The 43,730-nt window shown below is 49.7% G+C and carries 37 protein-coding genes and 4 pseudogenes (1 of these 41 cut by a window edge); 20 read left to right on the plus strand and 21 right to left on the minus strand.

What is annotated here, in order from left to right:
* From ABLU96_RS05030 to ABLU96_RS05040, 3 genes are all read left to right on the plus strand, one after another.
* Positions 1-672, plus strand: the 3' portion of a protein-coding gene (locus ABLU96_RS05030) for a LysR family transcriptional regulator (protein ID WP_004135102.1). 240 nt of this gene lie to the left of the window's left edge; 672 of the gene's 912 nt are visible here — the last part of the coding sequence; its start codon lies off the left edge, out of view; it ends in the stop codon at positions 670-672.
* 296 nt (positions 673-968) lie between these two features.
* Complete coding sequence (locus tag ABLU96_RS05035) at positions 969-1,373, plus strand: hypothetical protein (protein ID WP_014226465.1); 405 nt, start codon at positions 969-971, stop codon at positions 1,371-1,373.
* Positions 1,370-3,283 carry a hypothetical protein gene (locus tag ABLU96_RS05040; protein WP_064406093.1) on the plus strand — a complete coding sequence of 638 codons (1,914 nt, stop codon included), beginning with the start codon at positions 1,370-1,372 and terminating at the stop codon, positions 3,281-3,283. Before ABLU96_RS05035 ends, ABLU96_RS05040 begins: the two co-directional genes overlap by 4 nt.
* A gap of 161 nt (positions 3,284-3,444) precedes the next feature.
* Here the strand turns inward: ABLU96_RS05040 and ABLU96_RS05045 are convergent.
* Positions 3,445-3,534 (minus strand): annotated as a pseudogene (locus tag ABLU96_RS05045) (MurR/RpiR family transcriptional regulator); the annotation flags it as partial.
* A gap of 592 nt (positions 3,535-4,126) precedes the next feature.
* Between ABLU96_RS05045 and ABLU96_RS05050 the strand changes: the two are divergent.
* The 3 genes and pseudogenes from ABLU96_RS05050 to ABLU96_RS05060 all read left to right on the plus strand — a co-directional run.
* Positions 4,127-4,213, plus strand: a pseudogene (locus ABLU96_RS05050) (type VI secretion system contractile sheath small subunit); the annotation flags it as partial.
* A 117-nt stretch (positions 4,214-4,330) separates the two neighbouring features.
* On the plus strand, positions 4,331-5,905 hold the full coding sequence (gene tssA, locus ABLU96_RS05055; RefSeq protein WP_064406094.1) for a type VI secretion system protein TssA: 1,575 nt from the start codon (positions 4,331-4,333) through the stop codon (positions 5,903-5,905).
* A 101-nt stretch (positions 5,906-6,006) separates the two neighbouring features.
* Complete coding sequence (locus ABLU96_RS05060) at positions 6,007-6,486, plus strand: hypothetical protein (RefSeq protein ID WP_064406095.1); 480 nt, start codon at positions 6,007-6,009, stop codon at positions 6,484-6,486.
* A 650-nt stretch (positions 6,487-7,136) separates the two neighbouring features.
* Here the strand turns inward: ABLU96_RS05060 and ABLU96_RS05065 are convergent.
* Both ABLU96_RS05065 and arsH read right to left on the minus strand, forming a co-directional pair.
* Positions 7,137-7,355 carry a hypothetical protein gene (locus ABLU96_RS05065; RefSeq protein ID WP_010434242.1) on the minus strand — a complete coding sequence of 73 codons (219 nt, stop codon included), beginning with the start codon at positions 7,353-7,355 and terminating at the stop codon, positions 7,137-7,139.
* Positions 7,356-7,655: 300 nt separating this feature from the next.
* Positions 7,656-8,354, minus strand: a complete 699-nt coding sequence (gene arsH / locus ABLU96_RS05070) for an arsenical resistance protein ArsH (protein WP_024274591.1) — start codon at positions 8,352-8,354, stop codon at positions 7,656-7,658.
* 85 nt (positions 8,355-8,439) lie between these two features.
* Here arsH and ABLU96_RS05075 point away from each other — a divergent pair, with 85 nt between their 5' ends.
* From ABLU96_RS05075 to arsC, 3 genes are read left to right on the plus strand one after another with little or no spacing between them, the layout of a single operon-like run.
* Positions 8,440-8,760, plus strand: coding sequence for a metalloregulator ArsR/SmtB family transcription factor (locus ABLU96_RS05075; RefSeq protein ID WP_032938043.1), 321 nt, complete (start codon positions 8,440-8,442; stop codon positions 8,758-8,760).
* Positions 8,761-8,804: 44 nt separating this feature from the next.
* Positions 8,805-10,094: an arsenic transporter gene (locus tag ABLU96_RS05080; protein WP_024274589.1), complete on the plus strand. Its 1,290-nt coding sequence runs from the start codon at positions 8,805-8,807 to the stop codon at positions 10,092-10,094.
* Positions 10,095-10,106: 12 nt separating this feature from the next.
* Positions 10,107-10,532: a glutaredoxin-dependent arsenate reductase gene (arsC, locus tag ABLU96_RS05085; RefSeq protein ID WP_024274588.1), complete on the plus strand. Its 426-nt coding sequence runs from the start codon at positions 10,107-10,109 to the stop codon at positions 10,530-10,532.
* Positions 10,533-10,835: 303 nt separating this feature from the next.
* Here arsC and ABLU96_RS05090 read toward each other — a convergent pair whose 3' ends face one another.
* The 3 genes from ABLU96_RS05090 to ABLU96_RS05100 form a co-directional block, all read right to left on the minus strand.
* Positions 10,836-11,240: an H-NS family nucleoid-associated regulatory protein gene (locus tag ABLU96_RS05090; protein ID WP_024274587.1), complete on the minus strand. Its 405-nt coding sequence runs from the start codon at positions 11,238-11,240 to the stop codon at positions 10,836-10,838.
* A gap of 563 nt (positions 11,241-11,803) precedes the next feature.
* Positions 11,804-12,031 (minus strand): hypothetical protein, encoded by a 228-nt coding sequence (locus ABLU96_RS05095; RefSeq protein WP_010434226.1) that lies wholly within the window; start codon positions 12,029-12,031, stop codon positions 11,804-11,806.
* 268 nt (positions 12,032-12,299) lie between these two features.
* Positions 12,300-12,518, minus strand: coding sequence for a cold-shock protein (locus ABLU96_RS05100; protein ID WP_012543040.1), 219 nt, complete (start codon positions 12,516-12,518; stop codon positions 12,300-12,302).
* Positions 12,519-12,796: 278 nt separating this feature from the next.
* On the opposite strand from ABLU96_RS05100, the pseudogene cspF reads away from it, so the two are divergent.
* From cspF to ABLU96_RS05115, 3 genes and pseudogenes are all read left to right on the plus strand, one after another.
* Positions 12,797-13,009 (plus strand): annotated as a pseudogene (gene cspF, locus ABLU96_RS05105) (cold shock-like protein CspF).
* 81 nt (positions 13,010-13,090) lie between these two features.
* The gene (locus tag ABLU96_RS05110; protein WP_213076230.1) at positions 13,091-13,255 is read left to right on the plus strand and encodes a YnfU family zinc-binding protein; all 165 of its coding nucleotides are present in this window, start codon (positions 13,091-13,093) and stop codon (positions 13,253-13,255) included.
* Between the two features lie 155 nt (positions 13,256-13,410).
* Positions 13,411-21,993, plus strand: coding sequence for a glucoamylase family protein (locus ABLU96_RS05115; RefSeq protein WP_192979536.1), 8,583 nt, complete (start codon positions 13,411-13,413; stop codon positions 21,991-21,993).
* A gap of 19 nt (positions 21,994-22,012) precedes the next feature.
* On the opposite strand, the gene ABLU96_RS05120 is transcribed toward ABLU96_RS05115, so the two are convergent.
* The gene (locus tag ABLU96_RS05120) at positions 22,013-22,246 is read right to left on the minus strand and encodes a hypothetical protein (protein ID WP_004132711.1); all 234 of its coding nucleotides are present in this window, start codon (positions 22,244-22,246) and stop codon (positions 22,013-22,015) included.
* A gap of 409 nt (positions 22,247-22,655) precedes the next feature.
* Here ABLU96_RS05120 and ABLU96_RS05125 point away from each other — a divergent pair, with 409 nt between their 5' ends.
* The 3 genes from ABLU96_RS05125 to ABLU96_RS05135 all read left to right on the plus strand — a co-directional run bounded on the left by ABLU96_RS05125 (position 22,656) and on the right by ABLU96_RS05135 (position 25,803).
* Positions 22,656-22,928 carry a hypothetical protein gene (locus ABLU96_RS05125; protein WP_016247220.1) on the plus strand — a complete coding sequence of 91 codons (273 nt, stop codon included), beginning with the start codon at positions 22,656-22,658 and terminating at the stop codon, positions 22,926-22,928.
* A 203-nt stretch (positions 22,929-23,131) separates the two neighbouring features.
* Positions 23,132-24,040, plus strand: a complete 909-nt coding sequence (lpxP, locus tag ABLU96_RS05130; RefSeq protein ID WP_024274585.1) for a kdo(2)-lipid IV(A) palmitoleoyltransferase — start codon at positions 23,132-23,134, stop codon at positions 24,038-24,040.
* A gap of 773 nt (positions 24,041-24,813) precedes the next feature.
* Complete coding sequence (locus ABLU96_RS05135) at positions 24,814-25,803, plus strand: glycosyltransferase (RefSeq protein WP_010434201.1); 990 nt, start codon at positions 24,814-24,816, stop codon at positions 25,801-25,803.
* 538 nt (positions 25,804-26,341) lie between these two features.
* Here the strand turns inward: ABLU96_RS05135 and ABLU96_RS05140 are convergent.
* From ABLU96_RS05140 to ABLU96_RS05200, 13 genes are all read right to left on the minus strand, one after another.
* Positions 26,342-26,716: a TA system toxin CbtA family protein gene (locus ABLU96_RS05140; protein ID WP_010434197.1), complete on the minus strand. Its 375-nt coding sequence runs from the start codon at positions 26,714-26,716 to the stop codon at positions 26,342-26,344.
* Between the two features lie 49 nt (positions 26,717-26,765).
* A complete protein-coding gene (locus ABLU96_RS05145) occupies positions 26,766-27,125 on the minus strand; it encodes a type IV toxin-antitoxin system YeeU family antitoxin (RefSeq protein WP_196096597.1) in 360 nt (119 codons plus the stop codon).
* A gap of 22 nt (positions 27,126-27,147) precedes the next feature.
* Entirely contained in the window at positions 27,148-27,369 is a 222-nt protein-coding gene (locus tag ABLU96_RS05150) for a DUF987 domain-containing protein (RefSeq protein ID WP_010434193.1), read from the minus strand.
* 13 nt (positions 27,370-27,382) lie between these two features.
* Complete coding sequence (radC, locus tag ABLU96_RS05155; RefSeq protein ID WP_024274581.1) at positions 27,383-27,865, minus strand: DNA repair protein RadC; 483 nt, start codon at positions 27,863-27,865, stop codon at positions 27,383-27,385.
* Positions 27,862-28,095: a hypothetical protein gene (locus ABLU96_RS05160; protein ID WP_010434188.1), complete on the minus strand. Its 234-nt coding sequence runs from the start codon at positions 28,093-28,095 to the stop codon at positions 27,862-27,864. The genes radC and ABLU96_RS05160 overlap by 4 nt, the downstream gene beginning before the upstream one ends.
* A gap of 10 nt (positions 28,096-28,105) precedes the next feature.
* Complete coding sequence (locus ABLU96_RS05165) at positions 28,106-28,585, minus strand: antirestriction protein (RefSeq protein ID WP_010434186.1); 480 nt, start codon at positions 28,583-28,585, stop codon at positions 28,106-28,108.
* 78 nt (positions 28,586-28,663) lie between these two features.
* The gene (locus ABLU96_RS05170) at positions 28,664-29,485 is read right to left on the minus strand and encodes a DUF932 domain-containing protein (RefSeq protein WP_348862356.1); all 822 of its coding nucleotides are present in this window, start codon (positions 29,483-29,485) and stop codon (positions 28,664-28,666) included.
* 110 nt (positions 29,486-29,595) lie between these two features.
* The gene (locus tag ABLU96_RS05175) at positions 29,596-29,808 is read right to left on the minus strand and encodes a hypothetical protein (RefSeq protein WP_010434180.1); all 213 of its coding nucleotides are present in this window, start codon (positions 29,806-29,808) and stop codon (positions 29,596-29,598) included.
* Between the two features lie 80 nt (positions 29,809-29,888).
* A complete protein-coding gene (locus tag ABLU96_RS05180; RefSeq protein ID WP_010434179.1) occupies positions 29,889-30,248 on the minus strand; it encodes a hypothetical protein in 360 nt (119 codons plus the stop codon).
* Positions 30,249-30,302: 54 nt separating this feature from the next.
* Positions 30,303-30,767: a hypothetical protein gene (locus tag ABLU96_RS05185; RefSeq protein WP_024274580.1), complete on the minus strand. Its 465-nt coding sequence runs from the start codon at positions 30,765-30,767 to the stop codon at positions 30,303-30,305.
* A 277-nt stretch (positions 30,768-31,044) separates the two neighbouring features.
* Positions 31,045-32,163, minus strand: a complete 1,119-nt coding sequence (locus tag ABLU96_RS05190; RefSeq protein ID WP_224253303.1) for a hypothetical protein — start codon at positions 32,161-32,163, stop codon at positions 31,045-31,047.
* A gap of 400 nt (positions 32,164-32,563) precedes the next feature.
* Positions 32,564-34,174 carry a YfjI family protein gene (locus tag ABLU96_RS05195; protein ID WP_024274579.1) on the minus strand — a complete coding sequence of 537 codons (1,611 nt, stop codon included), beginning with the start codon at positions 34,172-34,174 and terminating at the stop codon, positions 32,564-32,566.
* Between the two features lie 227 nt (positions 34,175-34,401).
* Positions 34,402-34,611: an AlpA family phage regulatory protein gene (locus ABLU96_RS05200; protein ID WP_004114618.1), complete on the minus strand. Its 210-nt coding sequence runs from the start codon at positions 34,609-34,611 to the stop codon at positions 34,402-34,404.
* Between the two features lie 277 nt (positions 34,612-34,888).
* Between ABLU96_RS05200 and ABLU96_RS05205 the strand changes: the two genes are divergently transcribed.
* Entirely contained in the window at positions 34,889-35,650 is a 762-nt protein-coding gene (locus tag ABLU96_RS05205) for a hypothetical protein (RefSeq protein WP_010434175.1), read from the plus strand.
* Positions 35,651-35,806: 156 nt separating this feature from the next.
* Here ABLU96_RS05205 and ABLU96_RS05210 read toward each other — a convergent pair.
* A pseudogene (locus ABLU96_RS05210) lies at positions 35,807-36,078 on the minus strand (transposase); the annotation flags it as partial.
* A 498-nt stretch (positions 36,079-36,576) separates the two neighbouring features.
* Between ABLU96_RS05210 and ABLU96_RS05215 the strand changes: the two are divergent.
* From ABLU96_RS05215 to ABLU96_RS05230, 4 genes are all read left to right on the plus strand, one after another.
* Positions 36,577-38,886 (plus strand): TerB N-terminal domain-containing protein, encoded by a 2,310-nt coding sequence (locus ABLU96_RS05215; RefSeq protein ID WP_010434174.1) that lies wholly within the window; start codon positions 36,577-36,579, stop codon positions 38,884-38,886.
* 3 nt (positions 38,887-38,889) lie between these two features.
* The gene (locus ABLU96_RS05220; RefSeq protein ID WP_010434173.1) at positions 38,890-40,206 is read left to right on the plus strand and encodes an ATP-binding protein; all 1,317 of its coding nucleotides are present in this window, start codon (positions 38,890-38,892) and stop codon (positions 40,204-40,206) included.
* Positions 40,203-42,401, plus strand: coding sequence for a DEAD/DEAH box helicase (locus tag ABLU96_RS05225; protein WP_010434172.1), 2,199 nt, complete (start codon positions 40,203-40,205; stop codon positions 42,399-42,401). The genes ABLU96_RS05220 and ABLU96_RS05225 overlap by 4 nt, the downstream gene beginning before the upstream one ends.
* A 294-nt stretch (positions 42,402-42,695) precedes the next feature.
* Positions 42,696-43,706 (plus strand): AAA family ATPase, encoded by a 1,011-nt coding sequence (locus ABLU96_RS05230; RefSeq protein WP_233932966.1) that lies wholly within the window; start codon positions 42,696-42,698, stop codon positions 43,704-43,706.
* The last annotated feature ends 24 nt before the right edge of the window (positions 43,707-43,730 follow it).

Below are 43,730 nucleotides of genomic sequence, written 5' to 3' on the forward strand. Positions count from 1 at the left end.
CTGAATGAACTGGAGCGCCAGTCGGCGCTGCTGAAAGGCGAGCATAGCGGCACGATTTGTATCTCAACGCTTGATTCCATCGAGACGGAAACCGCGCTGTCGCTGCCGGTCGTGCTGCGCAGCTTTAGCGATAAGTTTCCTAATGTGCATATCAAGCTGATTATCCGTACCCCGGCGGAACAGCTTAACGGCGTATTGAATAACCATATCGATCTCGCCATCGGCAGCTACAACTCGCGGGTGCATAACATCATCAGCGAACCGCTCTATCGCGAGCAGCACTGGCTCTACTGCAGCGACCTGCATCCCATGTTCTTCAGTCGACAGCTCGATAAAGAGCTGATCAGCCAGTGTCCGCTGGTGACGCGCAGCTACTGGAATACCAGCGATCTGCGGCGGCGCGGGTTCAGCAAGGGCAGCGCGACCGTTGAAACCGTCGATGCGCAGCTGCTGCTCATCCTCTCCGGGAAATACATCGGCTACCTTCCCGAGCACTACGCCTGGCCGTGGATTAAGGAGAATCGCCTGCGCGTACTGCTGCCCAATGAGTTTGGCTTTCAATCTCCCTTCTCGGCGATATGCAAGCGCGGGCGCAGCAACGAACCCTACCTGAAGGAGTTTCGCAATCTACTCAAGAAGAATACGGTGGCCAGACCGAAGTGGAGCGAATGAGATTCGTATTGAATGAGTAACAGCTTATGCCTGATTAGAATTGTAAAAAGACCGCTCAATATCAGGCATATAAAAGGTAATGTGCCATTAATCATATGTGGCTAAGAAAAAGCTTAGATAAAAATATCGTCCTGCACCTGGATAATTCCCATTCCCGACCTGGTTAAAAAATGACCTTTTTGTGTGTTTTTTCTGAATTAATGTTAAATCCAACGCCTGACGTTGTTTGTTAAAATTTTTTCTGCTGCAATCGACAAATATATTTTTGACGTATTTTTTTTCTAATGGATGGGAAGATGATAAGAAATAGCTTATTGGCATTGGTGTGCATTTCTGTAGGTTTATTACAGGGGTGTACTAATGGTAAAAAACCGCAGAGCGCACTCATAAAAAAAGATGTCATTCAAAATGAACAGCCCGCGCAGGTTCCTGCTTTACAGCAGTGTATCCAGGATGCCGACGCTTTAGTTAAGCTCGATAAAAAGTTTCAGCAGGACTCAAACGAGCTATATGGTTTAATCAATGACGCTAAGTTTTATGCTTCTGTTTCAGACCAAACCTCCGCCAGCGTAAAATCAACGATTACACCGCTTTTTGAATACAAGATAAACGATAAGTGTAATAGCATTTCGCAGAAATTAATTAAAGAGTTTGAAAGCCGGGCAAGAAAAGCTGAACTCAAGGATGGGCTGGCCAGATGATGGACGCTAAGGGGAAACTGAATATATGCAATCTACGAGGTCCTGCGATTGTATTTGCTCTTTTTACCCTTATTGTTGTGTTTCCTGCTCGTGCTGAGCCGGGAGACTTCCTTGATAATATATCGAAACTCGAAATAAACAATCCGCCGGCCTCAGGCGCCGCCAGCGGGGAGTCGGTCTCGTCTAAGCAAAATAACGATAGCCCTGATAAAAAAACGCCTCAGAAGCAGGACGTCGTCAGAAAAAAAAGTCATCAGAATAAAACAGAGAGTACGATTAACGCTCTGCGGAAACAGAATGCGGAGCTGAGCGCTGCCGCCAAAGCGGCGGAGAAAAAGCGCGCTGAAACGACGCGCGAACTGTCGGCGCAGATCGCCGCCCTGAAGGCTCAGAGTGAACAGCGTGTACAGAAAGAGATCGGCGAAACTGCCGCCGTGAGCGCGCTGAGCAAAAAGAACGCCGAGCTGGCCGCCGCTGCCGAAGCGGCGCAGAAAAAACTGGATGAGACCACCCGCTCGCTGACGGCGCAGATCGCCGCATTGACGGCACAGCGTGCACAGAACGAAAGCGGGCAGACCACCGCGCTTGATGCGCTGAGCAAAAAGAACGCCGAGCTGGCCGCCGCTGTCGAAGCGGCGCAGAAAAAACTGGATGAGACCACCCGCACGCTGTCGGTGCAGATTGCCGCGCTGAAAACGCAGAAGGAGCAGAGTGAGAACCTGCAGAAATCGACGATCGATACGCTGACGGGAAAGAATCTGGAACTGCGCGCCGCTGCCGAATCTGCACAGAAAAAGCAGGATGAGACAACCCGCGCGCTGTCGGCGCAGATTGCCGCGCTGAACAAGCAGCGCGCGGAAAGAGAAGGCCAGCATAAAACCGCGCTTGATGCGCTGACCAAAAAGAACGCCGAGCTGGCCGCCGCCGCCGAAGCGGCGCAGAAAAAGCAGGATGAGACCATCCGCGCGCTGTCGGCGCAGATCTCCATGCTGAACAAGCAGCACGCGGAAAGAGAAGGCCAGCAGAAAACCGCGCTTGATGCGCTGAGCAAAAAGAACGCCGAGCTGGCCGCTGCCGCCGAAGCGGCGCAGAAAAAGCAGGATGAGACCATCCGCGCGCTGACGGCGCAGATCGCCATGCTGAACAAGCAGCACGCGGAGAGGGAAGAGCAGCAGAAAACCGCGCTTGATGCGCTGAGCAAAAAGAACGCCGAGCTGAACGCCGCCGCCGCAACCGCGCAGAAAGAATATGATGTTTCAGTCGCTGCTTTAAACGATAAAAATAAAAAATTACAGTCTACGCTCGATAGCCTGGCCATCAAGCAAAGTGATTTAAGCCTTGCGGATAAAAGTCATAAAAATGCCTATGCGCTCGGCGTTTTCTACCTTACCCAGGCGCTATCCGATGTGAATAAAATGGCCGACAATAATGTCAAGCTGGCGCCTTCAGCGTTGGTTTCCGGGTTTAACGACGCTTATAATAAAAAAATTAAAATTAAAGAAAATGAAATAGAAAGTATCGTTAACATGCTTAACGAACAACTATCGTCTAAGTACGTCGATATTGAAAAAAGAATCATGGCAAAAATCAAAAATAAAAAATATGAGATTTTGCCTAATGGCGTATATTTTGTGGTTGATAAAAAAGGAAAGGAGCCGTACAAGTCGAATGAGACTTTGTCTATGAATATCCTTGAGAAGAAGCTTGATGGTACGCCGATACTCAATACGATGAATTCAAAGATGGTTTACGATAAGCAAATCGATCCGCTAATGGCCAAAGTATTATCATCCGGATTAAAAGGGGGAACGGTCACGCTATATGGACAGGCCGGCTCGCTGTATAGCAGCACGCCTGCGGACCTGAACCCGGATACCTTAATCTCCATTACCTTCGAACTCATTCCCTGAGCGATCAATCGCGGCTCCCCGCCGACTTGCGTATCCGCAAAGCCATCGCCCGCATACCTGGGGGGCAGTCAGATGTCCGGGACGGACATCATGGCTGCAACTATCGCCTGGCGGGCAGAATATTGCCCATCGCGCTTTCAACCGATCGCTTCCGGCAGCAGTCAATCCAGCTGCATGAGGTTTGACTCAAAGGCGGTGACGCCCGAGGCCTCTCCGGCGTAATGCGCCGCTTCGTCATACGGGGCGAGGTGTGAAAAGCAGCATATTACCATTCTCAACGAGTATGAAGACGGAACTGCGATCCTGTCCCTGTTGCTTTCCCAATGAATCCCGACTTGATATCTGCCGGATATTATTTGTGAATTTTATATTAATCTTGCCAGTCATTAATTATAACCATATTTATGCCCAGAGCTGGGCGGTTTACAGACTGTAAACCATAAAAAAATAATTTATTTCACACTCCGCTATTCGCGATGTTTTCAGTGTCAGGAGTGATCTTTATTTCCGCGGCACATTGATTTGCATCAATCAACTCCGTCTATTCAGATATGAATTTAATTCATATTCCTCTGCCAGGTATACACTCAGCCTTTATTGTAAGCAAAAGGTTGTTGTTACATACCAGCTTTGTTTGTCTGATGCGTTTCATTTTTACATTTGCCTTAAGGTGTCTGAGGAAAGTCTTATAATGGACTTTGGGGCCGGCAGGTTGATATTTTTTGGCGCTTTGCTCTACTATATCCTGGTCATCACACGCCGTTATCTTTAACTCATTATTCCTCACGGGAAGGGACCGCTATGGCTGATACGTTCCAGAATGAGGTGCCCAGGGCACGCATTTTCAGAAAAGAGTTCGAAAATATCCTGAAAGACCCGGCGCTAACGCAGGAATTACGCGACGAAATCAGCGCGCTGGCTCCGAAATAAACGGCGTGCGTTATTTAATAGATTAACCGGGAATATGCTGGACGCGCAGGTGGCTGATTCTGTGGCCCGAACGGCGCTGGCAGCCGGCCCGGCGCTGACCGGAGAGGAGATGTACTGATGGCCAATGTTTATACTCTGATTTCAGTCTGTCAGGCCGCTGCTGATGCGCTGGCGGTACAAACGCAACAACGTCTGCTGTTGTGGAATAACTGGCTGCAGCCGCTGTCAGCCGATAAACCCGCGGGGGACGATCCCGGCTACGATGATGATTTCCAGCAGATGCGCGAAGAGGTGAACAAGATCACCGGTGCGGATAGCGATCTGATTTGTAGGTTGGCCGAAAAACTGCTCACCACCGTGACCAAAGATATTCGCGTTGCCTCATATTACGCGTGGGCGCGGCTGCACCGGGATGGCGAAAGCGGTCTGGCGGACGGACTGGAACTGCTGGCCGGGCTGATGCAGGGTTTTGGCGAGCAGCTGCACCCGCTGCGGGAGCGCAGCCGAAGGGCCGCATTTGACTGGCTCGCCGGACAGCGGATGCTTGACAGCCTGTCGCTGTACCCCGAGGCCGGCAGTACTGATGCCTTGCGTATCAGCGGCGCATTATTGCTGATGGAGCAGGCGCAGGAGGGGACTGTCCCCGATGCGCTGTGCGGCGTCCTCGAGACCCGTCTGTTGAAGTCGGGCGGGCCGGATGCCGTCGTGCCGCAGAATGTCAGCGATGTTTCGCCCTCTCAGGCAAACAACTATACGCCGGCGCTGAGCCCTATCACCTCCGGCCAGGAACTGCTGACGCAGGCGCGTATCCTGGCGAAATATCTCGGTGACCAGCCGGAGGGTTGGCTGGCCGCTCACCATCTGATGAAAAGCATCCGCCACGACACGCTATATCAGCTGCCGCCGCTATCAGCAGAAGGCAGAACCCGTATTGAACCGCCGAAGCCGGACCAGCGGGCATTGCTGAAGCGGTTGTATCTCCAGCAGAGTTGGACAGAACTGCTGGAACAGGCTGACGGGATGTTTTCTCGTGGCGCGAATCATCTGTGGCTGGACCTGCAGTGGTATATCCACCAGGCTCTGCTGAAGGCTGGGCGGGAAGCGGAAGCCGCTATTATTCAGAATGACCTGAAAGGGCTGCTGACCCGGCTGACGGGGCTGGAAGGACTGGCATTTAACGACGGCACGCCGTTTGCCGATGAGGTCACGCTGAACTGGATACAACAGCAGGTGCTGGAGAACGCCGCAGGCTGGCGGGATGATACTGCCGCCAGCGCCGCTACCGCATCCGGCGATGACGATATTCTGCTGCTGGAGCCGGAGGCCCTCGCGGTTGCCGACAGCGACGGCCCGGAGGCGGCGCTGGCCTGGCTGCAGAACCGCCCGGGTATCACCAGCGTGCGCAGCCGCTGGCTGCTGCGCCTGCTGATGGCGCGTATTGCCGAGCAGACCGGCAAAAATGAGCTGGCGCAACACCTGCTGGCGGAACTGGGCGCGGATGCTGCCGGAATTCCGCTGGCACAATGGGAGACAGGTCTGCTGTTCGAAGTCAAAGCCCGCCACCTCAGGCTGCTACGCCTGAAGGCCGGGCGCAGTGAAACCGACAAAAACCGCCTGCAGTCTGCTATGGACCGCCTGCTTGCCGAGCTGATTGCCATCGATCCCGCCCGCGCCGTAGTGCTGTGCGCTTAATCTGTTTACGAAAAATAAGGTGGCGGGAGCGGCGATGAAAAAAAGAGAATGCCGCTCAGCGCATATCTCACAACGTATTAAAAGTTAACGGGGGCGATAAAGTGTCGGCCAGAGAACGTTTTTTTAAGAAAGTGCAGCAGAACTCCGATAGCACACCGACCGGCAATAAATCCGCTGAGGCGGAAATTCAGGCATTCCGCCGCCGGATGGATGCGCTGGTGCAGCTAATCAGCCAGTGGTTTGCGGGTTCCGGCATTGAGATCATTCTATCAACAAAGCATATTCATGATCTGAGCACGATCGGCTATAGCCTGAACAGCGGTATATGCCGTTATGACATCACCACAATCCGGCTACAGAACGGCGATCGTCACGTCAGCATAGTACCTGAACAGCTCTGTCGAGGTGTGGAAACGGGCTGCATGACAATGCGGGTTAATGCTCCTGGAATCACTCAGCTGTTTTACCTGAGCATGGCGCCGGAAACGGGCTGGTTTATCCGCCGCGAACATCAGAGCGAAAAAGAGAATGCCATCATGACGGAAGAGCTCTTTTTCCATGCCGTTGATTGCCTTGCCTGAATAGTCGCAGCGGTTTCTCATATTGTGCAGGCAACCGTTGCCTGACCCATTACAGATATTCGGGCTGTCTGCTCTGAAGGCTTCATGCTTGTGCTTTCAGCCGCAATGAGCCTCTTAATGAGTTTTACCATTTTAGGACCCGCGTTTTTTGGCTCTTTCTCCTGGAGCCCAAAAAGGCACCACAAGGCTGCGGTCCTCAGTCATTCCCGCCAGACCGATATAGACACAAAAAAGCCCGCAGGGCTTACGCCGTGCGGGCTCTTAGGACTTCATCGGATGACTCTGGTAATCACCGCTGGAGAATTTTGGTGGGCTGGCGGAGTCTGAATTGGTTGTGTAATTCATTGAATTAATTTGAATAACTGCTAGTTCAACTTTTCTTAGGTGCCTATTTGGGTGCCTAAAAGTTTTTTCTCCCTTTGATGAGAAAGAAGACGAGATAGGGACTGTGCGTGGTGATATCTAGTTGAGTCGTCACACTGAAAAACAGATTTGACCTGGTAACCATTTCTTGCGCAGCAAACGCGCCGCGCATATACGGTTTGGGCTTACCTTTTATCAAACGCTTAGACTACTATTCGCCTGCGAAATTTTTTGGATAAAAGCCATCATCACCAATGCAGCATCGAAAAATGCTTAATTAAAAATGCTCACGCCTGCATCCCCTTACCCCGTGCCAGGTTAATTCTTTCAACGCATTCCTTAAACGCTTTAAGTTGCTCCGTAGAGAGTTCAGATTCATCAATTTTGACCAGAAGAGCGTTGAGAGAGCGTTCAATATCATTTTTAATTAACCGTAAGCAGATAACCTTAACCCAACGTGGAGAGAGCTTACTGAGGCCAATTGCTCTTGTGATTTGTAATTTCATGCGATGCCTCTCAACCGCCAGTGTGCCGGTTTTCAACCTCGGTTATAACACGCAATGGACAGGACTTCTGTTATTCCTTCGCCTAAAATTTAGCATGAAGCGCTTAGCTTGGGTGCAACCAGGATTTCATTAAACATCAAAATTAGTTTTGCATCATGACGCGCAAGCGCCACGTCATAACCAGAGTTACTAGTTCACCTCAAGGTAGTTTTTCATATTCTGACACAGGATGGGATATCTCCTTTGTGCCATAGTGGATGTTATTAATCTCATGCAGTATGGATTCACGAAAAATATACGTTAAATTTTGTCCTGATTGACACGGGATGAAAGCTCCTGATAGCTCTCTTTTCTCTCGCTGTAACGATCTGCAAGATAACCAGTTTGTCCCTTAAGCAGCACCGTGATTTTAAACAGCTCCTCGGCTACATCGACGATACGGTCATACCATGACGAAGGTTTCATTCGGCCGTTTTCGTCGAACTCTTGCCATGCCTTAGCAATGGAGGACTGGTTGGGGATAGTGAACATCCGCATCCATCGGCCCAGAATGCGCATTTGGTTCACCGCATTAAAGGACTGCGAACCACCGCAGACCTGCATCACTGCAAGTGTCTTGCCCTGCGAAGGACGAACCGCGCCTTCACTTAAGGGTATCCAGTCTATTTGCGCCTTCATCACCGCGCTCATCGTCCCATGCCGCTCAGGGGAACTCCACACCATCCCGTCACACCATCTGACCAGGCCGCGTAGTTCGGTGACCTTAGGGTGCGTGTCTGGCGCATCATCAGGCAGGGGTAAACCAGAGGGGTTAAAGAATTCCACCTCCGCGCCCATTGCAGTCAGAAGACGACCGGCTTCCTCCGCGGCAAAGCGGCTGTAGGAGCGCTCTCTTACTGAGCCATACAGGATAAGAATCCGTGGTGGCGCTTGCAGGTTCATGCGTTCAGCGATGTGTTGATCAAAGAATTCAATATTAAGGGCAGGAAATTGTTCCATTTTTCTCCTCCGGAGAGAGTAGATGATTTCAAATTTAACACATATGATTTATCATATATATATTCTAAAGGGAACGGAGTGAAAAATGCTACAACCTGTTCAGCTTTTCAAAATCCTGTCGGATGAAACTCGGCTCGCCATCGTCATGATTCTCCGGGAGTCAGGAGAACTGTGCGTTTGTGATATCTGCGCAGCCATTTCCGAATCACAGCCCAAAGTCTCGCGACATATGGCTATCCTTCGTGAGGCCGGGCTGGTTCTGGACCGTCGTGAAGGCAAATGGATCCACTATCGTCTGTCACCCCACATACCGGCATGGGCAGCTGAGACAATCACGACGTCCTGGCAGTGTATGCGGGAGGATTTGTGTAAATGGCTGGATAAATCAGCCTGCACCTCCTGCTGAGAAAAGAAAACAAATTCACATAATCATATATAACGGAGTCTGAGATGCTTTTGGCGGGGAGTATATTTTTACTGACGTTGATACTGGTGATCTGGCAACCCGGAGGCCTGAGTATTGGCTGGAGTGCGAGTATCGGGGCTGTGCTGGCGCTGGTAACTGGAGTCATCCATATCGCTGATATTCCCGTTGTCTGGAATATCGTCTGGAACGCGACAGCGGCATTTATTGCGGTCATCATCATCAGCCTGCTGCTCGATGAGTCCGGCTTCTTTGAATGGGCCGCACTGCACGTCTCCCGCTGGGGTAACGGACGTGGCCGCCTTTTGTTTAGCTGGATAGTCTTGCTTGGGGCTGCTGTTGCTACACTGTTTGCCAATGACGGAGCCGCACTGATCCTGACGCCGATCGTAATTGCGATGCTGCTCGCACTGGGATTCAGTCAGGGCACGACACTGGCCTTTGTCATGGCCGCAGGATTTATTGCAGATACGGCCAGCCTGCCGCTCATTGTTTCTAACCTGGTGAATATCGTCTCGGCGGACTTTTTCGGTCTGGGCTTTACGCAGTATGCCTCCGTGATGATCCCCGTAGATGTGGCCGCGATTACGGCCACGCTGGTCATGCTGCATCTCTTCTTCCGCAGGGATATTCCGGTGACGTATGACGTTTCGCTGCTGAAGACGCCTGCCAGTGTGATAAAGGATCCGGCAACGTTCAGGGCGGGCTGGATTGTCCTGTTTTTGCTGCTTGTCGGTTTCTTTGTTCTGGAACCTCTTGGGATCCCGATAAGTGCGATAGCCGCTACTGGCGCAGCAGTACTGTTCATAGTGGCGAAAAGAGGTCACGCCATCAACACAGGAAAAGTCCTGCGCGATGCACCATGGCAGATAGTTATTTTTTCACTGGGCATGTACCTGGTGGTCTATGGCCTGCGCAATGCAGGGCTCACGGAGTCTCTGTCTGACGTGCTAAACCTGCTGGCAGAAAAGGGGTTATGGGCAGCAACGTTCGGCACCGGCTTCCTGACCGCGTTCCTGTCGTCGGTAATGAATAACATGCCGACGGTGCTGATTGGTGCGCTGTCGATTGACGGAAGTACGGCGACAGGCGTCGTCAAAGAGGCAATGATTTATGCCAACGTGATTGGCTGCGATTTAGGCCCGAAAATCACTCCGATTGGCAGTCTGGCAACCCTGCTGTGGCTACATGTGCTGGCACAGAAAAACATGACCATCACCTGGGGATATTACTTCCGCACCGGCATAATCATGACCCTGCCCGTGCTTTTCGTCACTCTGGCCGTGCTGGCGTGGCGGCTCTCTGTCACCTTGTAGCGAGATATTGATATGAGCAATATTACCATCTATCACAACCCGGCCTGTGGCACCTCACGTAACACGCTGGAGATGATCCGCAACAGCGGCAACGAACCGACAATAATTTATTATCTCGATACTCCCCCGACCCGTGATGAGCTTATTAAACTTATTTCAGATATGGGGATTACAGTGCGCGCCTTGCTGCGTAAAAACGCTGAACCTTATGAACGCCTGGGTCTTGATGAAGAGAAATTTAGTGATGAGCAGTTGATTGATTTCATGCTTCAAGATCCAATCCTGATTAATCGGCCGGTAGTCGTTACGCCGCTCGGTACTCGTCTTTGCCGCCCTTCGGAAATAGTGCTGGATATTCTTCCGGAAGGTCAGAAAGGAGCGTTTACCAAAGAGGATGGCGAGAAGGTCATTGACGAAACGGGAAAGCGGGTTAGGTAATCTGTCCACTTCAAGATATCGGACGCCTGTTTAATCTACGAGGGCGTCCGCTTGCCGTTCACTAAAGACCTCCAGCCTACTAACCCCGTCCGCATTATGCTATGAGAGGAAATACTGTGGTGTTGGCTGCATTACAACTGCGTAATGTCACCATTAATACCTTCTTTACCCAGTTTATAGCGCAACATAATCTCTTCATGAAACACCTTGTTGAAGCCGGTTACGAACCAGATGCTTCTCGACGATCCTCTAAGGATGGTTGTGGGCTATCCGTAAAAAGAGCCGGGTATGCCCGGCTCTTTTTTAGCTGATTTCGAAATCTTTTAATTCCCCACCTTCAGCAATCAGATTTGAGATCCGCTTCGGCATTCGCCCCTGACCTGACCATGTTTTTGACTCTCCAGTTTCGTCAGTATATCGATACTTCGCGGGGCGGGGGGAGCGCGTCCTTTTAGCCTTACCCGGAGAGCCAATAGCAGCTAAAAGTTCGGAGGGGTCGATACCCTCATCAAGCATCATCTGACGAAGTGTTTCCAGTTTATCGCGGCGCTGACTTTCATTTGCAAGACGTAATGTCTCTTCTTCTCGTCGTTCTATAAGAATAATTTTAAACTTTTCCAGAACATCTTCCAGTACATCTAATGACATTTCACGAGTCTGAGAACGTAAGGTACGGATATTGTTTAACTGTGTAAGAGCATCTGACATAAAGAGACCTTTTAAAGTTTTTTCGTTGTTCAGCAAATACCAATGTCGACGGTTGCTCATCAACCCGATTTTTCTTACTGAGCATTTTAATCCGATTGGTACATATTGTTATTAACGAGGTTTAGACTACTTATATAAATCTCTTATCGCAAGACAAAATTAAGAAGAATGTGCAAGAACTAAATTACAACTCCTACGAAATGTCCATGCATTTTTGAAGGTACTTAAAACTATGATGCCAGGAGTTATCCGGAGAGCCTTTTTATACCCTCATAACTTATTGCTTCAGTCACACCTGATGAGATTTAAAATGAGGAGAGGCAGCGCCGCCACTTAGCAAGGTTTTTCACAAATGGCAAGATGGCACGCAGGGGGGAGACACCTGCATTTTGTCAGAGGGTAGCGAATTACTCTCTCTTTATAGAGGCGTTTCTAAAAAAGTGTAATGTAAAAAAAAGCCTGCTGTTAGCAGGCCATAAATGCTTTTAACTCATTTTTTGTTCGATTCTGATAAATAGGGTAAGCATGCAATTAAACGTGGAGCAGAGAGCATGACAAAAATTTTATAAATATTTCCTGGCCGCATCAAGTATCTCCTGTGACGTTAACTCCCTGTCAGTAGCCACGTAAACAATACCATGATCGCCAGTTAAGGAAGGAAAACCTGCAGACATAATCCGAAGATGTGTTTCTTCACCGTTTGGATATTCCTGCCTGATAGAGGATATACCTTCCAGAACGGTCATGACTTTACAGGATTCAGCATTAAAGAAAACAAGGACTTTAATCATATTCTATTACCCTGTTCTCTCATGGATATTAACTGGCAGATGCCATTAAGGTCAAAGCCATTACGCACTTCTTATTTAACATGTGGTTAGCTTGTGCTTTTAGACTTTTTATGCAGTAGTACTGCACTTCATCACATCGCTTAGCATACTCATAATTTTGAAAAATATGCTGATCAGATATTAAAAATAAACGACTTTCATCTGATTTAAGTTATTTATCTGTCTACTCAGGAATAATCCTTCATCGTTATCGCAGACCCACAATGATTTATTTATCGCAAAGTGTTACGTTTGCAGCAGCAGGACCCTTGTCTCCGCGGTGAATGGCGAATTCAACTTTCTGACCTTCAAATAAAGTTTTAAAGTTGTCGCCATTAAGTGCAGACAAATGGACAAAGATATCTTTGCTGCCATCAAGAGGAGAGATGAAGCCAAAACCTTTGTCTTCGTTAAACCATTTAACCAGGCCCATAATTCTCGAGGTCATACTGACTCCGTTATACATGATTGTATTGATAGTAAACGTATAAGATTAAACGTATGGACTCAAAAGAGGGGATATCAACGATAGCACCTGGTAATGAGAACTGCCCGGAAAATTTCTAACTTTCATTAGTACATCGAACTGATGGGATTCATTAAGGCACAGGGAATCGATATAAGCAAATTATCTTTTAGCCGTCCAGAGGTCCTGTAGGGAAAATAAAAGTGGCTGAATGCCATTTTCAATGTATAGTCTTTAAGTGTTTTCAATAAGGAATTGACTTGTCCCATAAAATGACAGGAATTGTCAAAAGCTTTGATATTCTTAGTGGTAAAGGCCTCATCATCCCATCTGATGGACGAAAAGACGTTCTGCTTCACATTTCAGCCGTTAACTCTCGCTAATCAGAATTACGCATCCCTGGAAGCCGCATAGAGTTTTGCCGGATAAACGGTCTCAGGGGGCCTGTGGCTGCGAACATTTATCTTTCCTGATTTTCAGTATGTCAAAATAGATAGATTAAAACTTAACCACATGTGGTACGGTGAAGCTCATTCATTGAAAGGTTAATGGTTATGTCTGTTATCAATTACGCAATGAAATTCTTCAGCAGTGCGTCTACTGCCACTGCTGCCTGTCCTGTTTGTGGCTTAAAATCAGTACAACCGTTGTCAAAAATCCGGCTCAACCAAACCATGCTTTGCCCCGGATGTAAGGCTCTGTTTATCTCCCGACGCTAGCTCGACCAAAATCGCAGAACAGAGCTCATGTCCTATACTTATGTTAGATTCCGGCAGCTGTTAAATCCCTGATGCCTGACGCCCATCCTGAGAGAACGTTTCTGAACTGATTTCGCAACTGCTCCTGCGCGCTAACGTCGCATCAGAGCAATGCTATGAAAATGATCCCCAGAGCGTGGTTTAACCGCTCCCGTATTCTGATTAATGCTGCCGAAAACATAACGTTTTCGGCGAACGATCCTGCCGGTGAAAGCTCGCCGCGGTCAGAACTCTTTTCGACCGTCCAGATGGAACGCTACGGCCAGAAGCTGGCGCGGACTCATAAAGTATCACCGGATAGGCATCCTTATTATCTTCTGAAACGGCTTGGCGACAATGAGGCCGTCATTACCCAAAACTGCTATGAGCTTAACGCGGGTAAAAAGACCAGTATCATGCCCGCCGGTGAATGGCTGCTGGACAATTATTATCTGATTGAGGAACAAATCCGCACTGTCCGCCAGCATCTGCCGAAAAGCTTTGGCAAAGGTCTTCCGTCGCTGGTATCGCCGTTGAATTGCCCACGAATTTATCATATTGCATCAGAGGCCATTGCTCACGGCGATGGCCGCTGGGATGCCGCCAGCCTGACCAGCTATCTCACTGCCTATCAACAGGTGACGCCGCTGACGCTGGGTGAAGTCTGGGCGTTACCGGGAATGCTGCGCCTTGCGCTGATTGAAAATCTTCGTCGTATCAGTATGGAAGTGATAAAAGCGCAGCAGGACAGAAACCTTGCTGATACGTGGATAACAAGGATTGTCGAATGTGCAGAGAGTGCGCCTGGTGATTTAATCATGGTGGTTGCCGATATGGCGCGCTCCCGACCTCCGTTAACCAGTGCGTTTGTCGCAGAGCTGGTGCGGCGCCTGCAGGGGCATGGCAACGCGCTGTCGTTACCTCTGACCTGGGTTGATCAGTGCCTTCGGGAACAGGGGATCACCACTGATGTTCTCATACATAGTTTCAATCAGCAGCTTGCCGCCAGCCAGCTGTCCGTCAGTAACAGCATCGCGGGCCTGCGTTTATTGAGTGAAACGGACTGGGCTGATTTCGCCGAAACGATAAGCGTTGTCGAACAGGCATTACGCAATGATCCTGCCGGCATCTATCCCCGGATGCATTTCAATACCCGGGATCATTACCGGCACGTAGTTGAGGTTCTGGCCAGAGACAGCGGTCTCAGCGAGCCTGAGGTTGCTGAGAAGGCGCTGGCGTTTTCAGAGGAAAAAGCGCCTGATACACCGGAACATCATGTTGGTTATTATCTTGCGGGCGAAGGTCGACAGGCGCTGGATATTCATCTCCTGGCAGACGCCTCAAGGCTCATACGCTTGCGGCACAGTTTCAACAGAATAACCCTGCTGTCATGGCTTGGAAGCCTGGCGTTGCTGACAACCGCAGCGACCGCAGCAATATTGCACGAAACCGCCATGCAGGGCGCAGACTGGCTATTGATCGCGGTGATATTACCTCTGATTATCGCATTAACTCAGTTAATGAGCGATTTGCTCAGTGATGCAACCACCCGTTTTCGCGTTCCTCGACCCTTGCCGGGGATGGATTTTTCAGCCGGTATTCCCGCTGACAGTGCCACCATGTTAGTCATTCCCTGCATGTTGACCAGCCACGAAAGTTTCAGCCAGCTCCTCACCAGTCTTGAAGTCTGCTGGTTGGGGAATGAAAACGAAAATCTCAGGTTCGCGCTGCTCACTGATTTTGCTGATTCTGAAAATGAACCCTCGCCGGAAAGTCACGCGCTGCTCAGACAGGCTATCGCCGATACGCAGGCGCTTAATCGCCGCTACCCCTCCGGCCGACCACGTTTTTATCTGTTACATCGCCAGCCTGAATGGAACCCCTCGGAAGGCGCGTGGATGGGCTATGAACGCAAGCGGGGAAAACTGGCGTTACTGAACAGCTGGTTGCGCCATCCCGGAACGCAATTCGTCAGCGTTGCAGAGATGCCTGCCCACCTTTTACCGGGTCACATAAAATACGTCATTACCCTGGACAGCGATACGGTGCTCCCGCGCGATACGGCACACAAACTCGTCGCGACGATGGCGCATCCGCTGAATACGCCTGAGTATGATCCGGTACGCCAGAGGGTTGTCAAAGGATTCGGTATTTTACAGCCCGGTCTTGCGGAGGAGATACCACGCAACGGTCAGGGGCGTTACGCAGCCCTGCGCAGCAGCGTACCGGGCAATAACCCTTATTCGATGATGTCTTCGGATATTTATCAGGATCTCTTTGGGGAAGGCTCGTTTGTGGGCAAAGGGATTTACGATGTTGATATTTTTATGCAGGCCACTACCAACATCTGCCCGGAAAATCTGGTACTCAGCCACGATCTGCTTGAAGGATGCTATGCACGTTCGGGTCTGCTGAGCGAGGTGTTACTGTACGAACAGTACCCTAATAATTATCTGTCGGATGTTGCACGACGTTCACGCTGGATCCGGGGTGACTGGCAACTGCTTAACTGGCTAAAACCACGCGTCAGAAAAGCCGATGGAACCCGGGTCAGGAATCCGCTGACCGCGCTTTCTTACTGGAAATTACTCGATAATCTACGTCGCAGTCTGGTCGCCCCCTCCTTACTGATATTGCTGTTCTTCACTCTGCTTTGGGTACCCAATCCGGTTTACTGGCTGGGCATACTGTTGCTGATATGGTTGTTGCCAGCCATCCTCGGCATTAGCCACGACCTTCTGCATAAACCTCTGCGTCGCCGCGTGAAGCCGCATCTGTTACTGGTGGGGGCGGGCGCGCTAAAGCGTCTGTCAGGTATCAGCCTTAATTTTGCGATACTGCCGCACGAAGCCGGATATTCGCTGAAAGCGATCGCCGTGACGCTATGGCGACTGGGGATAAGCAGGCGTCACCTCAGCCAGTGGGTCAGCCACAGCCAGGACAGCAGTCAGGCCAGACCCACTGTTGCACGTTTTTATCAGGCGATGTGGCTGAACGCTGCCGGTGGCGTGGCGCTGACAATACTGACCGGACAATTTGCCCCACAGCTGCTGGGGATTGCGTTACCGATCGGTTTGGTATGGTGTGTGGCACCGCTGCTGATGAGCTGGCTGAGTCGCCAGCCCGTGCGAAAGGTTTTTTCGCCTAATCAGGAACAAAAACAGCTGTTACGCCAGACAAGCCGTGAAATCTGGGCTTTTTTTGAAACATTTGCCACAGCAAAAGAGAACTGGCTTCCGCCTGATAATTATCAGGAAATACCACAACCGACGGTGGCACACCGAACTTCTCCTACCAATATTGGTCTTTCACTTATGGCTAACCTGACGGCATGGGACTTTGGCTACCTGCCTGGCGGAGAGGTGCTCCGGCGCGTGTCGCTCACGCTCGACACGATGGATAAAATGGAGCACTACCGGGGCCATCTCTACAACTGGTATGACACCCGTACGCTGGTCCCCCTCAGTCCACGCTATATCTCCAGCGTCGACAGCGGCAATATGGCCGGGCATTTATTGACCCTGCGTGCAGGCCTGTCCGCCATGCGTCATCAGCCTGTTTTAAGCAACCAACAGATACTGGCAGGACTGAACGATACGCTGGATATTCTGGAAAAACAGTGGGGTAAGAACCCACCTGACAGCCTGAGACTGCTGCGCAAGCATTGCCTGAACGCGGTGTCGCTCTCTCCGCAGGCGCTTTTCAGCGAACTGAAAAGCATGCGCACCCAGTGCAACCATCTGACCAGCGCATGTCATCAGGGATCTCCTCTTCAGATGCGCTGGGCTGGACATCTGGAGCATCAACTGGTTCAGCTTTGCCATGAGTGGTCTCTGTTGCTTGGCTGGTTGCCTGCATCCTGGAATGAACAGATGCTGCCGACGCTGAGCGAGCTTGCCCGTCCGACATTAACCGGTACAGGAACGCCTCCGGCGTCAGTGGCGGAGCAGGCCCGAATGCGACTCAATATTATCACCGAGCTGGAACAGCGGCTGGATGAGCATGCCCGGATGGATTTCGCCTTTCTGTACAGTGAAGCAACCAGTCTGCTCAGCGTCGGTTATAACTGTGACACCAATATGCCTGACAAGAGCCACTACGATCTCCTGCCGTCTGAAATCCGCCTGACCAGTTTTCTTGCCATTGCGACTAATCAGCTGCCTCTTAAAAGCTGGTACGCGCTGGGTCGATTGTTTACCACGATTGATAATGAAACTGCCCTGATGTCATGGAGCGGATCCATGTTTGAATATCTGATGCCGAATCTGGTGATGCCCACCTGGCCCGGCAGCCTGCTCGATGAAATGAGTCAGTCGGCGGTTATGCGCCAGATTCACTGGGGGAAAGAACGCGGGGTACCATGGGGTGTTTCAGAGTCTGGCTATCATGCTTTTGATGTTCAGCATAATTATCAGTATCAGGCATTTGGCGTACCGGGGCTCGGTCTGCGCAGGGGACTTGCCGATGACATGGTTGTCGCTCCTTACGCCACGCTGCTGGCGCTGATGGTTTCCCCGCAGAAAGCCTGTGAGAACCTGTTCAGGCTGCAAAAAAATGGTGCATGCGGAGAATACGGTTTTTATGAAGCGCTGGACTATACCCCCTCACGTCTTGCAACCGGTCAGCTCTATGCGGTGGTACAGTCCTGGATGGCGCATCACCAGGGTATGGCATTTCAGGCGCTGGCTCATGTGCTGCTTGATGCCCCCATGACTGAACGCTTTATGTCCAGTACGGTATTCCGGTCAGCGAGTCTGCTGTTACAGGAGCGCGTGCCGGATGCGGTCGATCTGTACAGTCCGCGCCGTCATTTTGAATCTCATGAGGGCATGGTCAAACCCGTTCGCTATGAACCCCGTATTTTCTATAGCGTGGATACCCCCGCCCCGGATATTCAACTCCTGTCCAACGGCCATTATCATCTGATGTTGACCGCGGGCGGCGGCGGTTACAGTCGCTGGAATGATATTGCACTAACGCGCTGGCGCAGTGATACCACCCGTGATAACTGGGGAGCATTCTGCTACATCCGCGATACCCAGACGGGAGATGTGTGGAGCAATACCTGGCAACCAACAGGCTACACCAGCGGACAAGACGAGGAAGTGTTGTTCACCGATGCGGGGGCAGAATTCAGACGCAGCTTAGGGGGACTCAGCGTCAAAACTCAGGTGGTGATCTCTCCGGAGGATGATGTTGAATTGCGACGGCTCACACTGATTCATCGTGGTCGCAAGCCTCGCTCTCTGGAGCTGACAACCTATGCTGAAGTGGTACTGGCACCTGATGCCAGCGATCTGGCACACCCGGCATTCAGCAATTTGTTTATTCAGACTGAGCTGGCTCCTGAGCGTGACGCTATTCTTTGCCACCGGCGCCCGCGCTCACCGGATGAACCGGGCCCTTGCCTGTTTCACATGATGGTGGTGCACGGCGATAACCGACATAACGTGTCGTTTGAAACGGACAGGGCAAGGTTTATTGGACGTGGCAGAAACCCTGCGAATGCCCAGGCAATAGAGACGGGAGGGATGCTAGGCAACACGTCGGGCTCGGTGCTGGATCCGATACTGGCAATTCGCAACGCCATTATTCTGCAGCCGGGGCAGCCGGTTACGATTGATATCATTTATGGCATCAGCGAGACCCGTCAGCAGAGCCTGGCGTTGCTGGAGAAATATCGCGATTACCCTATCGCCGATCGCGTCTTTGAACTGGCCTGGTCTCACAGTCTGGTGGTATTGCGCCAGATGAACGCCAGTGAAGATGATGCCACGTTGTTCAATAGTCTCGCCAGCGCTGTGCTTTACCCTGTCCAGGAGCTGCGCGCCGAAGGCCAGGCGATCGGCCGCAACCGGCGTGGCCAGTCCGGACTGTGGGGCTGGGCAATTTCAGGGGATCTGCCGATAGTGCTGCTGACTATAACCAGCGAGGAAAGTATCACCTCAGTGACCACACTGATTCAGGCACACCGTTACTGGAGACAGAAAGGGCTGGATGTTGATTTAGTTATCCTGAATAACAGCCCCGGCGGCTACCAGCAGGGATTACAAAATCAGATTATGGAGTTAATTTATGCCGGGTCTGAAGCCAGTCTGCTGGATAAAAAGGGCGGGCTTTTTGTCCGCAACGGTGAGCATCTCTCCGCTGAGGATAAGTTGCTTTTGATGAGCGTGGCCTGTCTTTATCTTGATGACCGCGCAGGGGGTATTAATGAGCAGCTTAACCAGCGTATTCATACCCTGAAATCGCCGGCAAGGGCATTCATTCCGCGTGCTGTGCGCGAGCGTAATCAACATACGGACTGGAGCCCTGATACCAGTCAGTTATGCCATTTCAATGGGTACGGTGGATTTTCTCAGGATGGGCGGGAGTATCAGATCGTCCTTCGGGAAAATGCGCTTACACCGGCTCCCTGGTCGAACATACTGGCAAATTCTCGTTTTGGCAGTGTGATCTCAGAGGCAGGGCAGGCCTATACCTGGTATGAGAATGCCCATGAATACCGGTTGACGCCGTGGGAGAACGATCCGGTGAGCGATCGCAGCGGCGAGGCATTTTACCTGCGCGATGAAGAGAGCGGGGAGTGCTGGTCGCCGACGGCTTTACCTGTTCGCGGACACGGTGATTACCTGACCCGCCATGGTTTTGGCTACAGCGTTTTTGCCCATCGTGAGAGTGGTATAGACAGCGAGTTGACGGTCCTGGTTGCTGAAGAAGATCCGGTTAAACTGGTGCTACTGACGCTCAGTAACTCTTCGGGACGGACACGTCAACTTTCCGTCACAGGCTATGTAGAGTGGACGCTCGGAGAAACACGAACGCGCTCAGCCCCTCACATTGTGACACATGTGGCCAGAACGCCCGGCGGCTGCGGGATACTTGCGAATAACTTTTATGGTGATAATGGTGGCGGCCGAACTGCATTTTTTGCCGTCAGCGGTAATGACTGTTCTCTGACAGGGGACCGCCGGGAGTTTATTGGCCGTAATGGTTCCCTTCACGCCCCTTCGGCTATGAAACTGCAAAAGCTTTCTGGTAAGACGGGGGCCGGTCTGGATCCCTGCGGAGCGGTGCAATCGGCGGTTACATTAATTGACGGGGACCAGAGGACGTTTATTTTTATCCTCGGCGCAGAGGAGAATGATGTCTGTGCTCAGGAGACGCTGGCCCGCTACATGAACGAGGATACGGTCCGCCAGGAGCTGAACCGGATTCATAATCACTGGCACAATGTTCTCGATAAAATCGTAGTTAACACCCCCGACACGTCCGTAAATTTACTGGTTAATGGCTGGCTGTTGTATCAGACGGTCGCCTGCCGTCTTATGGCCCGGAGTGGCTACTATCAGTCTGGCGGTGCATTTGGTTTTCGCGATCAGCTGCAGGATACGCTGGCTCTGAGCCACGCTGCTCCGGACCGGATGCGTGAACAGATAATACTCTGTGCATCACGGCAGTTTATCGAGGGGGATGTGCAGCACTGGTGGCACCCGCCACACGGCAACGGTGTGCGTACCCGCTGTTCCGATGACTATCTTTGGCTGCCGCTTGCTGTTTGCCACTATGTTGAAACGACGGGGGATATGGATGCACTGGAAATACGCATTCCTTATCTGGAGGGACGCTCGCTTCAGCCTGGTGAAGAGTCTGTCTATGACACGCCGGTCATCAGCGGCACCGAAGAGACACTCTGGTTACACTGCGTCAAAGCTATTCACTATGGACTTCGCTTCGGGGAGCATGGCCTGCCGCTGATGGGGGCTGGTGACTGGAATGACGGGATGAACCGGGTGGGTATCGAAGGCAAAGGTGAAAGCGTCTGGCTGGGCTTCTTCCTGTACGACATTTTGCAGCGGTTTGCAGCGCTGGCGGAGCGCAGGCTGGATGAAAGCGTCGCCGCGATGTGCCGTTCACAGGCTCTGCGCCTGCAAAGTAATCTCGAAGCCCACGCCTGGGATGGGGAATGGTACCGGCGCGGGTATTTTGACGATGGTACTCCCCTGGGATCGAAAACCTCACAGGACTGCCGGATTGATGCGATTGCGCAGAGCTGGTCTGTATTGTCCGGCGCCGCGAGCCCGGGACGGTGCGCAAAGGCCATGCAGGCGCTGGATAAGCACCTTGTGGATAACGAAGGAGGGCTGATCAAACTGTTAACGCCTCCTTTCGACGGACACGGTCCAAATCCGGGCTACATACAGGGGTACCTGCCCGGCGTGCGGGAAAACGGAGGGCAGTATACGCATGGCGCCATCTGGGCAGTGATGGCCTTTGCCCGAATGGGGAATGCCGGACGAGCCTGGCAACTCTGGTCAATGCTCAACCCTATAAATCATACCCTGAATGCGGACTCTGTCGGGATTTATAAAGCTGAGCCTTATGTCATGAGTGCTGATGTCTACAGCGTCGCTCCCCATACCGGACGTGCAGGGTGGAGCTGGTATACCGGTTCCGCAGGCTGGGCCTGGCGTTTACTTACCGAGGAATTACTGGGGATAAAACGTTCCGGCACTGACTTTAGTGTTCATGCCAGGTTACCGGATGAGTGGTCGTCTTTTTCTATGGCATATCAATATGGTGAAAGCCATTATCAGATTAGTGTTTCACGCGGCGATGCAGAATATTGCGTGACGCTGGATGGTGTTCTCCTCCCTGATGACAGAATACCGCTGAAGGATGATGGACAAAACCATACGGTTGAGATCATTCAGAACTGACACTGATCCCGGAGGTGCATTAACGTCTGCCGTTAATGCGCTGATTATCCCTGAGAACATCAATCGCAGTCTGCATGGCGATTTTGTCATCCCGCCTTTTTTGTTTGTCCTGCATGACCTGAAGGTATTCCAGCAAGGTGCGGGTATTAATCGGTCGGCCCTGTTTACCCACAGCCAGCACGGCTTCGCCAAGAATAATTTTCACAGGCGGTAGTTGTGCCGGATACCAGTCAAGGGTGTCTTCTGATTTCATCTTAAATTTCTCACGGAAGGGTAGTGTATCATAAATAAGACGTTCAATTTTCAATATCTGATATCCTGATTCAGACACAACTTAACATAACTTATGCCAGTTATTTTTATATTAAAGCGTATAATAATTACTGTGTTCCTCAGAGAATTATTTATGTCTTATACAAATGGGCTCAGGTATTTTAAAGAAAGACCGGTTCATGTTGCCTGCCCGGTATGTGCACACAGAGCCGATCAGAAAGCAGGTAAACTAAGAAAAGATGCGGTTCTTGAGTGCCCTGCCTGCGGACTGTTGTTCAGACCTTCAGAATGCTGGTGTATCGGCGGCTGATCAGCTTCTGCCACTTAACGTCAGTGATGTCGGAAAATGACAACATTCCTCCTGTACTGCTGTTGTCGAGGGTATGATAATGAAATCTAAAAAATCTGTTTTTATTGAAGGGCATATCATGTCGAACAGCTGTCACGGACAGCCTGGCCAACCTTTCTGTATTCACCGGGTCAGGTTTAGTAATGGTAAATATGCGATTATTCGGGTGGCATCCGGGATATGTTTCAAACCAGGCGAAATTATTCAACGAAACGATTGTGAGTGGTTTTATAAACTTACCAAAATTCGGCTTCTTTCTTTTGAGTACCTTGATGATGATGAATCAAGAAGACAATTCCTTGAGTATCAATGATAAAACCATGGATTTATAACAGAATAAATTTTCTGGCTTACAATTCACCCTTGGCTCTTTAAATTATTCACCAGTCATTGGGAAATATTTTTTTCCTGAATTTAGATGAATTTAAATTATCTAAAACAAAATGTATCGCTAAAGACGAATTGCCTCATTGTTTTCCTTTTGCGTTATAACCTTCATTAGCATTAAGGAAATTTATGGCACAGACTTTTACTCATAATTTACTTCATCCTCGCCACTGGCTTACCTGGTCTGGTTTGGGTCTGCTGTGGCTTCTCGTTCAACTTCCTTACCCGATTTTACATATTCTGGGCTCTGGCCTTGGAAAAATTTCCAGACCCTTTCTGAAACGCCGGGAACGGATTGCGATTAGAAATATCGAACTGTGCTTTCCCGAGATGACACCGTTTGCCCGGAGCCAGATGGTCAATAAAAACTTTGTTTCTCTCGGGCTGGGACTGATGGAAACAGGAATGGCCTGGTTCTGGAGCGATGCGAGAGTCAAAAAATGGTTTGATGTCGAAGGGCTTGAAAACCTGACCGGTGCGACAAGAGGAGTAATGGTCGTCGGGATTCATTTTATGTCCCTTGAGTTGTGTGGAAGAGTAATGGGGTTATGCCATCCTATGATGGCAACGTATCGCCCACACAATGATCCATTAATGGAATGGGTACAGACAAAAGGGCGTATGCGTTCAAATAAGGCTATGATTAATCGACGTAATTTATCAGGTTTTGTTCATGCGCTAAAAGCAGGTGAAGCCGTTTGGTTTGCACCAGACCAGGATTATGGGTCTAAAGGAAGCGTTTTTGCACCTTTTTTCTCGGTAAAAAAAGCAGCCACGACGAACGGAACGTATGCTCTGTCAAAACTCGCTGGTGCACACTTGATCACACTTAGCATGATTCGACGTAGCGATAAAAAAGGTTATCACATGTATATCAGCAATCCGTTGTCAGGCTATCCAGGGGAAGACAAGATCGCCGCAGCGGCTTATATGAACAAGATCATCGAGCGTGAAATTCTCCGTGCTCCTGAGCAATACCTGTGGATGCATCGCAGGTTCAAAACGCGTCCTGAAGGCGAAGTCTCTTTATACAAATGAACAACTCTTCTTGTCATGAGCCAGAATCTATCTTTCTTGCCACTGCGTATTTGTAAAAAATGGGACAGGGGATTATTCGATCGGCTTCATGTTAACGATGGCGTAACTGACAACCAAGGTTAATCAATTGAACCTGCTCGGATTTGAAGGTCCGCTTCTCGCTTATAGCTGCCATTCAAAGCGATAATAATTTTTGTATATTTTCTCTTCCACATGATGTCAGTTATCGGGAATGGTTTGACTATCCAGCAGGCATAGCATCCTTTACAGCTCGACAAACCGAACGCTCCGATAGGGTATGCAGGCACACGGATGGCGTGTAAAGCAGAGTGAAAAAGATGATCGATTAAACCGATCGATTTTATAAAATTGATCTGCAAAATGAATTATCCGGCACGCTAGTGCCTGTGCTAAATTCCCAACAATTCATTTAACGTATTGTTTATTAATTTATTTCCTGTCTTCTGGTGGGCGCCCTTCTTTTGTCCTGCGGGCACGGCATGGGAATGCGACAGCAGGTGATGGAATGAAAAGATGTGCCAGATGTAACAAGAAAAGAAGCATTCTGGACCGGATATTCGGGCTTGATAAAGAATTTTGCGATGGCTGTCTGATGGTGGTTAACCAGGAAATCAGAGAAAAACGAGTGGTGTCCACACCAGCACGAAAATCACCGGGACGCTCTTCCTGACAATGTTTCTTACCCGGAAGGTTATTGCCTCTGATGGGGTAACAACTCTGAAGCTTCCCTCTGTTTACATTCCCTTTGATCAATGAAAACCAACATCGATATCAGCGTCATCATTCCTGCCTTCAATGCAGTTGACAGCATCGGGGCTCTGGTCCATACACTGCTTGGCGAAACAACGCTCAGTACTGAAATCATTGTTGTGGATGACGGTTCAACCGACGAAACATGGACGCTACTCAGCGCCATTACAGATGAACGGCTTATTCTCATTCGTCAGGAAAATCAGGGCGTGTATGCTGCCCGTAATGCTGCACTGGCGATTCACCGTGGTGAATGGGGGGTGTTCCTGGATGCGGATGACCGGGTTGCGGCAGATTTTCTGCAGGAGCGGCTGCACACAGCCCGCGAAGCACAGGCCGATGTCGTCCTTTTCAATGCCCGGCATACAGACAGCGCCGGACATCTGCGGCATACCGTTCACCGCAGACAGCCTTACGGTCAGACGCTGACGGGTCAGCAGTGGATACGCCATTGCGTCAGTCAGAGGGAATGGCCGCATTATCTGTGGCTGCAGATAATCCGTTCAGCGTATATTCGCGAGCATGACCTGCGATTCCAGGAAGGGAAAAGCCACAAGGACATTCTCTGGACGATACAGCTTGCCGCCGCAGATGGCCGATTTTATTTCTCTGACAGACAGGATTACCTGTGGGTTAATAACCCGGCGTCAATTACCCACCGCCCGGATTATTACGATATCCGCGCGTTCAGCTATTGCGACGTGATTGCAGATATTCTGGCACTCAGTACACAGACGCAGTACCGATCTGTCAGACGAGCGCTGGTCAGGCATGCGCTGGTGGAAAGCCGTCATTTTCTGGGCCTGTACCGGCGCAGGGTGAATGACCGGCAGGCGGTCCGGGCGCGTTTTCGTGTGCGGATAGCCTTTCGCCATCTGGTACCAGGCGTGAGCAACCTGAGCGATGTCTTTTTCCTCCTGAAGCTGGTTCGCAATATTTATCTGCCTGGTGTCCGCAATACTCCCGCAGCCGTTTCGCAGTTGCGGCGTTAATCCATGGATATCTCAACGCTTCTGGCACGGTCGTGGCAAACTGCGACAAAGGGTGATGGCTCAGTTCGCTCTGCCAGGGATATCGTCGAACGCTGGTATGACAAAGGCGGTGACCTCACCCGACGGACCCGGCGATTTATGCTGCGGGAATGCCTGTGGATAGCCGTACATTACCGGGATACCGAAGCGGTACTCACGCGACAGTTCCGGCTGCTGACCGTGTTACTGTATCTGGGCGGTTGTTTTCCGAAAGGGAATGCCGGTGGTATGCTCCCAGAGAAATGTTTCATTTTACTGAACGCCCCGGAATTAAGCTCTCTCCTGGCAGACGATACGGCCCCTGATGTTCTGGTGGCGTCCTGCCGCACCCTCTTCTACTGCAGACAGATATCTCCGATAAGGTGTTACCGCCATACCAGCTGTCTGAGCGAACATCTGTTTGAACTAATGGAGATCTGATAAAAGCGCCAGTCTTTGTACTGGCACCTGAGGGGCTGATCGCTGACGGTGTCGTCGTCAACGATGAGGGCTAACGTCATTATTTCCCTCCGCTGAATCTGCCACCTGTGATGTCAGTAACGGTTTTATATCCCTTGCGGGTCATCAGCCCGGTAGCCTTCCGGGCTCGGAGAATATCAAGGCTGCCGATAAAAGGAGACTGCTCTTTCACGCTGAAGCCGTGACGGTCAGTACGCACCAGGTCGTACTTTTCCACGATAAAATTCACAGCGTCATACAGTGAGATTCCCGCATCAATGTGTTTCTGGATCACACTGTCGTTGCCAAACGGTGTGTCGTTGAGGGTAAGGCCGTAGTGTTGCTCCAGCAGATACTCCAGTAATTTTTGCCAGATTTCGACTGACGACAGACGTGACGACGCCGCCCTTTGAAGGAACAGGGAATGTATTTGCATGGTTTGCGCTCTTTGTTGGCTAGTTTGACTAAGGAAAAGCGTCCGGGGTTTATTCGGTTGTTACAGACGCCGGATAAATTACGATGTACAAATAACCGCAGGAGCCGAGTGTATCGGCCTCACATATCAGCCCTTTTACGTGGAGCGTGATGCAGCGCTGAATGCGGGGCGTGAGTTCGCTGCTGGCCAGCATAAGCTCCATCTGCTTCATCAGTACCGGAAATACCTGGTCCACATGGCGTAAATCTGCGTCATTAAATGTCCCGGCAATGCTGGCGCGGTCAGCAAGGTAATGCAGGGGGTTACCCTCCTGTACCAGCCGTGCACCAAAACACGGCGTGATGTTGCGTCTGAGGCCCCACCAGGGTTCCGTGATGTTATGGTTGATTACACGGGTTGCTTTCTTCATGTAAGTACTCCTTAACGGTAAGTCAGTTCAGGACGACGCTGCGCAGGATCACATACGGACCATTGCGGTCCTGTCGGCGTTCAGCAAACACGGCCAGCACACCCCAGATATCCTGCACTTCCCTGCCGTGGTAATGGCAGATACTGCCGGACCACTTATATTTCCCGGTACAGAAACGAAACAGCCGGGACTCAGAATGCTGGCGGTATATCGCCATTGCCTGACGTTTGCTGATGATTTTCATCGTAATTCTCTCCCTAAAGCCAGCCACGCTCGGCAAACGAGACGATGTTCATGCCTCCCACGACCAGGTGGTCCAGCAGGCAGATATCCACGAGTTTAAGTGCCTGTTTCAGATGGTCAGTGAGCAGTCGGTCGGCATGGCCGGGTTCCGCATAACCTGAAGGATGATTGTGTGAAAGTACGATGGCAGCCGCATTGTGTTTCAGTGCTGCCTTTATCACTTCACGGGGATGTACCTGCGTATGGTTGATGGTGCCGGTGAAGAGCGTTTCATGAGCAATAAGACGATGCTGGTTATCAAGGAAGAGCGCCATGAAGACTTCACGCTCCAGCGTGGTGAGTTGCAGACGGAGCCAGTCACGGACCGCCTGGCAGGAGGTGAATGCCTCGCCGGGTTCGCGTAACTGGCGTTCCAGCAGGGTCAGTGCGCGTCTGATGGTGCGCTGTGCGGTGGGAGATATTTCCCCGCTGTCGGGGAGACACGTGGTGGTATTCATTTGCTTTTCCTGTCGGTTGACGCGTCGGGCGCAGATGTGTTGTACAGTTTCACGGCAACGACGAACCCGTCGTGCAGGGATTCAAACCATGACCAGATATGGAAGAGAGGGGTACCTGTCGGGAAATGCAGGAAGGGTTCGTCGGTCACAAGGTCACCGTCCTCATCCCCGACCGTTGTTTTCCCCAGCGCATCCCACAGGTCATTAAGGTGAGACAGTTCATAGGGCATGGCGGAACGCTCAGTCGATAATGCGCATGATGGCGCTGCATTCCGGGTGATGCAGCGCATAGTCACGCAGGCGCCAGTAATGCTCCGTCATGGCATCGCATTCTGTGCGGCATGCATGATGACTGTAAGCGATAAGACAGACCGCAATCCCTGCAGCTTCGGCGCTCATGTCTGCGGCGTTGCCATTCATGGTGTTGAACAGCGACCAGAAGGCATCGTTGTCCGTTTCCGGAGCCATGAAGGCCCCGCCGTTGCTGAGAGTATAAAAATTCCAGATACCGCCGCTGTAGTCAGCGCAGAACCGGTCTATCCACGCAAAGACCTGCGGTTCAAGGGTTATCCACTGCGGGATGTTGCCAAAGTGCTGCGGCCAGAATTCCACACGCTGTTCGTCCGGTACGGACGTGGCTGCCAGAGCAGGTGCAGAAACGTTATCGCCAGCCTGCAGAGGTCGCTGATGGTTATCGTTAATATTAATAATGTCGGTCATGTTAATTTTCCTTATGCATGGAGATGTTGAATGGAAGTGTCGGGCCGGGGATTGATTTCGGTGGCGGGGCGCGGGTGATTACCTGTCCAACAGGTTCAGCATGTTCTCCGCCATCACCCAGAGCGCACGGTTTAACTTAACGTCTCCATCAATCCCGTTTACTGCGCGGGTGTGGGTACGTTTACCCTGCGCGGTACGGCCACTTAGCCCGCCTTTCAGCAGGTTTTCCTGAATGCGCTGGTAAGTGGTCCACAGGTCATCGCTCTCGTCCTGCCAGCGGCGGGGTGCAAGAATTTGCGCTTCGGTTACTGGCTGGTACTCTTCCCCAAAACGGTATGTCAGCGCCGCTGTAGCCAGTGCATGTTGTGCGGGTGACGGGAGTTGCAGGGACTGCATGGCGTCACGTTTCTCTTCCACCCGGTCAAAGACGCTGAGAACCTCATAGGCCCCCTCAATCACCTTCCCGACAACGTCGCCCCTGTATGGCACGCGGATCTCGCCAAACGACTGTCCGCAAACGAGCGAATTGGTGCAGACGCTTCGGAATATTCCCGGCAGTAACTGAAAACTTGATGCGCCATCGTGCGAATTCAGAATGATGATTTCCGGTACCTGCTGACCGTTTATCTGACCGGCACGACGCAGGCGCAGCATATGCTTTGTATGTTCCCGTCGGCTCTGGTCGCGCACTCGTGACTGACAGGCAAAGAATGGCTGGAACCCTTCACGTTTAAGGTTATCCAGCAGGCTAATGGTGGGTATGTAGGTGTACTTTTCGCTTCTGGAGTCGTGCTTGTCTTCCCCGAAGACGCTGGGGACATGCTGCATCAGTTCTTCGTGGGTTAAGGGACGGTCACGGCGAATCTGGTTCACCCGACCAAAACGGCTGGCTAATCGCATAGTTGATTCCTCATCTGATTAATCTGAAGGCATAAAAGCAAAAGCCCCTGCTCCGTGAGGAGGCAGGGGCAGATATGTTGTTCACTGTGGGAGGGATATGGCGGGCAGGACTACAGCGTATCCAGAATCTTCAGTATCTGCGCCATCAGGGCGGTGATAAGTGCAGTGACCAGCAACGTGACCGCTTCCCGGGCTGTATCAATACTGCTGTCATCGTAGCCTGCCTGACGCAGGCGAATTTCAATAAACTGCCGGGCCTGATGCCCGCCGCACCAGGTCAGTGCCTGGCTCAGGGCCGTCACCAGCATTTTCAGAAAGGTCATAGGGTTTGCTCCGGACTGCCTGGCGGCAGCCCTCTGGTGGAGTGAAGATTTATTTGAGGAAGCTGATACAGGAAAGTGGCTCAGTGGTAGGTGTAACGCCATCCCCCCTTGTCAGTGGTGACGACGACTTCTGAAGCAACGCAGTTATTATAAAAATTTACTTTGACGGACTCCCCGTAGCGCAAGGAGGCGGGCAGAATAGTTTCCTTATTGCTGGAATATAGGTACTTCTGGTTATCAATACGACAGTTACCCCGGTTCACATCTATCTTTTCAACTTTGATACTATCATCCAGCGAGGTGACCACGACCGTGACATAGCGTGTTCCGGCAGGATGAACCTGATTACTGGTCTCCACTTTGATGGTCGGCGCTGGCTCTGCCAGCGTATGAGCTGAGAGTGCAAGCAGTGCGGGTACCAGCATATGTTTAAATTTCATAATCTGTTCCTTTTTAAAATAACGTAATCAACAGGCGTCAAACTCAGATGCAGGCTAGAGTGCATCTTTACCCACGCAGCCGTGGGTCCCGAATACCGGCAATACCTTTGCTGCCCCAGCCAGCGTGAATGTGGCATCCTTAACACCGTCTCCGGTTACTGAGACCTGTTTGCCATTACGTAGCTGAGCCCAGGCCAGCGCCAGGTTATTACCGCCCACTCGACTGCCAGATTCGCTGATGTCGATGGGGGCTCCACCGTCGATACTGACCTGAAGGCTTTTATCTTCATCCATACTGACCTGATGCCCGCTGGCGTCAGTGAATATGACCGTGGCCGGTTGCGAGCCGTAATCCTCACAGGTCAGAGACAGTTGCGATTGACTTTCCCCATTGATAACAAACTCTGATATTCCCTGGCCCCAGCCCCGGGTCCAGGTGGTTTGATTACCGAAGGCCATTGCCACTGCCGGTACCAGCGCACAGGTCAGTAGTAAAGGGTGAATCATTTTTCTGTTCATTTTTGTGCACCTCTGGTTTTCGTAAAACGCTACCCGGAATGGGTATCTGCATGATTTTTAGTAGAAGACAGACAGTCATAAGCATCCCGTTGGGATTTTATAGCTGCAAAAAAGAAGGGGATAACGATGAAATTCGATCGAACCGATCGACAAAATTGATCGTGGTTCAGTAAATATATTTACCGTAAACCTCGCCCGAGTTTATCGATGGTCCGGTTTCACTTCAGAAGGGTGATATATATCTGAGATTTTATTGAACACAGGCTGAGGAAATGCATCACTGAGGCGGTATGGCGCAGACACCGTCCTCTGTGACAGGAGGAACACTAAAAAAGCGGTTATAGAAGAGATTACAGGCTCTGTGGTCGCTGGTGTCAATGTGAAAATATTTTGCCATGTACTGGCTGAGTATATGCTGAAATTCGTCGTAGATTTGTTGAGACCCCCGCTTGTGCTTCACCCTGATTTCATCGACTAAACGATAACATTGCTCCAGCAGGTGGTCGCCGTCGCCGTTCAGCAACGCATGAAACGCGGCAACGGCAAATAATTCATTCGCAGGCCCGGCATTAAGCCAGACGCTGACTTCGGTACAAACCAGCGTTTCCCATAGTGACATCAAATTCAGGCGTAAGGCTTCCTCTTTTAACAGACGGGTTAGTGGAGGGAATGCGTAAATATCAGTGTCAAATAGCCTGCGTGACAGACTTAAATCAGCAAAGGCAAGATGCTTAACTCCGTACAATGCTTCCTGTACAGCATCTGAACCGTATTTATCCGTTAACGCTTTCAGTAAGGTCGATTTAACCGGTTGAGGTGTTTCCATTGCTTTTATGCCACTCAGCACTCCTGACTGACAGCAGGGGATAAAATCCTTCATCATCCGGTTTATAGCAGCAGGTGCGATGATAATGTTTCTGGCGATATTTGCACCGCCCTTAGAGTTAGGGTAAATGTGGCATAGCTCAAGATCCAGCCAGGGGATTAACCTTTTTGTCGTATCAGCAACTCTGTGCCCGTTCAGCGTATTATACGTTTTCTGGTGGCCAGCTTTGTGCTGATATAACCGAATGAGGTCTGCAATATCCGTCGGACCGGTGATACTCCCCAGTCCAAGGGAATTATTTTTTAGCATGGCTTCCACATTGAGCCAGTAAGAGTGCTTAACCAGTCTTATAATAGCATCGTCATCGATTAACCTCCGGGCTTTATCCCGATGTTCCTTACAACAATAAAACTGATTGCGGGTTTCAGATATACTGATACCACAGGCGGGATACTGGCATATTAATGCTGCTCTTTCCGTTCGTCTGGCTGAATTTAACTGTCTGCCCTGATAATGTGTCGGGCATAGCCGTAATATCCGTTCAGCGGGTGAATGGCCGATCTGTGCCATGCAGTTATTTCTTTTACATACGGCCATAATGAAACTCTTATTTAATATAATAATATCTATGTTTTTATTGACAATAGCGGTGATGATATTTTACGTATCATTAAATATATTTATTGCTTAACATCAATTAAATATTAATGTATTTGTCTCAAATGAGTAAGAAATACACCAGCAGAACTGTTTTATTAAATTACAGGTTTTAATGGCTGTTAATGATTCATATCCACAGAGCTTTACACCTGTCGTCATTATCTTTTTTTACTACTGTATTCTGAGAAAACCCCGCGCAGATCGCGACCAGTAGCGACTGGCGCGGGGTTTTTGCCTCTGTGGTTGTTTTCGAAGACGTTTAACCAGTGTACGCTCTGGCCATCCGGGCCTCTGTAGTGAGATGTCCCGATTAATATTCCAGCCTGTTAAAGTCGAAGTATTCAAAACCATACCTGCCAGTGACATTCTCTGGCGATGCAATAATCGGATTATGTCCGTTCTCCAGGAATGCCGGTGGAATACACCATGAGTGGCGACATTCCAGGGAAGGCATGGCAATATACACCGCAGAATGACGGCCGGGACGAATAAAACAAATCAGACCCAGTGCGATTAACTGCTCAAGAACAGATTGTGATTTACTGGCGTCACGCAGCCGGTTCGGGCCGTTCCGGTTTACCTCATTTTTCCTGAGTGGATATCCCTCATTATCGAGAAATTTCTCCTTAAGCCACCTGAACATCTCGTAAACGTCCTCCATAAATGCATTCCGTTCAGAAGAAGGGAAAAACAGCCTTTCCGCTTCTTCAAGATGCCATTCCACAATTTTGAAGGCGGCCTGGATGACCCCCCGCGAAATACATAAACTCTCAGGTGAATACATATATGTCAGAATGGCCGCAACCCTGAGGGCATTCGCCCCCGCTTTGGCTGCAATTTCACTGATATGCTCCATCTGCTGTCCGGGGGCTGTTTTACGGCTGAGCTCTGACTGTTTATCTGCCCAGTAAGTGGTCGCATCATCAGATAACCTGAGCGTTTGTTTTTGCGTATCGTGACTATAAAAACGCGCCTTTTGCTTATCAAGTAACTGGTTAATTTTACTGTGGAACACATTTAATGCTTCATCAGAATGAGCGTGGTCCGTATTTGTGCGGCGACGTCCCAGCGTGCTGATGGTATTGATATAAAGAAACCGCGACAGAAAACCACTTCCCTTGCTGAGTTCACCGTGGTTACGGCGGTAATTTTCAAAGACCGGGGGCTGAACCATTAATGCTAGGGTCAGGCAGGCGTTGATATCGTACTCCTCACCGCCCGGGCGGTGGTATTCATAGGTCTCTCCGTCCCAGGCTTTATTCAGTAAACCGAGGTTGTTTTTCAGATACCCTTTAAAAAAGGTAATTGCCTCATCTGAGAGCACCCCGGCTTCAGAATACCGGCTCAAACCTTCCAGGAGCGCCTTTGCGGTGGTGTCGTCATAAAGCATCGCCAGGCGGGTCGGAGGCTGCTGCCGGGTTTCTGCATGTTCATCTAACAGCCGTTCTTCCTCCGTCCCCTCAGAACCGCTTTTGATGGCAGTGTACAGATTACTGGTCAATGCTTTCTGGTGTATTTTCCAGATATTGTCAGCACGCAGGTGTGCCTTCATCAGACCGTCGTGCTGCTGCTTCATTTGCTCAGCGAATCGGTAAAAAGGCTTCATCACTTTTTTGCTGATACTGGTCTTACCTTCACCGGAGACCGCCAACGTCAGTAAATACAGTGCACAGTGCATCGGATCCGATGAGTGTGGTGGTACCACCTCAATATGAGCCTGACAGGCGAGGGAAGCGGCTGCCAGTACGGCCCCCGCTATCAGTTCCGCCGGGATACCCGTCTCGTTATAAAGAGCATCAATGACATCCCGCATCACCGGCGGGAACGCGCAGACAGGATAACCCTCCGGGGTTCTGTTTTGTACGGGAATATAAGGCTCCGGCATTTTCGGAATGACAGTGTGTGGCAGTATATTCTGCATGTAATATTCTCCTTGGTTACTGTTTTCAGTAACGGGTTAGTTGTGAATATAATAAAATAGCCAAGCGTCAAAATTTATTTAAAGTAATAATTTTACTCAATAAATAATCGCATTCAGTTTCCTTGCAGCTGGCAAAAATATGTCGCAGCGAGTACATATTTAAATCAGAGACGTTGTTATATAACCTGCGTATCCTCCTTTAATTTTTACCAATACTATCTCATCGCTTATGATGCCTGCTGGCGTTCCAGCAGCCATGCATCCAGCTCTGACTCAAGCCAGCCGACGGACTGCATACCCAGCCTGCGCTGTTTCGGAAAGGTCGGGTCGTGGCGCGGCGACTTCGGGTTGATCCAGTCATAGATGGTTGAGCGGGCAATGCCCGTTTTGTTAACAACGGCGCGTATCCGCAGTATCCTGATACCTTGTACAGACATATCTGTTAATTCCCCCTGTTCTTTCGATATGGATGCAATTGTATGGTGCCGGAACAGGTAATGGCACCCGCCTGGTGGCTGTAGCAAAAAAGACATTTTATAACAACGAGATAGGGGTTTTTTTTAGGGTTTTTTCCCGTTTTTTGTTGGTGACAGAATGTTTTTTTTCGAAAATGGTGTCGGAAGCGTCTGGCTAAGGGCAAGAATGAGTCGTTCCAGGTGTCAGGCAAGGAAATTTACTGGAGTATAGAAATTGTCATTCGAAAAGAGGGACTTCATGGCTGATTTAGACAGGGATTTTACCCCTGATGAGTTACTCATCGTATTTCGTAAAAAGAGGAAAGCGTTACGTTTTCATCTCGGGATCAGACAGAAACATATCGCCAGGCAATGGCTGAATAAAGATACTGAAATTGTTATCGTGCTACAAACAGGGAGACAAACGAAGGATGAAGATTTAGCGCGGCGACTTGCTGATGAGCACGGAGAGAAAAAATGGCGGCGTTATCTGAAAATTTTCAGTCTTTCAGAATGGATGATAAAGGGGATCAGGAACGATATGTCTGAGGCTGAACAATACTGGAGGCAGGGAACATCGGCTCTCGAATCGGATCCAGATCATGCGGTGCAATTAATGCTGAAGGCTATCGCGTTGTTGGATCGCGGTCTGAAACGCAGTGAATCCGCAGCAGGTAAAAGAATCAAGGAACGGCATAAACTCAATTCTGCTTATGGCGGAAAGGTCAAAGCGACACGTTTTGATGGCGTTAAAGACGAAGTGATAAAACACCTGGAAGCGCAACCTGAGGGCTGGGAAACTAAAACCGATGCCATCAACGCAATTATTAAAGCGTTAAGGCCCTATATTGAGGAGCATGGATGGCCTTCCGCACAGGATAAAAACGACTCACGGGACGCGGCAATGGTGGAGGCAAGCCAGATCAAGTTGTTGGCTGAATGGTCAGTCAAAGACAAAAGAGTGAAGGCGGCGTTTGCGAAGGCAGTACAAAAACGTATCGGGGTGTCGCAAAATCGATAGTCCGGTACCTTGAGAGCGCGTACGTGATTCAATGTGACTGCCTTTTCTCAGATGTGGCTGTGCAGAAGAGCATAGAGCTGATAATAAGACGATACGAGCTCCCCTGAACATCATCGTCTTTTTAGCGATACTGACAGGGTTGATAGCGATACAACTTTTTAATGAGTAATCTGTCGGGAGTACCTTGCACTTTTTAATAGTATGCCGGATCACACTGTCCAATCTGGCAATGGTATTCGTCGTGTAAAACCGCCTCTGCCGCAGGTACCCCAGGTCATGGGTTAATGCTTTGTAGTCCTTCTAAGATACGAGCCGCAGGCTATTACGCACCATGTGAATGATACAGAACTTAATCCGCTCTCCGGATAAACTGCATTAATGGCGTCAGAGATGCTCTTCAGCTCATCAACGTAGGCGATGAGGATATCTTAACTTCGGCACAACTCAGCTCATAGCTTAATTAGTTGATAAAAATCAGCGTGGGGCCCCTCGCTATATCTGCTCATAGATCAGGTTTGACCTGACGCAGCTATTACACAAAACTAAACCAGCTACTCTTAAAATCCGAGAATGTACAGTCTCTAACGGCTTTCCAATAGTTACCGACATTCTCAACGAATAGGTAAATGTCATCATACAGCGGTCAGTTCTGCATCCCCAGTATATTTGCTCGTATGTTAACCTAGCATTAGTACAACATCATTCTTAGGCGAATGGCCCAGCAGGCTTTTTACTCCTTAAAAATTCACTTCTGGTGAAGTAAATTATTCAATGATTTTTGTCATTTAAATCAATTGGTTAATTTTAATTGCGATTTGCTTTTAACCATAGCGATTTAGACGTATTATTTTGAGATTAATCCACTTGCCATGCATTCCCTACCACATTTCAAATGTGAATGAAGAATTATTTTAAGGTTATATATCATGGAGTTATTGAAGTTTCTGGCGGCGATTTTAGTAATTTACTTGTTGTTTTTTAGAAAGAAAAAACGTAAATCTTCAAAGTCTTATGCTTCAAGCCCCGTGAAAGCACCGCCAAAAGAATGGCTCGCTGACATCAAGAAAAAAGAGGCGGTTGTGCGAAACGATGATAGTGAAGACGATAACCTTGCAACTTTTACATTGAGCGGTGGCCGGGGTGTTGAACTTCGGGTGACAACCAATCATTACCGGAACACCTCAAAGTCAGCAGGTGCACTAGCTCGATGGGTACTTCCGGGTGAGATGATAACTGTAGCTGGTGTAGCAATTAGCGGTGGCCACATTTACTTGGGGCAACGTATGAAGCCCTCCGGTCAGGAATCAGGCGGCTATTATGACGATGGAAATGAGGCATCATTAATTGATGACACATGTAAGATAAAACCTACTTCTTATCTTTACGAGGACAGTTCATTAGGATACTGGCCCAGTTTTTCTTCTCTTTCCCCAGAAGCACGCGGTGCGTATGTCAGTTGGCTCGCCAGCGATAGGTCTGATCCATCGTGTCCTATCGGCTATGTTTTTATCTACCTCTACGGCCTGGAAAGAAAAGCGCTCATAGATTCCACTGACCCAAAATTCCCTGATGCTGAGTTCCGTAATCTGTTCAATGAAGTAGCTCGGTTAAGATCCGTATTCATTGAGAACCGCTCATTCCGTGGATATTCGGCCCAGTTACTCGAAGCCATGTCTATTCTGCGCCCGAACATGGGCTTAGCCACTGAGCTCGATAGCAATTCAGGTTTCAGCAACAGCATGCAATTTAAGCTGGCTCTGGCAAAAACTGTACATGAAGGAGTCCCTGTATCAGCTGAACTGGCGTTGAGCTGGGTAATAAACCACACCGAGTATTCGCTGCGTACCCCGGCTCGCCGCTGTGCTAAAGAGTTTGCTGCGCTTTTCAAACGGCGTTACACCCTCAAATATGGTGAAGGGATGGTCGTTAAGGCGAATAAAACGCGCCTAAGGTTAGATTACACACCAGCAAGTCCTAGTTTGCGAGGTGTTCGACTCCCTGTTCCCGACCTGCCTGATCCAAGTGCGTTGAAGAGCCCTGTCCAGAAAATTATGGCTCTTGCCGACATATGTACGGATGAACTTGATGCTTATAGTCGCTACCTTGGTAGGAAAGGTACGTCAGTCAATGATACGGCTGCAATAATGTTGCTCCCTTCAGAGATCGTTAATGAAAGCGCAGAAAAAATATTAAGCTCATTCAAACGCTGGGCTGATGAGGCGATCCTCGTCAAGGAGGGGTTAGTCTCAGTTGCTGACTTTTGGGCACATATGAATGCCATTTGCCCCAATAAAATCAATAAAAAAGAGGCCGATTTGATGCAGGCCTTTGCTCTGAAGATGGGTTACGGTCTGGCACCTGACCCGTATTATCACCATGTGAAGGCGGATGTTGATGGGACACTTGTTCTATTCCCTGCCGCCGAAGGTGGACGCTTCTCACCTTCTTCTGAATTTATCTCAGCAGTAATGACGCTCAGATTAGGGGCGATGGTCGCCTTGATTGACGATTCTCTTGATCAAGCTGAACAGAAAGTGCTTGAGAATGCCATCAACAACAATACTGGCTTCACCGATGATGAAAAACGCTCTCTACATGCGTATTTAACGTGGCAACTTCATACCCCAGCCAATATGACAGGAATGAAAAGCAGGATTGAGTTGATGGGGGCTGCGGAAAAAGCTGCTGTGGGTAAAGTTATCGTTAGTGTTGCCTGTTCGGATGGGACAATAGCGCCTGCCGAAATCAAACAGCTTGAGAAGATTTACTCAAGTTTGGGGCTGGATCCCTCATCTGTCTCGAGCAATATCCATCAGCATTCCGCAACTGAACATGATCTCGTCTCGTCTGTACCAACTGATCAGCCAGCAGTAGGGTTCACACTGGATGCTAATGTACTTGCCCGCCACGAATCTGCCACGGATGATGTTCGTAAATTGCTGAACACAATTTTCACCGAAGAAGAACCGGAAGAGCCAGAAAGCGCTCCAGCCTCATTAACGGAGGCGGGGGGGCTAGACTCCGCACATAGCCAGCTTTATCGCAGTTTGCTGGAGAAAGAACAGTGGTCCCGGAAAGAGGCGACAGAATTGTGTGGAAATTTGAATTTGATGCTCGGCGGTGCGCTTGAGGTGATTAATGACTGGTCCTATGCGGTGGTTGATGCTCCGGTACTGGACGATGCCGATGATGATATCTGGGTTGACCTGGAAATTGCCAAAGAATTAGAGGGATAGTGAATGTCTGTAACACGTATAAGAGTGAAAGAACGCGACGCTATTATTCAGTCACTTAAGTCAGGTGTAACGCCAAGGATAGGCATTCAGCATATCCAGGTTGGCCGCGTGAATGAGATCACCGCTCTCCACCAGGATATTGAGAGGATTGCTGACGGTGGTGCAAGCTTCAGACTTATCATCGGTGAATATGGTTCTGGTAAAACGTTCTTTCTGAGTGTTGTGCGCTCTATTGCGCTAGAGAAGAAGCTGGTGTCAATCAGTGCAGACCTTTCTCCTGACAGACGCATTCACTCATCGGGAGGTCAGGCTCGTAATCTCTATTCTGAGCTTATGAAAAACATGTCCACCAGAAACAAGCTGGATGGTAATGCGTTACTTAGCGTTGTTGAAAGATTCGTTACGGAGGCAAGGAAGGAAGCTGACAAGGACGGCTCCGAGGTTTCATCAGTTATTCATAAACGCCTGGCAGCACTATCAGATATGGTCGGCGGATATGACTTTGCGAAGGTCATTGATTCATTCTGGCGCGGGCATGAGCAGGATAACGAAACACTAAAATCCAATGCTATTCGCTGGTTGCGGGGAGAGTACACCACTAAAACTGATGCCCGTAACGATCTCGACGTTCGGACTATTATCTCAGACGCTTCATTCTATGACTCTTTGAAGCTGATGAGCCTTTTTGTCCGCCAGGCAGGCTATGCCGGTCTTTTGGTCAGCCTCGACGAAATGGTGAACCTCTTTAAACTGAATAATACGCAAGCAAGAACAGCGAACTACGAACAGATTTTGCGGATCCTGAATGACTGCCTGCAAGGCTCAGCCGAGAATATTGGTTTTATCCTCGGGGGGACGCCAGAGTTCCTTTTCGATCCGCGCAAAGGTCTTTACAGCTATGAGGCGCTCCAATCACGTCTGGCGGAAAATCGGTTCGCGCAAAAAGCAGGAGTGATTGACTACTCGTCTCCCACTTTGCATCTTGCCAGCCTCACCCCTGAGGAACTGTATATTTTACTGAGAAATCTTCGTCATGTTTATGCAGGCGGAGATCCAGAGAATTATCTGGTTCCAGATGAGGCACTGACTGGATTTCTGCATCACTGTAGTAAAACCATTGGAGACGCTTACTTCCGTACCCCCCGTAATACCATAAAAGGTTTCTTGGACATGCTGGCCGTGCTGGAACAAAACAGAACGATGAACTGGCAAACACTAATCGAGGGTGTGGCGATTGAAGAGGACAGGCCCAGCGAAATGGATGACGTCATTATAGAGGAAAGCGATGACGACGACGGACTGGCGAACTTCAAATTATGAGCAGTGCCTATGATAGTCTCGATCCCCGCGTCCGTAAGTGGGTTTACAAGCAGGGGTGGTCTACATTAAGGCCCTTGCAGGAGAGTTCTATCCCGGCAATTTTAGCCCGTGATCGAGACGTGCTAATCAGTGCAGGCACAGCAGCCGGTAAAACAGAGGCTTTCTTTCTTCCTGCCTGTTCGGCAGTTGCAGATCTCACTAATGGATTTGGCATCGTCTATATCAGTCCGTTGAAGGCATTGATTAACGATCAGTACCGTCGTCTTGAGAGCCTTGGAGATGCATTGGAAATGCCAGTGACTCCTTGGCACGGGGATGTACCACAAAGCAAAAAGAAGAAGGCTCGGACAAACCCTGCTGGCATTTTACTGATTACACCTGAGTCACTTGAGTCTTTGCTCATAAATTCAATGGGCTGGCTCAAACAGGCGTTTTCGTCAGTCGCATACATCGTTATTGATGAGTTTCATGCTTTCATTGGCTCAGAGCGTGGTGTACAGCTGCTTTCTCTGCTCAATAGAATTGACCATGTGCTAGGACGCCAGGTAAATCCAATTCCCCGCGTTGCGTTGAGTGCCACGCTTGGGGAACTGGAGAAAGTACCCGAACTTTTGCGCCCGGACAAACGACTACCCTGCGTAACTGTTACAGATAGTAAGAGCGAGGCCACTCTTCAGGTACAGGTCAAAGGTTATCTGGAGCGAGTGCTCCAAAAAGAAGAAGAACTTCAGAGTTCAGCTGAACATGACGTTTGCGCTGACATTTTTAGACTTTGCCGTGGCGATTCTCATTTGGTCTTTGCAAACAGTCGAAAGCGGACTGAAAGCATTGCTGCCACGCTGAGCGACATGTGTGAGGAACATATTGTTCCCAATGAATTCTTTCCCCACCATGGTTCCCTTGCCAAGGAATTGCGGGAAGCGCTTGAAACTCGTCTTCAGAAAGGAAATTTGCCCACAACAGCTGTTTGTACAATGACGCTTGAGTTGGGAATTGATATCGGTAAGGTTAAGTCGGTTATCCAAGTTACGCCTCCGCATACTGTTTCCAGTCTGCGTCAGCGTATGGGACGTTCTGGGCGACGCGACTCCCCATCAGTTCTAAGAATGCTAATTACAGAAAATGAGCTCACTGTGACTAGCAGTATCGTTGACCACCTACGGCTGCATTTGGTCCAGTCGATGGCAATGATCAGATTGATGATCTCTAAACAATGGTTTGAGCCTGCCGATTCCCAGCAGATGCATTACTCCACGCTGCTACACCAGATTCTTGCAATTACCGCGCAATGGGGCGGAGTTCGTGCCGATCAACTCTGGTCGCAGCTATGTCAAACAGGCCCGTTCCGTAATGTGGATATAGGCGATTTCAAAAGCCTGCTTAAACATATGGGGGCATGTGGCCTGCTCACTCAACTCGCTAGTGGAGAAATGGTTGTTGGGGCAGAGGGGGAGAAACTGACTAACCATTACACGTTTTATGCCGTGTTCAACACACCAGAAGAGTTCCGCATTGTCACCGGAAACAGAACCCTTGGAACAGTGCCTGTGGACTCCCCACTGCTACCAGATCAACACATCATCTTCGGTGGGCGGCGCTGGAGAGTGACAGAGATCGAGACAGAGAAAAAAGTTATCTATGTAGAGGCGACCAAAGGCGGTCAGCCACCACAATTTAGTGGGGGGGGAATGTCTGTTCATGATGCCGTTCGTCAGGAAATGCTCGCTATCTATAGGGAAGGTGATTACCGCATAGCAATAGGTAGCAAGAGAGTAGATTATGCCGATTCTGCCGCCAGAAGCCTATTTGCGGAAGGCAGCCGTAACTTCCAGAGTTATAACCTGCAAAATGAGTATTTTCTTACGAGCGGCCAATACTGTTACATCCTCCCATGGATGGGAGATAAGGTTGTCAATACGATTACAGCCTTGCTCATACGTTGTGGCTTTAAAGCTAATTCATTGGCTGGAGTTATAGAAATTGACGGCTCAAGTATCACTTCTGTTCAACAGGCCCTTAAAGACCTGCTGCAGTCAGGCTTGCCCTCAGCGTTTGATCTTGCTGTAAATGTTCCAGAAAAGTACTTAGATAAATATGATGAATATTTACCAGAGTTTCTGCTTGCGAAAGGATTTGGGGAAAAAGCGTATGACATTGAAGGCGCGTGTACCTGGCTGAAAGAACATCTTCAGTAAACTGGTTACATAAAAAGGGGGAGATGTTCCCCTTAAGCTTGAGGCCGATTGATGATATTAATTTTTGCTCTTGGCTCGGATCTGCCAGAAATCGAGGTCATAAGGTCTGCTTTGAGCGAGGAACGGACTCTCACACGTTTAGTAAACAAACAGCCATGTGCAGGATATTTGTGAATAAGATCAATTAATTATATTTTCCACATGAGATAATTAAATAGAGGGTATCTCAATTTTGACAACAACTAGGCTCGATGGCTAATTTAGTCGATAGCAGGAGCTGAAGGTAGGGGTAGAATGAAGCTGGAAACAATTCGGTTATCAGGTTTTCAGTCTTTTGGTCTTGAACCAACTGAACTGGGCTTAGAAGATATTACTTATTTAATTGGTCCTAATGGTTCAGGTAAAACCGCTGCACTACAGGCTTTATGCCGACTCTTTGCGTTTGACCCTACATTGCGACGCCTCCAACGTTCAGATTTCCATGTCCCTTTTGATGAGGTAGAGGTTCCTTCGGAGCGCCAGTTGTGGATAGAAGCCGATTTTTTATTTCCCGAACTTGCAGGTGATGAGGATAATAGCACCATAGCACCTCATTTTGGCCATATGCGATTGGACGAGCCAGAAGGTATCCCACGAGTGCGTTTTCGCCTCACGGCTACGATAGGACTTGATGGAGATATTGATGAAACCTTAATGTATGTTCTTGATATCAATGCTGATGGCTCGCCTCTTAATACCGCACAGGTTCCCCGGTCTGAGCGTAATCATATTCAAGTCCACTATCTGCCTGCCAGACGTGATCCTGCTGACCATATTACTTACGGCACGAATGCTTTACTCGGCCGTTTGCTTCGTGCGGTACGTTGGGATGCTGAGCGCGATACAATTAAACAATTGACCGATCAAATAAGCAACAGCCTTGCTGCAAACCCTTCAGTAAATGCATTTAGTGAAACATTAAAAACAACCTGGACCACCCTTCACAAGGGAAAATTTTTCGCTGATCCTAAAATCACATTTGTTGCTTCTGAGATTGAAGCACTGCTGCGGCATTTATCCGTTTCCTTTACACCAGGGCACGATGATTCACTTGTTGATTTCTCGCGGTTGAGTGATGGCCAAAAGTCAATGCTTTACCTTTCTTTAGTATTATCATCTCAAGCTATTGGCAGAGCTGTGCTAGCGGAGGAAGATATATCCTTTGATCCCGATAAGCTACGCCCACCGGTGTTTACGTTGGTCGCCTTGGAGGAGCCAGAAAATAGTCTTTCTCCTGACCCTGGCCCAAATTCAGTGCAGTGCTAAATCAGAGATCCTCGTCTTTCCGGA

Origin of the sequence: Klebsiella sp. CN_Kp106, assembly GCF_040064575.1 — a bacterium.
Taxonomy (GTDB): domain Bacteria; phylum Pseudomonadota; class Gammaproteobacteria; order Enterobacterales; family Enterobacteriaceae; genus Klebsiella; species Klebsiella michiganensis.

Bases quoted from the DNA above. Each gene is read 5' to 3' on its own strand.
- ABLU96_RS05035 (WP_014226465.1), top strand. From the start codon at position 969: ATGATAAGAAATAGCTTATTGGCATTGGTGTGCATTTCTGTAGGTTTA.
- ABLU96_RS05040 (WP_064406093.1), top strand. From the start codon at position 1,370: ATGATGGACGCTAAGGGGAAACTGAATATATGCAATCTACGAGGTCCT.
- tssA (WP_064406094.1), top strand. From the start codon at position 4,331: ATGGCCAATGTTTATACTCTGATTTCAGTCTGTCAGGCCGCTGCTGAT.
- ABLU96_RS05065 (WP_010434242.1), bottom strand. From the start codon at position 7,355: ATGAAATTACAAATCACAAGAGCAATTGGCCTCAGTAAGCTCTCTCCA.
- arsH (WP_024274591.1), bottom strand. From the start codon at position 8,354: ATGGAACAATTTCCTGCCCTTAATATTGAATTCTTTGATCAACACATC.
- ABLU96_RS05075 (WP_032938043.1), top strand. From the start codon at position 8,440: ATGCTACAACCTGTTCAGCTTTTCAAAATCCTGTCGGATGAAACTCGG.
- ABLU96_RS05080 (WP_024274589.1), top strand. From the start codon at position 8,805: ATGCTTTTGGCGGGGAGTATATTTTTACTGACGTTGATACTGGTGATC.
- arsC (WP_024274588.1), top strand. From the start codon at position 10,107: ATGAGCAATATTACCATCTATCACAACCCGGCCTGTGGCACCTCACGT.
- ABLU96_RS05090 (WP_024274587.1), bottom strand. From the start codon at position 11,240: ATGTCAGATGCTCTTACACAGTTAAACAATATCCGTACCTTACGTTCT.
- ABLU96_RS05095 (WP_010434226.1), bottom strand. From the start codon at position 12,031: ATGATTAAAGTCCTTGTTTTCTTTAATGCTGAATCCTGTAAAGTCATG.
- ABLU96_RS05100 (WP_012543040.1), bottom strand. From the start codon at position 12,518: ATGACCTCGAGAATTATGGGCCTGGTTAAATGGTTTAACGAAGACAAA.
- ABLU96_RS05110 (WP_213076230.1), top strand. From the start codon at position 13,091: ATGTCTGTTATCAATTACGCAATGAAATTCTTCAGCAGTGCGTCTACT.
- ABLU96_RS05115 (WP_192979536.1), top strand. From the start codon at position 13,411: ATGAAAATGATCCCCAGAGCGTGGTTTAACCGCTCCCGTATTCTGATT.
- ABLU96_RS05120 (WP_004132711.1), bottom strand. From the start codon at position 22,246: ATGAAATCAGAAGACACCCTTGACTGGTATCCGGCACAACTACCGCCT.
- ABLU96_RS05125 (WP_016247220.1), top strand. From the start codon at position 22,656: ATGAAATCTAAAAAATCTGTTTTTATTGAAGGGCATATCATGTCGAAC.
- lpxP (WP_024274585.1), top strand. From the start codon at position 23,132: ATGGCACAGACTTTTACTCATAATTTACTTCATCCTCGCCACTGGCTT.
- ABLU96_RS05135 (WP_010434201.1), top strand. From the start codon at position 24,814: ATGAAAACCAACATCGATATCAGCGTCATCATTCCTGCCTTCAATGCA.
- ABLU96_RS05140 (WP_010434197.1), bottom strand. From the start codon at position 26,716: ATGCAAATACATTCCCTGTTCCTTCAAAGGGCGGCGTCGTCACGTCTG.
- ABLU96_RS05145 (WP_196096597.1), bottom strand. From the start codon at position 27,125: ATGAAGAAAGCAACCCGTGTAATCAACCATAACATCACGGAACCCTGG.
- ABLU96_RS05150 (WP_010434193.1), bottom strand. From the start codon at position 27,369: ATGAAAATCATCAGCAAACGTCAGGCAATGGCGATATACCGCCAGCAT.
- radC (WP_024274581.1), bottom strand. From the start codon at position 27,865: ATGAATACCACCACGTGTCTCCCCGACAGCGGGGAAATATCTCCCACC.
- ABLU96_RS05160 (WP_010434188.1), bottom strand. From the start codon at position 28,095: ATGCCCTATGAACTGTCTCACCTTAATGACCTGTGGGATGCGCTGGGG.
- ABLU96_RS05165 (WP_010434186.1), bottom strand. From the start codon at position 28,585: ATGACCGACATTATTAATATTAACGATAACCATCAGCGACCTCTGCAG.
- ABLU96_RS05170 (WP_348862356.1), bottom strand. From the start codon at position 29,485: ATGCGATTAGCCAGCCGTTTTGGTCGGGTGAACCAGATTCGCCGTGAC.
- ABLU96_RS05175 (WP_010434180.1), bottom strand. From the start codon at position 29,808: ATGACCTTTCTGAAAATGCTGGTGACGGCCCTGAGCCAGGCACTGACC.
- ABLU96_RS05180 (WP_010434179.1), bottom strand. From the start codon at position 30,248: ATGAAATTTAAACATATGCTGGTACCCGCACTGCTTGCACTCTCAGCT.
- ABLU96_RS05185 (WP_024274580.1), bottom strand. From the start codon at position 30,767: ATGAACAGAAAAATGATTCACCCTTTACTACTGACCTGTGCGCTGGTA.
- ABLU96_RS05190 (WP_224253303.1), bottom strand. From the start codon at position 32,163: ATGGCACAGATCGGCCATTCACCCGCTGAACGGATATTACGGCTATGC.
- ABLU96_RS05195 (WP_024274579.1), bottom strand. From the start codon at position 34,174: ATGCAGAATATACTGCCACACACTGTCATTCCGAAAATGCCGGAGCCT.
- ABLU96_RS05200 (WP_004114618.1), bottom strand. From the start codon at position 34,611: ATGTCTGTACAAGGTATCAGGATACTGCGGATACGCGCCGTTGTTAAC.
- ABLU96_RS05205 (WP_010434175.1), top strand. From the start codon at position 34,889: ATGGCTGATTTAGACAGGGATTTTACCCCTGATGAGTTACTCATCGTA.
- ABLU96_RS05215 (WP_010434174.1), top strand. From the start codon at position 36,577: ATGGAGTTATTGAAGTTTCTGGCGGCGATTTTAGTAATTTACTTGTTG.
- ABLU96_RS05220 (WP_010434173.1), top strand. From the start codon at position 38,890: ATGTCTGTAACACGTATAAGAGTGAAAGAACGCGACGCTATTATTCAG.
- ABLU96_RS05225 (WP_010434172.1), top strand. From the start codon at position 40,203: ATGAGCAGTGCCTATGATAGTCTCGATCCCCGCGTCCGTAAGTGGGTT.
- ABLU96_RS05230 (WP_233932966.1), top strand. From the start codon at position 42,696: ATGAAGCTGGAAACAATTCGGTTATCAGGTTTTCAGTCTTTTGGTCTT.